Annotated in this window: 40 protein-coding genes (1 of these 40 running past the window's edge); 25 read left to right on the top strand and 15 right to left on the bottom strand. The window is 50.3% G+C overall.

The window, feature by feature from the left end; all coding sequences use genetic code 11:
- Positions 1-764: the 3' portion of an aspartate--tRNA ligase gene (gene aspS / locus ACO1NT_RS08515; protein WP_449048156.1), read on the top strand. 979 nt of this gene lie to the left of the window's left edge; only the last 764 of its 1,743 coding nucleotides appear in the window; its start codon lies beyond the left edge, outside the window; its stop codon occupies positions 762-764.
- A gap of 52 nt (positions 765-816) precedes the next feature.
- Positions 817-2,196, top strand: a complete 1,380-nt coding sequence (locus ACO1NT_RS08510) for a lactate utilization protein B (protein ID WP_449048154.1) — start codon at positions 817-819, stop codon at positions 2,194-2,196.
- Here the strand turns inward: ACO1NT_RS08510 and mgrA are convergent, their stop codons facing one another.
- On the bottom strand, positions 2,197-3,228 hold the full coding sequence (mgrA, locus tag ACO1NT_RS08505; RefSeq protein WP_449048153.1) for an L-glyceraldehyde 3-phosphate reductase: 1,032 nt from the start codon (positions 3,226-3,228) through the stop codon (positions 2,197-2,199).
- A gap of 44 nt (positions 3,229-3,272) precedes the next feature.
- Positions 3,273-4,274: a tRNA (adenosine(37)-N6)-threonylcarbamoyltransferase complex transferase subunit TsaD gene (gene tsaD / locus ACO1NT_RS08500; RefSeq protein WP_449048152.1), complete on the bottom strand. Its 1,002-nt coding sequence runs from the start codon at positions 4,272-4,274 to the stop codon at positions 3,273-3,275.
- A 78-nt stretch (positions 4,275-4,352) separates the two neighbouring features.
- Here tsaD and ACO1NT_RS08495 point away from each other — a divergent pair, with 78 nt between their 5' ends.
- From ACO1NT_RS08495 to ACO1NT_RS08480, 4 genes are all read left to right on the top strand, one after another.
- A complete protein-coding gene (locus ACO1NT_RS08495; RefSeq protein WP_449048151.1) occupies positions 4,353-8,717 on the top strand; it encodes a translocation/assembly module TamB domain-containing protein in 4,365 nt (1,454 codons plus the stop codon).
- A 271-nt stretch (positions 8,718-8,988) separates the two neighbouring features.
- Positions 8,989-9,465: a cation:proton antiporter regulatory subunit gene (locus tag ACO1NT_RS08490; protein ID WP_449048149.1), complete on the top strand. Its 477-nt coding sequence runs from the start codon at positions 8,989-8,991 to the stop codon at positions 9,463-9,465.
- Positions 9,466-9,478: 13 nt separating this feature from the next.
- Entirely contained in the window at positions 9,479-10,738 is a 1,260-nt protein-coding gene (locus ACO1NT_RS08485; RefSeq protein WP_449048147.1) for a cation:proton antiporter, read from the top strand.
- Positions 10,735-11,346 carry a hypothetical protein gene (locus ACO1NT_RS08480; protein WP_449048146.1) on the top strand — a complete coding sequence of 204 codons (612 nt, stop codon included), beginning with the start codon at positions 10,735-10,737 and terminating at the stop codon, positions 11,344-11,346. Before ACO1NT_RS08485 ends, ACO1NT_RS08480 begins: the two co-directional genes overlap by 4 nt.
- 27 nt (positions 11,347-11,373) lie before the next feature.
- Here ACO1NT_RS08480 and ACO1NT_RS08475 read toward each other — a convergent pair whose 3' ends face one another.
- Positions 11,374-11,694, bottom strand: coding sequence for an iron-sulfur cluster assembly protein (locus ACO1NT_RS08475; protein WP_449048145.1), 321 nt, complete (start codon positions 11,692-11,694; stop codon positions 11,374-11,376).
- Between the two features lie 155 nt (positions 11,695-11,849).
- Here ACO1NT_RS08475 and ACO1NT_RS08470 point away from each other — a divergent pair, with 155 nt between their 5' ends.
- From ACO1NT_RS08470 to ACO1NT_RS08425, 10 genes are all read left to right on the top strand, one after another.
- Positions 11,850-13,334 carry an NAD(P)H-hydrate dehydratase gene (locus ACO1NT_RS08470; protein WP_449048143.1) on the top strand — a complete coding sequence of 495 codons (1,485 nt, stop codon included), beginning with the start codon at positions 11,850-11,852 and terminating at the stop codon, positions 13,332-13,334.
- Between the two features lie 121 nt (positions 13,335-13,455).
- Positions 13,456-15,210 (top strand): glycoside hydrolase domain-containing protein, encoded by a 1,755-nt coding sequence (locus ACO1NT_RS08465; protein WP_449048142.1) that lies wholly within the window; start codon positions 13,456-13,458, stop codon positions 15,208-15,210.
- A gap of 40 nt (positions 15,211-15,250) precedes the next feature.
- On the top strand, positions 15,251-16,759 hold the full coding sequence (locus ACO1NT_RS08460) for an alpha-L-fucosidase (RefSeq protein ID WP_449048141.1): 1,509 nt from the start codon (positions 15,251-15,253) through the stop codon (positions 16,757-16,759).
- Positions 16,760-17,044: 285 nt separating this feature from the next.
- Entirely contained in the window at positions 17,045-17,641 is a 597-nt protein-coding gene (locus ACO1NT_RS08455; RefSeq protein ID WP_449048140.1) for an RNA polymerase sigma factor, read from the top strand.
- 124 nt (positions 17,642-17,765) lie between these two features.
- Positions 17,766-18,857: a FecR family protein gene (locus tag ACO1NT_RS08450; RefSeq protein ID WP_449048139.1), complete on the top strand. Its 1,092-nt coding sequence runs from the start codon at positions 17,766-17,768 to the stop codon at positions 18,855-18,857.
- A gap of 194 nt (positions 18,858-19,051) precedes the next feature.
- The gene (locus ACO1NT_RS08445) at positions 19,052-22,483 is read left to right on the top strand and encodes a SusC/RagA family TonB-linked outer membrane protein (RefSeq protein ID WP_449048138.1); all 3,432 of its coding nucleotides are present in this window, start codon (positions 19,052-19,054) and stop codon (positions 22,481-22,483) included.
- A gap of 100 nt (positions 22,484-22,583) precedes the next feature.
- Positions 22,584-24,257 carry a RagB/SusD family nutrient uptake outer membrane protein gene (locus ACO1NT_RS08440; protein WP_449048137.1) on the top strand — a complete coding sequence of 558 codons (1,674 nt, stop codon included), beginning with the start codon at positions 22,584-22,586 and terminating at the stop codon, positions 24,255-24,257.
- Between the two features lie 76 nt (positions 24,258-24,333).
- A complete protein-coding gene (locus ACO1NT_RS08435; RefSeq protein ID WP_449048136.1) occupies positions 24,334-26,778 on the top strand; it encodes a hypothetical protein in 2,445 nt (814 codons plus the stop codon).
- A gap of 5 nt (positions 26,779-26,783) precedes the next feature.
- Complete coding sequence (locus ACO1NT_RS08430) at positions 26,784-28,943, top strand: TIM-barrel domain-containing protein (RefSeq protein WP_449048134.1); 2,160 nt, start codon at positions 26,784-26,786, stop codon at positions 28,941-28,943.
- A gap of 21 nt (positions 28,944-28,964) precedes the next feature.
- Positions 28,965-31,793: a hypothetical protein gene (locus ACO1NT_RS08425; protein ID WP_449048132.1), complete on the top strand. Its 2,829-nt coding sequence runs from the start codon at positions 28,965-28,967 to the stop codon at positions 31,791-31,793.
- Positions 31,794-31,810: 17 nt separating this feature from the next.
- On the opposite strand, the gene uvrC is transcribed toward ACO1NT_RS08425, so the two are convergent.
- From uvrC to porW, 3 genes are all read right to left on the bottom strand, one after another.
- On the bottom strand, positions 31,811-33,619 hold the full coding sequence (gene uvrC / locus ACO1NT_RS08420) for an excinuclease ABC subunit UvrC (RefSeq protein WP_449048130.1): 1,809 nt from the start codon (positions 33,617-33,619) through the stop codon (positions 31,811-31,813).
- A 145-nt stretch (positions 33,620-33,764) separates the two neighbouring features.
- Positions 33,765-36,014: a penicillin-binding protein 1A gene (locus ACO1NT_RS08415; protein ID WP_449048129.1), complete on the bottom strand. Its 2,250-nt coding sequence runs from the start codon at positions 36,012-36,014 to the stop codon at positions 33,765-33,767.
- 33 nt (positions 36,015-36,047) lie between these two features.
- The gene (gene porW / locus ACO1NT_RS08410; protein WP_449048127.1) at positions 36,048-38,891 is read right to left on the bottom strand and encodes a type IX secretion system periplasmic lipoprotein PorW/SprE; all 2,844 of its coding nucleotides are present in this window, start codon (positions 38,889-38,891) and stop codon (positions 36,048-36,050) included.
- A gap of 240 nt (positions 38,892-39,131) precedes the next feature.
- Here porW and ACO1NT_RS08405 point away from each other — a divergent pair, with 240 nt between their 5' ends.
- From ACO1NT_RS08405 to ACO1NT_RS08395, 3 genes are read left to right on the top strand one after another with little or no spacing between them, the layout of a single operon-like run.
- Positions 39,132-40,016: a M23 family metallopeptidase gene (locus ACO1NT_RS08405; protein ID WP_449048126.1), complete on the top strand. Its 885-nt coding sequence runs from the start codon at positions 39,132-39,134 to the stop codon at positions 40,014-40,016.
- Positions 40,017-40,048: 32 nt separating this feature from the next.
- Positions 40,049-40,480 carry a bactofilin family protein gene (locus tag ACO1NT_RS08400; protein WP_449048125.1) on the top strand — a complete coding sequence of 144 codons (432 nt, stop codon included), beginning with the start codon at positions 40,049-40,051 and terminating at the stop codon, positions 40,478-40,480.
- Complete coding sequence (locus ACO1NT_RS08395) at positions 40,452-40,676, top strand: AtpZ/AtpI family protein (protein WP_449048124.1); 225 nt, start codon at positions 40,452-40,454, stop codon at positions 40,674-40,676. The genes ACO1NT_RS08400 and ACO1NT_RS08395 overlap by 29 nt, the downstream gene beginning before the upstream one ends.
- Positions 40,677-40,743: 67 nt before the next feature.
- Here the strand turns inward: ACO1NT_RS08395 and ACO1NT_RS08390 are convergent, their stop codons facing one another.
- Genes ACO1NT_RS08390 through ACO1NT_RS08375 form a run of 4 tightly spaced genes read right to left on the bottom strand, consistent with a single transcriptional unit; the run spans position 40,744 to position 43,499 of the window.
- Positions 40,744-41,691: a DUF5777 family beta-barrel protein gene (locus ACO1NT_RS08390; RefSeq protein WP_449048123.1), complete on the bottom strand. Its 948-nt coding sequence runs from the start codon at positions 41,689-41,691 to the stop codon at positions 40,744-40,746.
- An 11-nt stretch (positions 41,692-41,702) separates the two neighbouring features.
- Positions 41,703-42,242 carry a YceI family protein gene (locus ACO1NT_RS08385; RefSeq protein WP_449048122.1) on the bottom strand — a complete coding sequence of 180 codons (540 nt, stop codon included), beginning with the start codon at positions 42,240-42,242 and terminating at the stop codon, positions 41,703-41,705.
- Entirely contained in the window at positions 42,239-42,616 is a 378-nt protein-coding gene (locus tag ACO1NT_RS08380) for a hypothetical protein (protein ID WP_449048121.1), read from the bottom strand. The genes ACO1NT_RS08385 and ACO1NT_RS08380 overlap by 4 nt, the downstream gene beginning before the upstream one ends.
- A 40-nt stretch (positions 42,617-42,656) precedes the next feature.
- Complete coding sequence (locus tag ACO1NT_RS08375; protein ID WP_449048120.1) at positions 42,657-43,499, bottom strand: COG4315 family predicted lipoprotein; 843 nt, start codon at positions 43,497-43,499, stop codon at positions 42,657-42,659.
- A 158-nt stretch (positions 43,500-43,657) separates the two neighbouring features.
- Here ACO1NT_RS08375 and ACO1NT_RS08370 point away from each other — a divergent pair, with 158 nt between their 5' ends.
- From ACO1NT_RS08370 to ACO1NT_RS08360, 3 genes are all read left to right on the top strand, one after another.
- Positions 43,658-44,251 (top strand): RNA polymerase sigma factor, encoded by a 594-nt coding sequence (locus ACO1NT_RS08370; RefSeq protein ID WP_449048119.1) that lies wholly within the window; start codon positions 43,658-43,660, stop codon positions 44,249-44,251.
- 15 nt (positions 44,252-44,266) lie between these two features.
- A complete protein-coding gene (locus tag ACO1NT_RS08365) occupies positions 44,267-45,412 on the top strand; it encodes a hypothetical protein (RefSeq protein ID WP_449048118.1) in 1,146 nt (381 codons plus the stop codon).
- A gap of 90 nt (positions 45,413-45,502) precedes the next feature.
- Positions 45,503-46,513, top strand: coding sequence for an endonuclease/exonuclease/phosphatase family protein (locus ACO1NT_RS08360; RefSeq protein WP_449048116.1), 1,011 nt, complete (start codon positions 45,503-45,505; stop codon positions 46,511-46,513).
- Here the strand turns inward: ACO1NT_RS08360 and ACO1NT_RS08355 are convergent, their stop codons facing one another.
- On the bottom strand, positions 46,514-47,506 hold the full coding sequence (locus tag ACO1NT_RS08355) for a helix-turn-helix transcriptional regulator (RefSeq protein ID WP_449048115.1): 993 nt from the start codon (positions 47,504-47,506) through the stop codon (positions 46,514-46,516).
- 91 nt (positions 47,507-47,597) lie between these two features.
- On the opposite strand from ACO1NT_RS08355, the gene ACO1NT_RS08350 reads away from it, so the two are divergent.
- The 3 genes from ACO1NT_RS08350 (at position 47,598) to ACO1NT_RS08340 (ending at position 52,746) form a co-directional block, all read left to right on the top strand.
- Positions 47,598-50,045 carry a TonB-dependent receptor gene (locus ACO1NT_RS08350; RefSeq protein ID WP_449048114.1) on the top strand — a complete coding sequence of 816 codons (2,448 nt, stop codon included), beginning with the start codon at positions 47,598-47,600 and terminating at the stop codon, positions 50,043-50,045.
- Positions 50,046-50,055: 10 nt separating this feature from the next.
- Positions 50,056-51,426, top strand: coding sequence for a hypothetical protein (locus ACO1NT_RS08345; RefSeq protein ID WP_449048112.1), 1,371 nt, complete (start codon positions 50,056-50,058; stop codon positions 51,424-51,426).
- Between the two features lie 78 nt (positions 51,427-51,504).
- A complete protein-coding gene (locus ACO1NT_RS08340) occupies positions 51,505-52,746 on the top strand; it encodes a PepSY-associated TM helix domain-containing protein (RefSeq protein ID WP_449048110.1) in 1,242 nt (413 codons plus the stop codon).
- A 7-nt stretch (positions 52,747-52,753) separates the two neighbouring features.
- On the opposite strand, the gene ACO1NT_RS08335 is transcribed toward ACO1NT_RS08340, so the two are convergent.
- From ACO1NT_RS08335 to ACO1NT_RS08320, 4 genes are all read right to left on the bottom strand, one after another.
- Positions 52,754-53,776, bottom strand: coding sequence for a hypothetical protein (locus tag ACO1NT_RS08335; RefSeq protein ID WP_449048109.1), 1,023 nt, complete (start codon positions 53,774-53,776; stop codon positions 52,754-52,756).
- 21 nt (positions 53,777-53,797) lie between these two features.
- Positions 53,798-54,487, bottom strand: coding sequence for a DUF4998 domain-containing protein (locus tag ACO1NT_RS08330; RefSeq protein ID WP_449048108.1), 690 nt, complete (start codon positions 54,485-54,487; stop codon positions 53,798-53,800).
- A 28-nt stretch (positions 54,488-54,515) separates the two neighbouring features.
- The gene (locus ACO1NT_RS08325; RefSeq protein WP_449048107.1) at positions 54,516-55,874 is read right to left on the bottom strand and encodes a DUF5126 domain-containing protein; all 1,359 of its coding nucleotides are present in this window, start codon (positions 55,872-55,874) and stop codon (positions 54,516-54,518) included.
- Positions 55,875-55,909: 35 nt separating this feature from the next.
- Positions 55,910-57,671: RagB/SusD family nutrient uptake outer membrane protein (locus ACO1NT_RS08320; protein ID WP_449048106.1), on the bottom strand; the 1,762-nt coding region annotated here is incomplete at its 5' end.

The following is a 57,671-nucleotide window of genomic DNA, read 5'->3' as shown; positions in this document are numbered from 1 at the left end:
CCCGGAAGGAACTTGACGCATTGACAGACTTCGTGAAGCGTCCCCAAATTGGCGCTTCTGGACTGGTGTATTTGCGGTGCAATGCTGATGGCACATTCAAGTCGTCGGTCGATAAATTCTATAGCCCCGAGCAGCTGGCTGTGTGGGCGAACGCATTCGACGCACAGCCCGGGGATCTATTGCTCGTTATGGCTGGCAATACGGACCGCGTGCGGAAGCAACTATGCGAACTAAGATTGGAGATCGCCTCCCAACGGGGATTGCGCGACAAAAACACATATGCACCCTTATGGGTAACGGATTTCCCCTTGCTCGAATGGGATGACGAATCGGGACGCTACCATGCCATGCACCATCCCTTCACCTCGCCGAAAGTCGAGGACATCCCGCTTTTAGAGACAGAACCGGGCAACGTTCGCGCCAATGCTTATGATTTGGTCATCAATGGCACCGAAATTGGCGGGGGCTCTATACGGATACACGATCGAGACCTGCAATCGCTCATGTTCAAACACCTGGGCTTTACAGCCGAAGAGGCCCAAAAGCAATTCGGCTTTCTACTGGACGCATTCACTTATGGAGCGCCACCGCACGGAGGAATCGCCTTTGGATTTGACCGGCTGGTTGCTGTATTTGCGGGGCTAGACAGCATCCGTGATGTGATTGCATTTCCGAAGAACAATGCCGGGAGGGACGTGATGATCGACTCGCCCTCGGCCATAGCCGGCACACAGTTGGCCGAACTGGGCATCGCGCTAAGTTAGCCCCCACAACAGTTCGGCCTTTTTTGCGTTATTGATGTAATAACACTTACGTATGTCGTCTGCACGAGAGACCACCTTCCTTAAAGAAAGTGCTGTCAAGGCATTTGAACCTCGACACCGAAAAATCATCAATTATAATATTGATAAATACGATGATGCAGTGAACCGGGGGCTTCCTCAGTTCAACCATCTGGAAAATTCGAAACGGAAAGCGCATATCGCCAAGTGGCGGGTAATGGAAAACCTGGATAAACTATTACCTGAGTTCGAGGCCAATTTCCTACGGAGGGGCGGTAAAGTCATCTGGGCCAACGATGCGGTGGAGGCCCGTGAGGAAATAGGTAAAATCCTGACGGATGCCGGAGCCAAAACGGTGGTGAAATCCAAATCGATGACAACGGAAGAAATCGAGCTCAATGAATTCCTTGCCGAAAAAAACATAGAAGCGATAGAGACAGACCTGGGCGAATATATTGTGCAGTTGTTAGGGCAAAAACCTTACCACATCGTAACGCCCGCCATGCATCTAAGTTTACCTGATATCCAAGCACTTTTCCATCAACGTTATGGCACTCCGCCCGAGGCTACCGCCCAAGAGCTGACGTTAAAAGCGCGGGAGCTGTTGCGGGAGCAATATACAACGGCCGACGTAGGCATAACGGGGGGCAATTTCCTGATAGCAGATACCGGCAGTGTCGCCATCACAGAAAATGAAGGCAACGCACGGCTATCCACTACCTTTCCGAAAATCCATATCGCCATCGTGGGCATCGAGAAAATCATCCCATCGCTCAACGACCTCGACCTATTTTGGCCACTGCTTTCAACGCACGGCACGGGGCAGCGCCTTACGGTATACAACAGCATCTTCAATGGGCCGCGGCAGGAGAATGAAACCGACGGCCCGGAAGAAATGTACGTCGTATTGCTGGATAACGGCCGTACCGAGTTATTGGCCCAAAAAGACCAACGCCAAGGTTTATATTGCATCCGCTGTGGCGCTTGCCTGAACGCCTGTCCCATTTACAAAAACGTTGGCGGCCATACCTACGACACCACTTACAGTGGCCCCATCGGATCGCTGATTACTCCGCATCTCCGGGGCATGTCAGCATTCAAGCACTTGAGCTACGCTTCCAGCCTCTGTGGTAAGTGCTCTGAAGTATGTCCGGTAAAGATCGACATCCATAAAATGCTGCTCCTCAACAGGCGCGACGCGGTGGCAAACCACCTCTCCACCAAAACAGAACGACTCGCATGGAAGGGCTTTACATATGCCATTACCAAGCGCCGCGTAATCGATTTTTTCGGCGGGAAATTCAAAAACTTCTTTCTTCGTAATTTTTTCCGGAAAGCATGGGGCAAGCGCCGCGAGCTGCCACACATTGCGGAAAAATCATTCAGCCAGCAGTGGAAGGAGCGAAACAAATAATCATTCGAGTTCTGCTGATTTCGCCCAGATATTGATCGAGCTGTCTTTTGCGTGATTATCTATCTCCGTTAGTTCTATTTCAGAAAAATCAAGATTATCCAATGCACCTACACAATCTACCACTTGCTCGGGCTTACTGGCACCGATCAGTGCCGACGTCACATGATTGCCCCGGAGCACCCAGGCAATAGCCATTTGCGCCAGCGTTTGTCCGCGACGCTCTGCGATGGTATACAGTGCACGGATGCGCCCCATATTTTCGTCGCTCAAGAACCCGGAACGGAAAGAAGGTCTCTTTTTCGCCCGGCTATCGTCCGGAACACCATTCAGGTATTTGTCAGTAAGCATTCCCTGCGCTAGCGGCGAAAACACGATCGAACCCATACCCAAATCAGCCAGGGTGTCGAGTAAGCCGTCTGTCTCTACCCATCGATTAAGCATCGAATAACTCGGCTGGTGGATAAGGCAAGGCGTACCCAACTCGCGCAAAATGGCTTCAGCTTCTCGTGTACGTTTGGTATTATATGACGAGATCCCCACATATAAGGCTCTACCCGAGCGAACAATGTGATCAAGTGCCATCATGGTTTCCTCCAAGGGCGTATCGGGGTCGAACCGATGGGAATAGAAAATATCGACGTAATCGAGTCCCATCCGCTTCAGGCTCTGATCGCAGCTAGCCACTAAATACTTGCGACTTCCCCATTCGCCGTAGGGGCCGGGCCACATGTCATATCCGGCCTTTGAAGAGATGATCAGTTGATCGCGATAACCGGCGAAGTCTTCTTTCAATATACGGCCAAATGCCAGCTCGGCGCTACCTGGGGGCGGACCATAATTGTTAGCTAGATCGAAGTGGGTAATACCTAGGTCAAATGCCTGCCGGCAGATCGACTGTTTGGTACGGTGTGGCATATCGTCGCCAAAGTTGTTCCATAACCCTAAAGATATTGCTGGAAGTTTCAATCCGCTGCGGCCGCAACGATTATAGAGCATCCCTTTATATCGGTCTTGATTTGGTGTCCAATCCATTATTGTCATTTGATCTATTACCGTGTTCGGTTTATTTCCGCATTTCAAATCGCATACCTGGCCATCGGTGCTACTTCCTGTCCAACAAACTCTTGGGCTAGGTATTTATAGTGACCCGCAACCGCAATCATAGCCGCGTTGTCCGTACAATACTCGAAGCGGGGGATGAACACCTGCCACCCCTCTTTCTTACCCAACGACATCAGCCCGTCTCTAAGCCCCGAGTTGGCTGACACACCGCCCGCAATCGCTATATGAGACACACCGGTCTCGCGGGCTGCCCGCCGTAACTTGTTGAGCAAGATGGAGACAATACGCGATTGCACCGATGCACATACATCATTGAGGTTTGTCTCAAGGAAATCGGCCTGTGCAGCTAGTTGCTGCTGCACAAAATACAGGATAGCTGTTTTCAGTCCGCTGAAACTGAAATTAAGTCCGGGCACCTGTGGTTCGGGAAACGCAAACGCGTTAGGGTTGCCATGCTTAGCATGGCGATCAATCAATGGGCCGCCCGGATAAGGCAGTCCAAGTATTTTCGCTGTCTTATCGAATGCTTCCCCCGCGGCGTCGTCGAGGGTTTGGCCCAACACTTCCATTTCGAAATGGCTTCTTACCAAGACCAGTTGCGTATGCCCTCCCGAAACCGTAAGGCATAAAAAGGGAAATTCAGGAACGGGTTCTTCGATGAAATGCGCAAGGATATGGGCTTGCATGTGGTTTACCTCAATAAGTGGGATACGCCGGGCGAGGGCAAATGCTTTAGCGAACGATGTTCCAACCAATAATGACCCCAACAGTCCGGGCCCGCGTGTAAACGCTACCGCATCTATATCATTTTTATGTACTTTTGCATCGCGGATAGCCTGCTCGACGGCAGGGATAATGTGCTGTTGATGTGCGCGCGACGCCAGTTCGGGCACCACGCCACCGAATTTTTCATGGATGGTTTGGTTTGCGATGACGTTCGAACGTATCGTACCGTTAACGCTGATTGCGGCAGACGTTTCATCACATGAAGATTCTATGCCGAGAATAGTGGGCATGGCAGTCAATGTTTCGCGTTTAATGAAAGCAAAAATATCAAAAAAATCTTAAAAATATCGCTGTGGACGCTGGTCGCCTTGTTACTTGCATTAACGGGGCTCATCTATGCCCTCCAATACCGCCCTGTCCAGACTTATTTTGCTAAAAGGGCGGCCCATTACCTGTCGAGCGAACTACATACCACCGTATCGTTGGAGGGCCTCTATTTCAAACCATTTTCATCATTGGTCCTCACGGGCCTGTATGTGGCCGATTTAGGCGGCGACACCCTGCTTTATACCGATCAACTGACAGCATCGGTAAACTTATGGAAGATACGCGATGGCCAAATTACCATCAATGAATTAACCCTATCGGACGGATCGTTCTTTCTGCATCGGCAGGGGGGCACCAGCAATCTTTCGTTTCTTATTGACTATTTCCGTCCCGATACGGACGACCGGACTTTGAACGACCGCTGGCGCCTCACCCTCAGCGTCGGTGCTATTGATCTGTCAAACATCTCACTTCGCTATTTACACGACGAACCCACCCCATCCAAGGGTATCAATTACCGCGATATCCACCTCACTGATCTGAGCGGCCATTTCAGCGAAATCGAATTCGACACTCCTATTTTCAAATCGACTATCGAAGGTCTTACATTTCGCGAGAAAAGTGGATTCTATCTCCGCGAAATGCAGGCAATCGCCGAAATAGATAGCAATTATTTGGAGCTGCGGGACTTGTATATGGAAACCAACCGAAGTAGGTTGGGTGATTATCTACGGTTCGAATATGCGCAGTTTTCGGCATTTGAACATTTCATGGATGCCGTGACGATTGAGTTAAAGCTTAATCGAGCACGTATTAACTCCAAAGACATTGAATTTTTCGCTCCCGAGGTTGCCGTCACACGTTTCGATATCACCCTATCGGGTGCGCTCACAGGAAGTGTGTCGGACATTTCGGCACGCGATGTCGTGTTGCGAGCCGGCAATCGTACGCAATTATGGGGTGATTTGGATATCCGTGGCTTGCCCGATATCGAGCATACGCTCTTCGATATGAGACTCCATCGGCTAGCGACGAATAGTACAGACATCGAATTGTTGGTGGGCCAACTGGGTCGTAGTGGGTCATTTGAATTGCCCGCTGTATTCGAGCGGATGGGCGACGTTGCTTATCGCGGTACATTGGCCGGTAATTATTACGACTTCCAAGCCACGGGAACCCTGGCAACTTCACTAGGAGTTGCCCATACCGCGCTCAACCTAAACATCCGTGATGGAGGCCACTACGCCGGTAAAATCGCGACACCTGAATTCGATCTGGGCACCCTGCTCAAATACCCGCAAGTTGGGTTTAGCGGTTTCGACATCAACGTTGCCGGCGATGGCTTTACACTCCAAGATATCAACAGCCAAGTGGATGGTAGCGTGTCATACCTGGATTTAAAAGGGTATCGCTACACGGCCATCGATTTGGCCGGGGAATTTTCCAAGATGAAGTTCTCCGGGAATATTGCTGTAGATGACCCCAACTTGCAATTGCTTTTCGATGGTGGCATCAACTTTAATCCCGAACGGCCCGAATATGCGTTCGACGCGACAGTGGCCCACGCTGATCTGTCCAACCTCCACCTTTACCGTAAATTACCGGTAGTGATAGAAAATGCTACCATTGCGAGCAACTTCAATGGGAATGCCTTGAATAACATGCAAGGAGACCTATCCTTTTATGATGTCCGTTTTCAAACGGATTCATCACGATACACCGTTGATTCGCTCGTACTTAAAGCCAGCGGTAATGAGGCCCACCGCGTCGTCTATTTGCGCTCAGACCTTGCAGATGCCACCGTAAACGGTGAAATGGACCTGACCACGCTTGACAGCTATTTCAAATCGGTAGCCATGCAGTATGCACCATCGCTCGCGCTAGCAATTGGCCCGATAGGCAAGCAGGCCTTCGACCTTAGCCTACGACTCAAGGACACGGCGCCAATTACAGCCGTGTTTGCCCCTAAACTTACAGGCGGTGAAGGCGCACAATTGAACGCCCGATTCTCTTCCACGGACCGCACGGCGACCATTAACTTCCTCGTTCCGGAACTGTCGTATGGCGTGATCGACATCCATCGCTTAATCGTGGATGAGTCGGCTAATGAGGGAGCTTTGCGACTGTTGGTGACAGCCGATCGGATCAGCGCCACGGATAGCTTGTACATCAACAACGTCAATCTCTCGAATGTCATGGCCGGAGACAGCCTCCATTTTAATTTAAAACTGTCTGACATCACGGCCAGCAACCAGTTGGATATGAATGGAATGGTAAATTTCCAGCGAGGCTCCCCCACACGCATACGCATGTTACCTTCCGCGTTGGTACTCAACAATGAGCCTTGGCAATTCGATGACGATGCGGTAGCTTACGTAAACAAAGGCGAAATCGAAGTACGCCGCCTCGAAATATCCAATCAGGGGCAAACAGCCCGTTTGGAAGGCACCTTCTCCGATAAAAGCGACCATAACGTTTCATTTACATTCAAAAATTTCAACCTACGCACATTCAATCCCCTGATGGCAGCATCATCGATTAAGCTCAATGGTATCCTCAACGGACACATGGACGTATCCTCCGTACTGCACAACCCTTTCGCTGTTGCAGATATGGCAGCAACCGATGTACGCCTCAACCAAACGGCGATAGGCGACGCCGTACTACGTGCAGACTTCGATCGCGTCAGTGAATTAGTCAATGTCAACCTGGCGGCGACACACGATGGGATAGAAACCATCAGCGCAGCGGGCACTTACGATGCTACGGCCGATAGCGAGAAACTCAATGTGAAGGCACATTTCAATCATAGCGAACTGATCCTCTTCCAACCCCTGCTCGGAAAGCTTGTATCCAACCTCAGTGGAACGGTCTCGGCCGACCTACAGGTTTCGGGCTCAGCGTTGGCTCCCCAAATTAGTGGCCGTTGCCGGTTACATGATGCCGGGTTCACCGTCAATTACTTGAAGACGCCCTATCGGATAGACGATGAATTCGTGCTCACCAATAGCGCCATTCACTTGGATGACTTGGTGATTACCGATCCGGGCAACAACCGGGCTATCGCCAATGGGCATGTGGACATGCGAAATCCGTTGGTTCCCGACATTCGCGTAACGGTGGATGCCACCAATTTCCTCGTGTTGAACACCACATTCCGTGATAATCCGTCTTATTACGGAACCGCATACGGGACGGGTACGTTTTCTTTCAACGGGCCGACAAATGCGATGCAGATCAATATCCAGGCAAGCACCGATGCATCCACGCGGTTCCATATACCGCTCAACGCGGTCGGAACGGTCAGTGACAACGATTTCATCCGATTTGTCAGTCACGACACAACGAACACCGCACAAGTACGCCCTCGCCTGTTCCAAGGTCTCAGCATGAACATGGACCTACAGATTACGCCCCATGCAGAAACCAGTCTTTATACCGATCTTGGCGAACTTACTGGCCGTGGTGAAGGCACGATTTCACTACGGATGTCGAGCTTTGGTGATTTCGAAATGTTTGGCGATTACACCATCAATACCGGTAAATTTACGTTCACCGCACAGGACTTCATCAACAAGATATTCGAAATCAACGAGGGCGGAACAATCCGTTGGACAGGACAACCTACCGATGCTACGATTAATCTCGCCGCAGTGTACGGCCAGCGGACGAGCCTAGCTCCGTTATACAATGCAGCGGGGCGGGAAACCATTGAGCAGCGGGTGCTTGCACATGCGGTAATGAACCTCAATGGCAGCCTGATGCGTCCCGATATCACGTTTGGCCTCAATTTCCCGAATGATCCGTACGTGAACGATGAATTGCAGAGCTACTTAAGTGATGCGAACAACGTGAACCAACAGGCGCTGAGCCTGATTGTGCGCCGTAGTTTTTCACCTGGTTCGGCAACCGATTTTAGCCGCGAATTGAACAACACCCTCCTCAGTGCGGGTACCGAACTAGCGTTTAACCAATTGAACAATCTCATTTCACAATCATTGAATATTAAGTTCGTCGATTTAAACATCCGGTCGCTCAACGATGCAAGCGCATCGTTACGCTTTTTCAATGACCGGTTGATTTTCACAGGTGGCGTTGCCGATATGCGGAATGTCAATGATCTCAATGTTTTCAGCGACCGCATCGTCACCGATGCCGAATTACGCTATCTGATCCGCAAAGACGGCCGACTGGTATTGCGGGGCTCCAACAGGTTGAATAGCCGGAATTTCCTTCCGCTGACTATCAATGAAAATTACGTTAGCGCGCTCGGGCTGGTCTATCGCCAGGAATTCTATACGTTCCAAGAGTTTTTTAGACGCCTCGTAACGATCCGTAGAGAAACAGAGGAAACAGAACCCGCCGTCAATCCCGACGAACAACCGAACTACACACCCAAGGATTAACCTACTCCTGGCATCGAAGTGCCCTCGGACATATCTTCAAATAAAGGTTTATGTGAAAAGTAATAACTATTTGATTAATAAAAAACTAAGCAATTTACTTAAAGTTAGTCGATCGTACTTCACCAAGCATCCATAGCCAACTAAAAATCAACACGATACCTATACAATCACTGCCATAACGTCATTGGTCGTATACCGTGCGGTGGCAGATCCGTGCGTATCCGATAAAATCGTATCTTTGTGTGATTTTTTAACTTAGGGAGAGGCAACTATGTCAATTGTAAGAGAATCAGATCTGATTGGTATCGGCAAGAAATACCAGATTGAAACCGAGGCGGGGGATCACATGGTGGTGGTTATCCACGACGATGGGCGACGTGAACTCTACCGATATGACCAAGAGGAGAGTGAGTCCAAATGTGTGATGACACTTTCTGATGAAGAGTCGCGCCAAGTGGCCGGGATCATCGGTGGACTATCCTACAAACCGAAAGCGCTTGAGACGATTGAGGTCGCACTTGATGACCTCAGCATCGAATGGATAAAGGTGGGCGAGGATTCCCCTAGCCTCGGCAAGTCGATTGGCGAATTAGAAGTGCGCAAGCGCACCGGAGCATCGATCATCGCGGCGATAAAGGAGGGTGATAGCATCATCAATCCCGGACCGGACTATGTAATGCATGCCGACACGACGATGGTTGTGGCTGGTAAGCGTAACCATATCAAGCTGATCAAGGAAATACTATAGAAGGAGAAAGCGTATGGCGTCACACACCCTGATATTTGAAATCGGTATTGCCGTAGGTTTGGTAGCTCTCGTTGGATTAATATCCAATAGGCTTAGGTTCTCGGTTATCCCCTTTTTCATATTGATAGGGATGGTGCTCGGACAGCACGCGCCTACGTTCGGTAACATAGACCTTACCTTCACGGAAAGCAAGCCGTTTATCGACTTCATGGGCCGATTGGGAGTACTTTTTCTCCTGTTCTACCTCGGTCTGGAGTTTTCCGTGGGCAGGCTCATTAAGTCGGGGAAATCCATTGTTACCGGTGGCACATTTTACGTCATCCTCAACTTTTGCTCCGGCCTATTCATCGGGTGGCTGATGGGGCTTCCGTTTAAGGAAGTCATGGTTCTATGCGGCATCATGACGAGCTCATCTACCGCAATCGTAGCCAAGGTGCTAACCGACCTGAAAAGGACGGCTAACCCAGAAACCGAAGTAATTATGGGCATGATTATGTTTGACGATCTCTTCATCGCCATGCATATCTCGTTCCTTTCGGGGCTGATACTGACCGGCAGCAGTTCTTTTTGGACCGTGGCAGGCACTTCATTGCTTGCTTTGGGATTCATTCTGGCCTTCCTCATCCTTGGCCGCAAATTGGTACCGGCCATTGACAAGTTGTTGCAAGATAAAACGTCGGAACTGTTCGTTTTGGTCATCTTCGCCCTGCTTTTTATCGTAGCCGGTTTTTCGGAAACCATCCATGTGGCGGAGGCTATCGGGGCGTTGATGGCGGGCTTGGTACTCGCCGATTCGCAATACATCAAGCGCATTGAACAGTTGGTACTGCCTTTCAAAGACTTCTTCGGCGCCATGTTTTTCTTCAGTTTCGGGCTTTCCATCGACCCCACAACGCTGAGTGGTGCCGTATGGTGGGCTTCCATCGCCGCATTGGTAACCGTTGTTTGCAATGTGGCTTCCGGCTATTTTGCTTCCCGTTTCTCCGGCTTGAAGAGGCGTAATTCCGTCGACATCGGATTCACACTAGCGGCACGCGGTGAATTCTCCATCATCATGGCCAATATCGGCAAGGCAGGCAAACTCCTCCCGGTCATCCAATCATTTGTGGTCGTGTACGTGTTGATATTGTCTATTGTTGCCCCATTACTCACCAAAGAATCGCGCACCATCTGGAATGCCATATTTGGCAAAGGAAAGATTGAGAAAAAGCCGGTTAAGACACTAAGTGACCTGGAAAAGCAGGCAACTGATAACAAAAACATATCCCCATGAAACAATTCCCCATCCTTATATCGTTGGTGGCCGTACTTGCCTCCTGCGGTAATGCATCCAAGTCGGACAATGGTAAAGCGAGTGCCATTCCGCTGTTTGAAATCGTCAACAACCCCGAGCGCCCTACGCATATCGCCCTCCGGTTAGTAAACCGCACAGACGGCGACACGTCTATCAATTATATTGCCGAGGGGCTGTATGGAGGGGATACGGTGGGTTTCCGTATCGAATTGGATAAACAAATCGATGCCGGCATCAACACGGATGGATCGGTAAACGAAATAAGCGGATTTACAACCGGCTCCATCACGTTTACGCGATCGGGTCCCGAAAGCGATCGGTTTGCGGCGGTATTGGCAGAGTTATGGCATGTAGGCGACGTAACCCGCATGAAAGATACCCCAATAGAGCCTATGGTATTTTCATCCAACCGCATTGCGGTAGACCACAATAAATCGTTCACCTATAGTTTCAAGCTGTTTTTTGCCCCCGATGCCCCTGTACCAGGCGAAATATTCTTTACATTCGACACGTTCAAGAAGACCATTGAATTCCAGGAGAAAGATATACAATACCGGTCGGAGATTGTCCACTCCCTGGGCGAATAGCCCCTAAGATATGGGCCGAAAACGGGGCTACATAAAACCGAGTTCAAGTCGGGCCACTTCGCTCATCATACTTTTATCCCAAGGCGGATCAAACGTCAGCTCAACCAAAGCTTGACTTACGCCATCCACCTCTCCCACCTTACGCTGCACTTCGTCGATGATGTCGCCAGCCACGGGGCAACCCGGCGCGGTGAGTGTCATCACCACCTTGGCAACGCCACCTTCTTTCGTGATCAGCTCATATACCAAACCCAATTCAACAATATTAACGGGTATCTCCGGGTCGAAAACAGTTTCCAGCATTTCGGTAATGGCCGGAGCTAACTGCAAAGGGTCATTGACAATCATGGCTTTCCTATGTTGTGAACCAGCAAATTTAATGTATTTGCACGACTTCCCCGCATTGGCCGGCTTTCTTGACATTGCTCCCATAAAACTGTACCTTTAACTAAAACGTAGCGTGTGGAATCGAGCTCTCATCAGCAATTGAAAAAAATAAAAAGATGAAAACAATCATTACGGCTGCGCAAACGCGCGATGCCGACAGCCATACCCTCGGGCAAATGTCAATCACGTCGCTTGATTTGATGGAAGTTGCATCCATGGCTTTCGTAACAGCATTTATGCAGCTTTTTCCAGATAAGCATACCAGCATACTGGTATGTTCCGGCACCGGAAATAACGGTGGCGACGGCTTGGCTATCGCCAGGCTACTGCAAACCCAAGGCTATGATGCGATTGCCGTATGGATTGCGCGGTATGCCGATCGCGAAAGCGACGGCTTCGCTGCAAACCTTTCCCACCTGCGGCACACGCCGATACCCGTTACCGAATTTTTTCCGGCAGATGAATTCGCGGACATTCATCAGCACGTTATCATTGATGCGTTACTGGGCTCCGGGATAAACAAGCCATTGGACGGCGATTGGCTTAGACTGGCACAACACGTTAACCAAGCCCGACGCCAGACGGTTGCGGTAGACATTCCCTCCGGCCTGCGGGCAGATGGCGTGGTGCCCGAAAAAGAATATACGGTCTATGCCGATGAGGTGATTACCTTCCACAGGCCTAAACTCAGCTTTTTTTTCCCCGAGTCGGCTCGGGCGATGGCCCGCTTCCATGTGGTCGACATCGGCTTGGAAGACGATTTCATTGAGCAACTACCCTCCCACTATCGATTGGTGGAAACCATTGATATCCAACACATATATCGCCATCGCCAACGATTTTCCCACAAAGGCATGTTTGGCCACGCGATGATCATTGCCGGAGCCCCACAGACCATGGGTGCGGCAATTTTGGCCTGTGGCGCAAGCGTATATGCCGGATCAGGACTGACCACGGCTTCTATCCCTGACGAAGGCTTGACTGCCTTGAACGCATGCTATCCTGAAGTTATGTATTGTGCCCGGCATGAGTTGCACAAAACCTGCCAAAAAACCGATGCTGTGGGCATTGGGCCTGGCCTCGGCGCATCGAAAGATCTCCTGGAACTGTTGTTACACCATACGTCAAAATCGCTCGTCATCGATGCCGATGCCCTCTCATTCCTAGGAGAAACCCCATCACTACTCCATAAACTGCCCAAACAAAGTATGCTTACCCCCCACATGAAGGAGTTCGACCGGTTGTTTGGCCCCCATGACAATTGGTGGGAACGCGTACAGACCGCCCGGAAACAAGCCACTTCCCTCGAATTGATTGTCATCCTGAAAAACCGATACACCTTTATTGCGTTACCCGATGGCAATGTCGTCATCAATCCCACAGGCAATCCGGCTATGGCTAGCGGTGGCATGGGCGATGTGTTGACCGGCATACTGGTATCTTTTCTGGCCCAAGGCTATTCTCCGCAGGAAGCCGCCATATTGGGATGCTACCTGCATGGGCTGGCCGGCGACCGGCTACATGCCGCTGGAATGGCAATAGTGCCGGCAACGCGCCTCATCGCAGAACTTCCTTACGCCCTTGCTTCCTTGCACGATTAACCAAATCCGGTAAAATCACACAATCGATTGCATGCTCGAAGACGTTGCGAAACCCGTAGGCATTGTGTACTATTGGAAAAGATTATAGGCACATCGCCACCCATTAAACAAAATAGACCGGATGAACAAGAATTGTATCCTACTGCTATCCAGCTTGGCATTGCTGACAGCATGTGACCAATCCCGCCCCGTAAAAAACTGTGAAACCTATGCTGAAGCGCCCGACCCCGACACAACTTTTGTCGATTGGTCGGCCGTAAACGGCTTAAACTATGCATTCGCTACTGTCGATAAACGATACCCTAAATCGGCCATACCCAACGTACCACCATCTACCAAGTGGCAAGGTAACGGTTGGCGCGGAGAGCGTATATCCGCACAACTGCTTTTGTGGTCAGACCGCCCGGTCGACCAGATCGAATTCGACTTTTCCCCTTTCACTGCCGGAGATGGTTCGACCATGGAAGGATCGATCGGTACTGCGCGCTTCGTACGGTATGTGCTTACTGATATTTTTGCTTCGGGATGCGGTCATCGTAAACCCGAAGATTTCCCGGTGTCCTTATCGGCCGATGCGCTTGACAATGTCGATTGTTTCGATATGCCAGGGGGCACTACCCTACCCGTCTGGCTCAGTTTCGACATCCCAGCGGATGCTGCACCGGGCATATATACCGGCACATTGAACCTGCATGCCGCGGGCGAAGAAACAAAAAAACTTGACTTATCCATTGAGGTCCTTCCGCAAACATTACCTCCGTCAGGTGAATGGACCTTCCATCTCGACATGTGGCAACACCCCTCCGCCGTTGCACGTGTGCATGGTGTGGAGGTATGGTCGGAGGAACATTGGGAGTTGATGAAGGTTCCCATGAAAATGTTAGCCGATGCCGGACAGAAGGTCATTACTGCCAATCTGAATAAAGACCCATGGAACAACCAATGCTTTGACCCTTACGAAGACATGATCCGCTGGACCAAGAAAACAGACGGCCAATGGGCGTACGACTACGCGGTTTTTGATCGCTGGATTAACTTCATGATGGATCTTGGTGTAAACAAGTTGATCAATTGCTATTCGTTGCTACCGTGGAACCATGAAATCCATTACATCGACGAGGCAACTGGCGACACGGTCAACATCAGCGCAAAACCGGGGAGTCCGGAATTCTCGGAGCTCTGGACGCCTTTCCTTACCGACTTCCGCGACCACTTAGAGGCCAAGGGTTGGCTGTCGTTCACCAACATCGCCATGGATGAGCGCTCGCCCGAAGAAATGAAAATTGCATTGGCGTTGCTGGAAAAGGTCGTTCCTGAGCTGGGTGTCGCACTAGCCGATAACCACAAAAGCTACCGGCAATACCCCATGTTGAAAGACATCTGTGTGGCATTCGGGGCAGACTTTGACGAAAAGGACTTGGCTTTCAGAAAAGAAAATGGGCTGATAAGTACTTATTATGTGTGTTGTGCCGACGAATTCCCGAATGTGTTCACGTTCTCCGATCCAGCCGAGGCCGTTTTCATGGGCTGGTATACGCGCGCTACCGGCCTGGATGGTTACTTGCACTGGTCTTATAACTCGTGGACCGAAAATCCATTGACCGATTCACGGTTCCGCACCTGGCCGGCTGGAGACACGTATGTCATCTATCCCGATGGGAGGAGTTCCATCCGCTTTGAGCGCATCCGCGAAGGCATCCAGGATGCCGAGAAGATAAAAATATTACGTGAAAAATTCATGGCAACCGCCGATACCGCTAAATTGGCAATACTCGAAGAAGAGTTGGCGAAATTCAATATTAAATCAGCGCCCGATTCTACCACCGCCGCATTGGTTAACCATGGCAAGAAGGTCCTCGAAGACTTAAGTCGATAGGATAGGCGGCACGGGGCACTGGAAAGGAGGGGGAAAAAATATGGAAAAAATATCAAAAAAAACGACATATTACCCGTTGTTCATCCTATTCATCGGGTTGGCTTGGTTCGTGCTGCCCAGCAAGATGGTATTAGCACAAAGCACTGCACGGGATTCGGTTATATTAAAACATGGTGCGCACCGTTTGGGTAAACGTACAGATGAAGCCATGCAGCGTTGGCGCGCATATGGTTTGGGTCAATTCATCCACTGGGGCGTATATGCCATACCCGGCGGCGAATGGAATGGTGCAAAATATCGTGGTGCCGCCGAGTGGATCCGTTCGTGGTCTACACATTCAGGCGCCCCAGAAAACTGGCATCAAACCTATGACAACCTCTACAAGTCATTTAACCCCACTGACTTCGACGCAAAGGCCTGGGCTAAACAAGCAAAGGAAATGGGTGCCCGGTATATGATTTTCACCACGAAACACCACGATGGGTTTTGTCTGTGGCCAAGCAAATATACCGATTATACGATCATGGAATCGCCTTACAAACAAGATATCGTCAAAGCGGTCGTGGATGCTTACCATGCCGAGGGTATCGATGTTTATCTGTATTTTTCCATCATCGACTGGAACCATCCGGGCTATCGGAGTTCGGCACCAACAACCGATGCCGAACGGAAACGCTACGAGGAGTTCAAGACATTTACCAAAAACCAGTTGATGGAGCTGCTCACGAACTACCCGACAATCAAAGGTCTGTGGTTCGATGGCACGTGGGATGCCGCGTGGGTAGCCGAGGCTGCTTGGGCAGACCAATTGGAAACCGAATTACGGGCAAGTCACCCCGGACTTATTATCGGCAGCCGATTCCGTGCGGATGAAAACGGCAAACGTCATTTCGATACCAATGGAAACCTTATCGGTGATTATGAACAGGGATGGGAGCGCAAATTACCGCAAACGTATGACCAAGTGAAGGGCAATGATTGGGATTGTGTGATGACCATCCCACCTAACCAATGGGGTTACCATAAAGACTGGAACGACGCATACATAAAAACGCCTTATGATCTTATCCAAATGACACTTCATGCCGTATCGATGGACGGGAATATGGTTATTAATTTCGGTCCGGACGGCAAGGGCAATATCCGGCCGGAAGAAACGGAAATCGCAGCGGAAATCGGTAAGTGGATGGACATCAATGGCGAGGCGGTGTATGGGACCGCGCATGCCGAGCTACCATCTTCTCCATACGGTTATCTTACCAAGCGCGAAGACACCATCTATTTGACCGTTTTCAACAAGCCGATAAACAATGTGCTGCGCATCGTAGTACCTAAAAATGCGAAACAGGTGCCCCTACAAGCGTCGTTATTGGATGGCGGGGAAGTGCTCAAATTAATCCATCAACAGATTGGCCTTGACAGGGATCCGAATACCTATTTCGATGTCGTGTTGCCAACGGGTCTCCACGCAAGCGGTCCATTTGTCGTAAAAATACAACTCAGCAAATCTGAAGGAGAGGAAAAGGGGTTCGGCGATGCAAAAACCTGATATGCAAACAGTTCAGCATTTAAAATGAATCATACCGCCATAACTTATTGATTTTCCGTAAATTACTATCTTTATAACAACTTCTCCGCAGTCGTACGGCCGACTCCTGGGAGATTTTAGACCTTGCAAAGAAAAAGGGCAAACAACCGATTGCGTTTCTTCGTTAAGATGAGTTAGTGTTATGGTAAAAAAAATGAATAGCTTACACTTTTTTAGCGCTATTTTCGCATTGTAATCAATTATTCGCCTACAGCGGATTTATGCCACAGGGCAAACGGATATTTTATGGGAAAGCAGTGGACCGATGCAATTATTTGGAAGAGATTTCAACTCGGAGACAAAGATGCTTTCACCAAACTTGTCAACCAAAACAGTGATTTGCTATATGGATATGGCAGACGCTTTTCGTCAGACGAAGAGCTTGTAAGGGACTGTATCCAAGATGTATTCCTTACCTTATGGCGTCGTAGAGCTCATCTCAGTGAAACGACCTGTATCAGATTTTATCTAATGAAGGCGCTTCGACAACGGATTGTAAGGGAATCCACTAAATGGAAATCCACACTGCCTCTGGACACTATTCCACAAGATAAAGACAATTTCTCCATCGATTTGGAAAATGACGTGAACCTTCCAGTATCTGCTAAATCGTTGTTGAAGGCTTATGTAGATAAACTTACGCCTCGCCAACGTGAAATTATTTATTTGCGTTTTTATGAGAATCTTAAACAGGAAAAGATTGCCGAACTGATGGGGCTGAACCGCCAATCCGTTTACAATCTTCAACGCAGTGCACTCGTGGCGCTTAAGAAACTGATAAACCACAAACCCATTCGAGACTGCCTCATAGCGCTATGCTTGTCTATATTTACGCCCCTGTAAAAAAGGAAAAGTTACGACCAAGAAATAATTTTAAAAAAAATCAACATTTCTTCTGCCAAACTGAGTAGATTTTTAAACGACGTGCCTTATTAGTATAAATTACATTACTAAGTAAGACGCAAAAGTGAAAAAATACAGCACCTACAGTACCGAGGACTTTCTTTCGGATGAACGTTTTTTAGAATGGGTATTATCGCCTTCTGGGTCTTCAATCGAATATTGGAAAACTGTTTTCATCCTCCACCCCGCATGTGAATCGAAAGCAGATGAAGCCAAAAAAATCGTATCGGCCTTACAGATAAAGCACGGCGAGACGATGCCTCGGGATATGCGTAGGGAAATCTTGATGTATTTGCAAACACAGGTGGATAAAACGCCCACGGAAAACGAATCGAAAAGGGCTATCAGGCCATGGAAATATTTCGCAGCCGCCTGTATATTGGCTTGTTGCTTCACAGCACTTTTCCTTTACCGGGGTTTGTCGCCGTCCCCTTCAACTTCGGTTGATTTGGTCATCGAACAGACCGAAACAGCCAACAGCGATGAAAAAAAAATAACAAACACGGCAAGTCAGCCACTTCTACTTATACTCCCCGATACATCAACAGTAATTTTAGAAGCCAATGCGTACGTTATCTACGATGAGAAGGAATTTACCGAAAACAGAGTGATTTATCTTTGGGGAGAAGCATTCTTTGAAGTGACCAGTAGCAAAGACCACCCGTTCTTCGTCAAAACCGACCACCTCACTACCCAGGTTCTTGGTACGAGCTTTCGAGTAAAAGCTGCAAAGACCTTGGCAGAAAGCAAAGTATCAGTACAAAGCGGCGTAGTGGAAGTACGCAAAAAAACCCAAACTGGCTTAGCGACAAAGATAGAGGCACCTGTATACCTAATCGCAAATCAGGAAATCAAATATACCGAGACAACATCGGAACAGCCATCTAGCACCTCAACCCCAACTACTATTTCGATACCTTCCTTTGACGAAGATTTTAAGTCTGAACCCTTAAAATCTGTCCTGAAAACATTAAGTGATCAATACAAAGTCGACATTTCTATTGCAGATTCCGTATTAGAGACGAGAACCATTACGGCCTCGTTACAAAACATACATCTATTCGAGAAATTAACCTTGATTAGTAAAGCCGCCGAAGCGACTTACCATATTGTCGACGGTCGAATCATTTTCAAACCACATCTTCACGAGCATTAAACTAAAATCGCCTATGGTTATATAAAAAAACACAAATACAATCCGCCGCCAAAGCAATGCGTTGACGACGGACGAAAAATATCCTAATTGCCAAGATGAATTGGTCGTTCGCTACAGCGATTAGGATTTGTTAACTCTTTTTAAAGAACCTAACATTCAAAATTATGAAAAAAAACCGATTATTATTTACCATCATGAGAGTAGGCTCCTTGCAATTGTTCTTTTCCTTGATGTTAGTTGCTTCGTGCTTTGGTAACGATAGCTTCGCACAGGCTATATTGAAAAAGACGGCCCTGATTGAGGAAAAGAGCCAAACCGTAGAAACATTGCTGGAATTCATCGGTCGGGCCTATGGGGTCAATTTTATTTACAGCCCGGAACTGATCCATGCAGGGCAGGCGGGACGTATATCCGCTAATGAACGTACGTTGTCTGCGGTACTGGATGAACTCTTAACTCCTTTGCACATTTCCTACGAAGTATATGGAAAAAAGAATATTGTGCTGAACAGAGCGGATCGGCAAAACGACGCACCATCCCGGCAAACGGTGATACGCGGCCGGGTACTGGGCGCCGAGGGTTCCCCACTTGTAGGGGTCTCCATACTTGAAAAGGGCACCGAAAACGGTGCCACCACCAGTGATGATGGCTCCTTTTCAATCACCGTGGCCGATGGAAACGCCGTACTGATGTTTTCGTATATCGGATATTTTACCAAAGAGGTTCCTGCCAGTGCGGATAACCTGACGGTAGTCCTTGAAGAAGACCTGACCAATTTGGAAGAGGTTGTAGTAGTTGGCTACGGTACCCAAAAAAGGGTGAACTTAACCGGTGCCATCACCTCTGTTAAAACAGATGATATTGGAAATATACCTGCGGCTAATCTTTCCAATACCCTGGCCGGCCGTATTCCGGGAGCTACCGTTGTAGGTACCTCTGGATTGGCGGGTGCCTCGTCAAGTATCCGCATCCGGGGTAGTTTTCAAGAGCCCCTGTATGTCATCAACGGCGTGATTAAGGGAAAAGCTGATTTTGACGCGTTGGACGTAAATGAAGTGGCAAGCATCAATTTCCTTAAAGATGCAGCGAGTGCGGCTGTATACGGATCAAAAGCAGGAAATGGAGTCATTCTGGTAACCACCAAACAAGGAATCGTACAAAAACCATCTTTTGACTACAAGGGGTCGTATTCATTTTCCAATCCCACACGGCCTATCCAAGATTTCTCTGCTACGGAGGAAATCGAATATGTCAATCAAATGGCAGTTTCCATGGGGCAGCCCAAACCCTATGGACAGGAAATATACGATTACTTCAAAGACAAAAGCTACCGTATTAACGATTATATCTGGCAAACACCAACGGTTCAACAACACAACTTAGGTGTACGGGGTGGATCGGAAATATTACTGTATAATCTGTCTTTGGGCACGCACAATGAAAAGGGCTCTTATAAAAACCTCGATTTCGACCGGTATAATTTCCGTTCGGATGTGACAGCTAACATTTCCAAAAATTTCAAGATTAATCTTAATCTCAGCGGCAACCAGCGCAATTACCACCGATGGTATTGGCCATATGACGGTGCAGAAGACTTCAATGTAGGCGACTTCTTTCGGGCAACCTTCAATTGGACACGGCTCTATCCGTTTTATGTAGATGCCGAGGGGAATCCAAGTACGTCGACCGATGATTTCCCTGTAGTTCCGGGGGCGTGGCATCCGGTCGAATTGATGGTAAACAGCGGTGGGTACCGGGATCTCAAATACCGGAACCTGGATGGTATCCTTCGTTTTGACCTTGACCTAAGCAATTATGTGGACGGCTTAAGCACCAGCCTGCAAGGGCACTATAATGCAAGTGACCGTAACATGAAATCATTCGTTATCCACAACCGGTCATACATCTTCCAACCAGCCAGTGCCACAAACCGCTTTGTACCCGGACCGATAGATCCCACTAAGGTGAATATCCATAACCTAAGTGCTACGTATCCAAATATTGCGGAAGACGTTGGCTTTTACAATTCATATCAGTTCAATTGGTACCTGCGCTATGACAAAAACTTCGGTCTCCACAACATTTCGGCGCTTGCCGTATATGAACAAGCTAAAGACAACGGCAAAAACCTAACCGGTCGGGCTGATGACTTACTCACCACTGCCATTGACCAGATTTACAATGCGTCTTCAGACAATACGAAAAGGTGGTTTAGCGGCAGCGAGACGCAAGCGGCAAGGGAATCTTATATCGGTCGGCTGAACTATACCTTCAGCGACAAATATATTGCCGAATTTTCTTTCCGTTATGATGGGAATTACAAATTCGCCCCCGGCCATCAATGGGGATTTTTTCCGTCCGGTTCGGCAGCATGGCGCTTATCCCAAGAAGATTTCCTTCGCCACGTCCAATGGCTGACCGAACTTAAATTAAGAGGCTCATATGGAACGACCGGAAATGACACCTATCCGAATGGGAATCCCATACCGGCGTTTCAGTGGAGCCAGACCTACGGCAAAAATACAGGATTCATCTTTGGCAATTCATTGTCAGACGGTCTGGCACCGGGTCCCATGCCCAATCCATTAATTACCTGGTCTACATCCGCCATGTGGAACGTTGGCATGGATTTCGGCGTATTGAATAATCGCCTTACCGGAGCGGTGGACTATTTCGAACGCGAGGAGCGGGATATCCTTGGTGCTCGTTTGGCCTCTACACCGTCTACGCTAGGTGCAACACTACCCGATGTGAACTATGCCGAACGATCATGGAAAGGGATAGAGTTCAATGCAGACTGGAATGACCGTGTTGGCGACCTCGACTATACCATTTACGGAAATTTAGGTTACGCGGTAGACCAATGGGATGTTTTTGACGAGGCACAAGCCCTCACAGACGGCACGTATAAAGACAACTGGCGGAGCCGGATAGGTAAGCCTGCAAACCGCGTTTATGGCTTGATTTCAGAGGGGATTATCCGCACACAGGACCAACTCGACGCAATACCCGACGGCTTCACACAGTTCGGGCGGAGTCCTAAGCTCGGTTATCTATTATTTAAAGACATACGAGGCGCCAACTTCGCGGAGGGACCCGATGGAAAAATCGACGACAATGACTTTACGTATCTTTCGGATAACGGCGCGCCCAGAATCAACTATGGCATCGGGTTCAGACTACAATGGAAAGGATTAGCTATCAACGCACATTTCCAAGGAGTGGGCGCCTACGAGCGCATGGTAAGCACAAGGAACGGCGGCGGGGTATTCCAAGTCGATCGTCCTTATTTCAGTATTTGGGCAAGCGACTACTGGACACCCGAAAACCCCGAAGCAACCTACCCTAGAGTAACCGGCGAATGGAATACGGCTGATGTCGGCGGAGCCGCGTCAACCTTCTGGCTCAGGAATGGCGCCTATTTCCGATTGAAAAACATCGATCTTGGCTATGCCCTCCCCCAGCAATGGTTTTCCCGTTTGGGTGTACAACGTGTGCAGTTTTTTGTCAACGCAACAAACCTATTCAGCATTTCCGGCCTCGATGAACACGACCCCGAACAGAACACGCTGGATTCTTATCCCCTGATGCGGACATTTACCGGTGGCTTGAACATTAACTTTTAACAAAGCGGATATGAAGACTTTAACATACTGGAACGCAAACGGATCTAAACTGGGCATTTTTTGCTTATGCCTTGTTCTATTCACAGGTTGCGGAGAAATCTTGAATGAAGTAGAAAACCTGGGAAGCTACCCGGCAACCGGCACATTTGATGATGAAGCGACATCGAACGCCTATTTGAGCAATTTGTACGCCAGCACTTTTGAAGGCTGGCCTGTCAACTCGGGGAACAACGCGGACGAAAGCGGCGGCATTATTGGTGATGGCTGGATTACAACCGACAATGGCACCATGAAATTCTGGCCTTATGATGATATCCGAAAAATCAATATTCTACTGGAAGAACTACCGGGCAGCCCAATTCCAGCAGATAAAAAGGACCCCATGATCGGGCAGGCCAAGTTTCTAAGAGCCTTCCTCTACTTTAAAATGGTGTACTACCACGGTGGTGTTCCCATCATTGAAGTTCCCCAAGAGCTTACGGATGATCTCATGGTCACGCGGAACTCCACGGCTGAGTGCTTCGATTTCATCCTAAAAGAACTGGATGAAGCTGCCGCACTGCTGCCACCGAAATATGATGGGGCCGACCGGGGCCGGATAGACCAAGCATGTACCTACGCGTTCAAAGGTCGCGTATTGCTATACAAAGCATCGCCCCAATTCAATTCGGCCAATCCGTATGACAACGCGTATTGGGAGGATGCTTATGCAGCCAACAAAACAGCTAAAGACTTCCTCGACCAAAACGGGTACGGCCTATTGGACGATTACACCCAGGTGTTTGAAACCGAAGGCCACCGGGAGAATATACTTTCTGTCATCTTCGAGGAGCCTGCCAAGACCAACGGTCGACAAGAACATGCCGTGCGCCCGCTGTCGGAATCGAAGAATGCAACCGGAGGAGACCAACCCATTTGGGCATTTGCCGAAGCATTCCCCATGAAGGACGGAAAGAAACCTGGAGATCCGACTTCCGAATATACCTACGACATCCAGCGATTTTGGGAAAACCGTGACCCACGGTTCAATGCCATCATGGTATGGAACGGTGCCACCTATGAATTAAGCGGGATAGCCGGTCGCCGGCAATATACCATGAATGTAATCGCCAAATCCATGGATGTCTTCGGTTTTTCCATACAAGGAGAATCCCATTACCGTACGGGGTTATTTACCCGGAAAGGCATACAGGAAGAGCTGCCTTCAGCCCAGGCAGAGCTGAATGATGTCGACTGGCCAGAAATCCGATATGCAGAAGTACTTTTCAACTATGCCGAAGCAGCCAATGAAACCGGCCGGTCCGATGAAGCCTTTGAGGTGCTGAAAGCCATACGTCGCCGCGCGGGCATCACCGAAGGAGCGGATGGATTATTTGGACTAAAAGCCAACATGTCACGTGCGGAGATGCGCCAAGCAATTTTAGACGAAAAGCGCATCGAGTTTGCATTTGAAGGCCAACGTTTCTGGGATTTAAGAAGGCACCGGATGTTACACCTGTTGGATGGCATGCATAAATATGGAATCATGGCAACAGCCGTCAACGGCCGCACACCGCAAAACCTGACAGCGGATGACATTGCAAAAGGCAACGCGTTCGAGCTTTTGCCGGAAGATTTCACCTATGAAGTTGTGGAGTTGATTACAAACGGCCCCAAAGAAATGGTCATGCCCGAGAGCTATTATTTTTTCCCGATCCAACTTTCGCATATTAATCAAAATCCGAATTTAGAGCAAAACGTAGGCTGGGGCGGCAATTTTAACCCGGAACTTTAAATTAACTCAATTAGCATCAAAGGGCGCAAGTTAGCTTGCGCCCTTTACCAACTAACAATCCTAAATTGATAGGCACATGATAAAAAAATATGCATTACTTTTTGTAATAATCCTCGCAAACCTCGCGGTCGAAGCCCAAGAGATTCATTTTAATACAACCGATTTTCGATTGACCATCGATGCCAGCGGATTCGTAGTCAGTTTGTATGACAAATCCAATCAAAAGGAATACATCCCTCGTGACCTCACGGCTCCTTTATTGGCGATACGCGCAAACGGACAATACATCAATCCCACCGAAGTCGCCCAAAACGGGAATAGGTTAAAATTTTCCTTCGGGAAAAATGGAGTGGCCGATATACAAGCTGAAGCAAACGCTGATTATATTCGGTTTGAACTTAAAGCAATGGAATATCCGGAAGACATTGAACTCGTCGTTTGGGGGCCGTTTCCAACCACGATCCACGAATCCATCGGAGAAAGTGTAGGCGTAGTGAAAAATCCACATTTTGCAGTAGGCATCCAGGCGCTCAACGTTAAAACATTGGGAGGATATCCCAGCGAGGAGAGCGACATCGAACCCGCATTCGATATTTTTCAAACAGGCAGTCTAGAGGATATCAGCGAAGAAGCGAGAACAAAGAAACAATATCGTGGGCAGACAGCGAAAGTAACGGATTTCGGTAGTATTTTACAAGCTTACACACGCAACAGAGCCAAAACACGGAAAATCAGCAATTGGGATCACACGCATTATATAGCTCCTGGTTATGAAGACGGCGGCATCGTAGGTTCGGCTATTGCACTATTCGGCTGCCCATCGGACGATGCACTTGAAACCATCGGAAAAATCGAACTCGCTGAAGGATTGCCCCACCCGTTGATTGATGGTGTATGGGCAAAAATCAGTCCACGAGCCACGGCTTCCTACCTCATTCTGAATTTTGATGGAAACAACCTTGACGATGCAATCAAGCTGACGAAAAAAGCAGGCTTACGATACCTATACCATGGTGATCCTTTCGAGACCTGGGGGCATTTCCGGTTAAAAGAAAAGGCGTTTCCGCAACAACAGAAAAGTCTTAAACACTACGTCGGCCGAGCCGAAGCACAAGGTGTTGAGTTAGGGGTCCACACCCTGTCCGGGTTTATTACGACAAACGACCCGTATGTTACCCCCGTACCGGATCCCCGGCTAGCCAAGGTAGGGCAAAGTGCATTGACTTCGGAAATCACCGCTGATGCAGAAGAAATACCGATCGAATCCCCGTTATTTTTCAACCAGATGAAAAACAACACATTGAAAGCAGCCGTAATCGGCAATGAGATCATCAGGTACCAAGCAGTGTCATCCGAAGCACCCTGGAAATTGACCGGTTGTGTGCGGGGAGCATACGGCACACAAGCTGCTCCGCATAAAAAAAGTGCAGCCATCGGCAAATTAATGGATCATCCGTATAAGGTGTTCTTACCCAATGCGGCACTTGCCGAAGAGATTGCTATAAACCTTGCCGATCTCTTCAATGAGACGGGATTAAAGCAAATTTCATTCGACGGGCTTGAAGGGGTTTGGTCTACCGGGATGGGGCAATATGCACGGGCTCTTTTCACGGAAACATGGTACGACCGCCTCAATTCAGACCTAAAGGGAAATGTGATCAACGACGCAAGCAACCCAAGCCATTTTAACTGGCACATCAATACCCGATACAACTGGGGCGAACCCTGGTATGCCGGCTTCCGCGAAAGCCAAACACAGTACCGATTGATGAATCAGGATTTCTATCGTCGCAATCTGTTGCCCGCGATGCTGGGATGGTTCAGTATGTCGGCCCAAACCAGTATCGAAGATACGGAATGGCTGTTGGCAAGGGCAGCAGGATTTGATGCGGGTTTTGCATTTAGTGTCAACTTCGACGCAGTGACGAAAAACGGACTAACCGACACTATTTTCCACACCATCAAACATTGGGAATCGGCACGCATGGCCGGGGCCTTCAATGCTGCGCAGAAATTGCGCATGAAAGACATCAACAATGAATTTCACCTGCAGCCGGTAAGTCCGGGAAAATGGCTGCTCTACCCCTATTCGGTACAACGGCACGAATACCAACGTAAAATCCGTCAGCCGGGAGAACCCGTAAACAGTGAATTCGAATTCAAAAATCCGTTCGAAGCGCAAGTTCCGATGATTATTGTTAACTTCATTCCCGATCCGAACGGCGGAGATACATCCATCGAAGAGCTGTCCATCGCGGTAGGCAACCACGATGCGGTCAAAATACCCGTAAAGATGACGTCCTTCCAGCGACTGAAATTGGTTAATGAAAAACAAGTCCAGGTATTTGACCGCAACTGGAAGCTCTTGGAAACGGTTAACTTACCCAGTCCTTTTCCAAAGGTGGCCAACGGGGCGAATAACCTGTCAATTGATGCAGCGTTCGCCGGAGAGGGCTTACCGAAACTTCAATTGGAGATTAAAACTGTCGGAAAAGGAGAAGATGTAACAGCACCACAATAACCACTATGATAAAGCGAACCCTCATAAGCTTTCTGATCGTCTTTTATACTTATCAGGGGTATAGCAGGCAGGAACCAGGTATCGCCGCAGACATCCCCTGGCAGGAGGTGGCTCCCGGCATTTGGAAAGGCATCGTTGGCACACCCGATCAGATCACGCCGCTGTCCGTGGCCGAAATCAAACCACGCATAGCCGCCTTGACCTCCCTGGGAGCCGTGCCGTCCCCGGCTCAGCTTAATGAAGGAGCGGCCGAGGTACACGATCATCTCACCAGCCTCCGTTTTCCGCTTCGCCGTGGCGAAGAGATCTATGGGCTGGGGCTGCAATTCAAATCGGTCAAACAACGCGGCACCATCAAGCAACTGCGGGTCGACCATTATGGAGGCACAGACAATGGCCGCACCCACGCACCCGTCCCCTTTTATGTGACCGACAACGGCTATGGGGTGCTCATAAATACAGCAAGATACCTCACTGTTTACGCCGGTACCGCCGTGCGGAAAGACAGCAACGACCCGCCGCCCGAAATGGACCGCAATTCCCAGCGCGATTGGACCTCGCAACCTTATTCGGACGCGGTGGAAATTGCGATCCAGGCACCTGGCACCGAAATTTACGTATTTGCAGGGGAGAATGCGATGGAAGTCGTTCAGCGCTACAACCTGTACTGCGGAGGCGGCGTACTCCCCCCCAAATGGGGGTTGGGATTTACCCACCGGACGCCCACGCTGTACAGCGATCAGGACGTAATGAACGAAGTAGAGCAGTTCAATACCAAAGGATACCCGCTGAGCTTCGTGGGGCTGGAACCCGGCTGGCAATCCCGATCGTACCCCAACACCTTTGTCTGGGATAGCACACGATTCCCGCAGCCTGAGCATTTTGTCAACGAATTGCTGAAACGGCACATCCGTGTAAACTTGTGGATCAATCCATACCTATCCAAACATGCTCCCATCTATCAAGAGATCACCCCCTACACCGGCTCACATACGGTTTGGGTGGGAGAAGTGCCTGATTTTTTCATACCCCGGGCCCGACAGCTTTACAAACAGCTCTTCACCGCACAACACCTTAACATCGGCGTCTCGGGTTTCAAAGTAGACGAAGTGGATGGCTACGACAAGTGGCTATGGCCCGATGTAGCCAAATTCCCTTCGGGCACCTCTGCCGAACAGATGCGGCAGGTTTACGGACTTCAATTCCAGAAAATGACAGCCGACTGGTTCCGGGAGAAAAACCAGCGTACCTATGGCCTCGTACGTGCTTCCAATGCGGGATCCGCTTCCCTGCCTTATGTGCTTTATAACGACTATTACAACCACCGCGATTTCATCACCGCACTTTGCAACAGCAGCTTCAACGGTATCCTCTGGACGCCGGAAGCCCGCTCCTCAAAAACTGCAGAAGAATGGCTACGAAGGATGCAGGCTGTTTGCTTTTCGCCCATGGCCATGCTCAATGCCTGGGCCGACGGAACCAAACCGTGGTCGTTCCCCGAAGTCGAAAAACAGGTAAAAGAGGTCATGCTATTACGCATGCAGCTGCTCCCCTATTTGTATACCTCCTTCGCTCAGTATCATTTGGAAGGTAAACCACCCGTGCGTGCAATGCCCCTGGTCGAAGGCTTTAGCTACTCGGCCAACCCCGAAAAAACACAATTGTCTTCCGCAGACAACCCGTACGCCACAACCGTCGTACCCGAAGTAAAAGATCAGTTTATGCTGGGCGACTACCTGCTGGTGGCACCCTTGTTCGCCGGAGACACCACCCGAAAGGTCGTGTTGCCCAAAGGGAAATGGTACGACTTCTATACCGGCGACTATGTAGGCGATGGCGAAATCATTGAAATACCGGCCACGTTGGACCACATTCCTCTTTTTGTACGGGACGGCGGAATTATCCCGATGATGCCTCCTATGCTCCATGTGCCTGAAAATGGCGAAAAGGTCGGGCTCACCGTAAGGCACTACGGCAAAGCCGAAAACTCGACGTACCTGTATGACGACGACGGAACCACGTTTAACTATGAAAACGGCGCCTACAGCCTGTTTAAATTGAACGTCACCCATCAGGACGGCAAATTGAAAGGAAGCCACTCAACCGTCAAAGCCGATTATCCGTCCGGCTACCGGGATTTTTCATGGAAATTTATGACTAAATAGAAACCGATAACGATTCTCAATATGCATCATCCCATCCGAATAGCTGCGGTCGTCGCGGCCGTTTTGGGACTACCCAATACACCGTCATTGGCTCAAACCGGCGATATCACACATCTTCCCGAATACGCCAACCAACCACCTGTATACGAAGACTGGCTAATCAGCCCCGTTTCACAGAAAGCGACAGTTTTCCAGACCGCAGACAACCACCTAGCCCTCAGCAATGGCCTGATTACACGTACGTTTTCGGTAACCCCCGGCGGGGCTACCATCGGTTTGGACAACCTGATTACCGGAGAAGCATTGCTCCGGTCCATCACACCCGAAGCGATCTTGTGGGTCAATGGCCACGAAATCAAGGTGGGAGGACTGATAGGGCAACCCGTTCAAAATTACCTCGATCCTGCATGGATACCGCAAATGGAGGCCGATCCCATGAGCCTGAAACTGGTATCATGGGATAGCCAACCCCTCAAAAGCCGCTTTGCGTGGGCACCCCGCACCGAATGGCTTTCGAAACCGGCCGAAGCGGCGGAAGGCATAAGGCTACAGTTTTCATACAAAGCAGACGAAGCCACCGTCCAACAGCATATCCTGCGCCTCACAAGCGACAACCAACGGCAGAAACTAATGGACGATCCATTCAGGACGCTATCCCCCGCCTGGAAGTTGGTTTCGGCAAACGATAATCCAAGCGCATCCTTTATCAATGAAGGGAAACCCGGCGAAATGATGGGCCCGGAAAATCACCCCGTTTTTGCCGAGCAGCCGCTACCGGCCAACACCCGAGTAGTCATCGCGCAAATCAATGCCGGCACTGACCGATCGACCGAATATGGCCCGGGCGTAACGTTGACTTACCCCGGCAACGACAACCTGAAGCTGTTTCTATCGCCCGGAAACCGGAGTTACGGATTGCTTCATAACGGTACCATCCACTATTTTAGGGGCATGGATCCTTCTGCATCTCATTTTTTACGGCTGCAATTGGAAGAAGGAAAAGTCCACTGTGCCGTTTCGGCAAATGGAAAGGAATACCACACGCTGGCAACCGTCGAAACCACAGCTACAGCTGAAAAAATCAGAATCGGAAAAACAGACCCTGCTGGCGGAGCCAGCCCCGGTCGGAAAACCGGAAATACCGGAAGAAGCCATGTGGAAAACCTTGTACTGCTTGGCGAGCCGGCGGCACCTTCCCGCGACATGGATTTTCTCCGTGATCTTACCGTCCACGTACATTATGAAATGTACGATGCTATCCCCCTGTTGAGTAAGTGGGTCACAGTTGAGTATGATGGCAACAATGAAATTATTGTCAATAACATCCGGACGGAGCATCTTGCGGTTACTGAGGCCGAAAGCGCTGTCGAACATAAACAGCGTTGGGAGCTCCCACCGATTTTCGCCCAAAGTGACTTTGCGTTTGGTTCGATGTCGCCAAATGCATCGGAAAATGCCGGTGTAGAATGGCGTGCGGATTCCACTTACACGACCCAGGTAAACTACTTACTCAATACACCCACGCTATTGGTTTGTGAGCCAAAACACGGTGTAGGACAGGAAATATCCCGGGGAAAACCGTTTGAAAGTATGCGTTTATGGGAATTGATCTACGATAGTTCCGACCGTGAACGAAGGGGGCTGGCACAACGGCGGATGTACCGCACCATTGCCCCTTGGACACAAGAGAACCCCATTATCATGCACGTGCGGAGTGCCGACGATACGTCGGTCAAAAAAGCGATCGACCAAAGCGCCGAGGTAGGTTTTGAAATGGTTATCATGACCTTCGGAAGCGGCTTCAACCTGGAAGACACATCGCAGGCCAACATCCATCGAATGAAAACATTGCGTGATTACGCACACCAAAAAGGGATTGCTTTAGGCGGTTATTCACTATTGGCCAGCCGATCGATCGATGCTGAGAACGATGTGGTAATGCCTCCAGGTATGAAACCCACATTTGGCCGTTCACCCTGCTTGTTGAGTGAATGGGGCGACCGCTATTTCCAAACACTTTATGATTTTTATGAGAAAACCGGCATGGATATCCTCGAACATGATGGATCTTATCCTGGCGACGTATGCGCATCGCATAGCCACCCAGGCCATCGTGGTTTTGAAGATTCCCAATGGAAACAATTTATCCGGATACGCGATTTCTACCGCTGGTGCCGATCAAAGGGGATTTATCTCAACGTGCCCGACTGGTATTTCTTACAGGGAAGCACGAAGATTGCGATGGGATACCGGGAAACCAACTGGTCACTGCCCCGCGAATATCAGGAAATCATCGAACGGCAAAACATTTACGACGGTACTTGGGAGAAAACGCCTTCCATGGGCTGGATGTTTGTGCCGTTGGTCGAGTACCACGGTGGCGGCCCCGCTGCAACCATCGAACCGCTTCGTGACCACCTCCCCCATTATGAACAACGGCTCGCCAATCTTTTTGGTGCAGGCGTGCAGGCGTGCTATCGGGGACCGCAGCTTTATGATACACCGGAGACCAAGGCCCTGGTAAAAAAATGGGTAGATTTCTATAAAAGCCACCGCCGGATACTCGACGGCGATATTATCCATCTGCGACGTCCCGATGGAAGGGATTATGATGCAATCTTACATGTCGATCCCAGCGGGGAAGAGAAAGGGTTGTTGATGGTTTATAACCCGTTGAATGTACCTATTGAACGAACACTTACGGTAGACCTTTACTATACCGGGCTACGAGACCGTGCGACCGTAAGCGTAAATGACGGCGAAGCTGAAGGAATGCCGCTAGATGGCACCGTATTGCACCTGCCCGTTACCATTCCAGCCAATGGCCAAGCTTGGTACGTGCTGAAATAAGTAAATGGTATGGTCATCTATTTATCGAAGGTAGACGCGAAATAATCTTTAACCGCAGTTACCTGTCGCCCATTCAAAATTTCCCCAAGTTGTTCTGGCGTGGCATCCTGTATCTTTTTTACGGATTTGAAGGCCTTCAGCAACTTCTCGGCAGTTGTACGGCCGATTCCGGGGATACTTTCGAGTTCCGTACGGAACGTATGGCGGCTACGTTGTTTGCGGTGGAAGGTGATGCCAAACCGGTGGGCTTCGTCACGGAGGTACTGGATAACTTTCAACGTCTCCGACTTCTTATCGAGGTAAAGCGGATACGGGTCGCCGGGATAGTACAGCTCCTCCAACCGCTTCGCGATACCAATAACCGTCACCTGCTTGTCGATACCCAACAACTTCAGGCTTTTCAACGCCGATGACAGTTGACCCTTGCCCCCATCGATGATAATGAGCTGGGGAAGCGTCTGACCCTCATCGAGCAACCGCCGGTACCGTCGATGCACCGCTTCTTCCATCGTAGCAAAATCATTGGGTCCTTCTACCGTCTTGACGTTGAAATGGCGGTAGTCTTTCTTTGACGGCCTCGCGTCCTTGAAAACCACGACGGCCGACACAGGGTATTTGCCCTGGAAGTTGGAGTTATCAAAACATTCGATATGCCGTGGGAGTACATTCATCCGCAAGTCGCGTTGCATCTGCGTAAGTATGCGTTCGGTCTTCAGTTCGGGGTTGAGTTTCTCATATTGATTGAGCCGCTCTTTTTTGAAATACAATGCATTCTTGAGCGATAGTTCCAACAGTTTTTTCTTTTCGCCTTGCTTTGGTACCGTAAACCGGAGATCGTCCGCATCGACATCAAGTGCAAACGGCACGATGATTTCCTTGGATGTACTGTTAAATCGACTGCGTATTTCCGAGATCGCCAAGCTCAGCAATTCGGCCTCGCCTTCATCCAAGCGCTTCTTCAATTCTACGGTCTGCGTTTGGATAATGACGCCATTCATCACTTTCAGGTAATTCACAAACGCATGGTTCCGATCAGAAGCAATGCTGAATACATCCACGTTCGTGATGGACGAGTTGACCACGGTTGACTTGCTTTGGTAGCGATCTAACAAATCGAGCTTGGTTTTGAGGTGATGGGCGTATTCGAAATTCAATTCGGAAACGGCGGTATCCAGTTGTTCCTTCAACCGGCGGATAACCACACCGATCTTGCCGTTGAGGATATCGCGGATATCCTTCAAGCTGTGCTCGTAATCTTCTTCCGTCTGGTATGCTTCACAGGGTCCTTTGCAATTGCCGATTTGGTATTCCAGGCATACCCTGAACTTTCCACTGGCGATATTCTCCGGTGTGAGCGATAAATTACAGGTACGGAGGGGGTAAAGTTCACGGATGGTATCCATGATGGCGTGCATCATACCCACCGAGGCGTAGGGCCCAAAATACTTGGAGCCATCCTTTACGTATTTCCGGGTTGGGAAAACACGGGGAAACCGCTCATTTTTGATCACAATCCAAGGGTAGGTCTTATCATCTTTGAGCATCACATTATACCGTGGTTGATGCTTTTTGATGAGGCTGTTTTCCAACAACCAGGCGTCTATCTCGGTATCGACGATCGTGAAGGTAATCCGGTTGATTTTGCGTACCAGCACGCGGGTCTTGCCATTGAGCGGGGTGGTTTTGACGAAATAGGAACTGACGCGGTTTTTGAGGTCTTTCGCTTTACCGATGTAGATGAGCTCGCCGTCGGCATCCCAATACTGGTATACCCCCGGCCGGTGCGGTATCTGCTCAAGTGCCTTACGGTAGTCAAATTTGGTCACGGATATCCTATTTCTCCTTTCACGCAACGTACGCAAATGTTCACGCAAAAGTGCGCAGAGGTTATCGCAATGGGCGCGAATCTAACTTTGCGGCCTTTGCGTGACAAATCTTAGCGGCCTTTGCGTGGACTTCTTTAATCCTTACTCAAAACCCTAACCGGTCATCGAGCTGTGGCTCTTCGCTGGGCCTGAATTCTTCGTATTTACTGCAATCCAACTCCTTGGTAAGGCCTCCTTCCGGCAGGGGGAAATCGCCTTGCGTATAATTCAACGTCGTGTCGGCATATACCTTCTGCATGTAGAGGGCAAACACGGGCAATGCCGCTTGCGCACCTTGCCCCTCGGCCATACGATCAAAACTGATGCCCCGATCTTCCGCGCCCGTCCAAACACCGCTTACCAACTCGGGGGTGATACCGATAAACCAAGCGTCCGCATTGTCGTTGGTCGTACCGGTTTTACCTCCGATAGGGTTGTTAAGTCCGTAACGCCAGCGTATACGGCCACCCGATCCGCTGGCCACCACGCTTTTAAGCATATCCACCATGATATAGGCGGTCTGGCTGTTGAGTACCTTGGAGACCCGCGGCGCCTTCTCGTAAATGGGCATACCGTTCTTATCTTCAATGCGGAGGATATAGGTAGGTTCTACCCACACGCCGTGGTTTACAAATGCCGAATAAGCACCGACCATGTCGTATACCGAGGCTTCATAAGCCCCTAGCGCTATCGACGGAAATTCGGGCACATCGGAGGTAACGCCCATCCGCTTGGTCAGCGCTGCCACGGGCGTCGCCCCTACCTCGTCTATCATGTAGGCCGTTGCATAATTCTGTGAGTGGGCCAAGGCGGTGCGTAGCGTAATAGGGCTACCGGCCGAGTTGTCGCCACGCGGCGACCAAGCGTTCGGGCCGGTACCGACCGTGATCGGTTCATTAGGCACCTTGAAACAGGGTGAATAGCCATTGTCTATCGCCACCGCGTAGGTAAACGGCTTGGCGGTAGACCCTACCTGCCGCGTACCGGTCTTCACCTGGTCGTACTTATAGTGTTCGAAATTGATTCCGCCCACCCAAGCGCGTACATAGCCTGTATGCGGTTCCATAGACATGAACGAATTCCGAAGGATAAGCTTGTTATACCGGATGGAATCCATCGGGGTCATCACGGTGTCTTTATCGCCGTCCCAAGTAAAGATCGTCATGGGCACGGGCGTATCGAAATCTTTCTTGATTTCCGCGTCGGTTTTACCGGCCTGCTTCAACATCCGGTAACGGTCTGAGCGCTTCATGCCCGTTTCCAGCAGTTTAGCCTTTTCGCCCCGGAATGGATCGCGATTTTTCCACTGCTTATCGAACGATGCCTGAACCGTTGTCATCCATTCTTTCTGGGCCGCTTCGGCATATGCCTGCATCTTGGAGTTGATGGTTGTATAAATCTTAAGGCCGTCCCGGTCCAAATCCCACGGGCTGCCATCGGCCTTGGTGATCGAGAGCTCTTTGAATTCCCGTTGGATTTCGCGTTTCAGCACCGCGCGGAAATACGGAGCCAAGCCATCGCCATATTCGGATATGTTCATATCCAACACCAGCGGCTTTTTCTGTAGTTCCAACGATTCTTCCCGGGTGATATAGCCGGCCTTACGCATACTCTCTATGACTAAGTTCCTCCGGCGAATTGACCGTTGCGGATACCTTACAGGCGAATACATACTCGGCCCTTTCAGCATCCCCACCAATATTGCTGCCTGCGGTATATCCAGCTTATCGGGTGTTGTATTGAAGTATGTACGGGCTGCCGATTTGATGCCGAATGTGTTATAAGCGCCAAAATCGACGGTGTTGAAATACATCGTGATCATTTCCTCTTTGGTATAATTGCGTTCAAGGCGCACCGCGGTAATCCATTCCTGAAATTTCTGGATGATACGCTTGCCGGTATTCCGCGCACGGCCTTCGGAAAACAGGTTGAGCGCCAATTGTTGGGTGATGGTACTCGCCCCTTGGCGATTGCCGATGAGGTTATAAAAAATAATCGTGAACGTACGCCGGTAATCGATACCCGAATGGCGGTAAAAGCGCTTGTCTTCCGTGGCAATGAGCGCCTGCACCAAATGGGGCGACAGCTGTTCATAGCTCACCTTGGATCGGTTTTGCACATAATAAGTGCCCAGCACCTTACCATCATCAGAGATGACCTCCGACGCCAAGTTGCTCTTTGGGTTTTCCAGATCGCGGAACGTCGGCAACTTACCGAACAGCCCCACCCCCACACAAAAGATAAATAAAAAGCCCAGTAAAATGATACCGATAAGCACTTTCCAGAAGGTGCGGGTATACCGGCTGATTTCGTCCTTTGTTAGCTTGTCGTTATTGTCCTTTTTTTTGCTGTTCATTCTTCTACTTAAAACGCACGCGTAAATGCGTACTTACCTATCCAATTGATCTTGATATACGGCATGGTAATCGTCTACCTTATCGAAATCAGATAACGTGCCAAAATTTGCTTCGGTAATCACAAAGGTGTTATAGAGGTCGCCCGGGATTTTCATGATATCCGGTATAAGTGGTAATATTCGCGTTTCGTACCGTTTGGCATCATCGTAATTATAAAATGGTCCGATATAAATCAACTGGTTTTCATCGCTTACCGTCTTCAACTGGTGGGAGATGTCCTGGCCGGCATAACGTGTACGGTTGAACTGACCGATACCGAAACGGGACGGTGCCAGGTTGACGCGTCCATTCATCACGTTCACCACGAAGTAATAGGTTGCCGAATCGGGCAGCAATGCCAAATCGCGGTATACATTAGGCCCCAACTCACCTACCTCCGCCACTTTGGCCAGTTGTTGTTGTGTTATGCCCTTCCCGTTTCCAATCCCCTGCATGCCCGCTATGCCCGTACTTCCGGCCGCCGCAACAGCCAGCTCCCGGCGCGGCCTTGGTGGTTCGGGACCGCGCCTGATGACCAGTTGCGGCCACAAGGTCATGGTCGGTTCATCTACAAACCGCACCCTGCCTTCATCGACCGGCTGCAATGCATATTGGCGGGCAGAAAGGGTGTCCCGGTGGGTAGCTATAAACTCCAGGTGTTGATTAACCAATGGAGTGATGAGGCTGTCATCCGGGAAATCCGTCACCAATTCCCTCAAGGCATTTTCGAATGTATCTAACGTAGATGTCCTCCCCCAAGCCAATGCCCGCAGGTAAGCCAGTTGGCTCAACGTCTGCCGGCGGCCGGCTCCCTTATCGAGTATGGGGCCAACCTCGTCGATCACCTCGCGGTATTGTTGTGCCGTGTAATGCGTATAGGCCGACTCATATGCTTGTTCGAGCACCCGTTGCTGCTGCTCCAATTTGGCAAGGTACATCGGATCACGGACGATGTGGCTGTAACGTGAATCGGGAAAATCGGCAAGTAGCCTTTCACGGTAATGCGCCATTTTCGCAGCATCGATATCGGCATACAAGCGATAGAGGTTGTAATACAATAGTGGCGCGTCTGCGGTAGCTGGAAAGCGATCCAACAGCTCCTCGTAGGTACGGATAGCTGCTTTTTCATCAAGCAATTCATCACGGTAGCTATTACCCATCCGCATCAGGGCCTCATGTATGAGCGAGTCGGACGCCGCTATTTTTTCATCCGTATCAGGAAGTTGATCCAAGTAGGTTTGCCGTAGCTTCGCCGCCCATGCGGCACTATCCACTTCAACGGTATCTTCCAGCGGAGCATCATCGAGTTCGGGGGTAGTGCCGACCGTGGCCACTGCACCATTCCCAGCCATATCACTGAAACGCCAATTATCCTTCAGTTGGCGGTTGCCCCACCGACGTCGGAATTCCGCCTGCCCCATCCCCATGGCATCGGGGTTATTGAAGTAAAAGCGGTTGTCGGTATAGGTTGGCGTGGCCGCCAACATATCATCAAACGGTGAGAAGCGCGTAGATGTTGTGGACCTTTCCTTCGCCGGCACCTCCTTATCGGCTCGGTATTGGGCCCACCGGTGAGCGATCAGGCTGTCCAGCTCAACTTGGCGTTGGGCCTCACCCAGCCCAGCGAAATATTGCAAACTATCTTGATGGGCCACGATACGCAATTGGGCAATCAAGCCGTCCAAATTGGCGATTTTCCGTTGCACCTCCCCCGCTTGCGGAAAGTCTATCGGCAGTACCATCCCTACGCTGTCGTAGTAGCGCTTGGCCATTGGGTAATCGGCAGCCTGAAAATAATGGTCGGCCAGTTCCAAATAGGTGAGCGTGGTCTGGTAACGGTTATTGCTTTCCTGCCTCAGGGCTAATTCGTAATTAGCTAGCGCTTCCGTTATGCGGCCATCGGCATGGAAAATTTTGGCAATCTGGAAATAAATCTGGTCCTTGAACTCCTTGTTCTTGCCATCGCGCAGCATGCGCCGCAGCAATTTCACCCGTTGTTCGCCTGAGCCGTTTTCGGCCGTTGCCAAAAACACACGGTTCAACCCCGCATGAAACGACATTTCATAAGGGGCATTGCTGCGTACCACCTTGCTGTAGTGATTGTAGGCGTCTTCCGCACGACCCTGTTTCTGCAATAGTTGCCCTAACAGGAAATGCCATCTCAATTTGGTGGGCTTGTGCCGGGTATGTTCAATGGCCTGCTCAAGCATCGTAATCGCAGCGGCCTCGTCATGGATAAGAAGATAGTACTTTGCCTGGGTAGCGAACGCCAGCCCCACCGATTTCTTCTCGGACTCGAGGCCTGCAAACACCGTATCCAACACCAAACCGGCGTCGGTAAGATTGCCCAATTGCATCTGCGAACGCGCCTTCCAAACCAGGGCAGCCTGTCGATACTCGGGCATATCGGCGAAGGTATTGGCCACATAGGTAAAAAACTCCACGGCGTTGTAGTAGTTCCCTTTCAAATGGTTCGCCTTACCGGTAAGCAGGTAAGCTTCATTGATGTACTTGCTTTTCGTTTTGTTGTTGATGATATCCCGCGCCTTCCCAATGACGGAGTCCATCAATGGGGTATTGGATGATGCGGTAGCCTCCGTGGGTTCGATGAGTACCGGCAGCAACTTTTGATAATTATCGCGATGCGACTCAAAATTCTGGCTCGCCACATCCGCAATAATTTTGCGGCCATGATAGACGATATTGAACCTGGCTGTCAGGTTTTCCATCATATCATACTTGACCTCATTTTCCTTTCCCCGCTTCGCTGCGCACCCCGCCAAAACAAAACACATCAGCGCCCCTGCAACGATATGAAGGGCCGAAAAGGCTGACAAGTGCCGAAAAAATGAATATATTTGCTGGGAATGCACATGCAAAAATATCATTTATTTTCGTCTACCTATAATTATTCATTAACTTGGTTGTTTTTAACGGAATTCATGATTGCTCCGCAGTTTGTTTTTAAAGGTGACGAAGCTATCGGATTTATCCATCCACTCCGTGTCAGAAAAATCGCAATGGTTTTATACTTTCTCCCATTTTATCGCACCCCCGTTTAGATTAAAGGAATTACTGTGGCCAAACAAAAAAATAAGCTATCGAAAATACTTAATGCCCGGTACAAGGTGGTGGTACTCCACGAAGACACATTTGAGGAAAAGGCGGCTTTCAGGGGTAAATTATGGTATTGGATAAGCGGAACCCTGTCGGCCATCATTGTACTCGTTGTGTTAACCATTGTCCTCATCCGGTCCACGTCGCTGCGCGAATATGTCATTGGCAACTCATTAAGTGGGTACGAGCGTACGGCGTTGCTTGAAACATATGCCCGTATCGACTCCATGGAACAAGTACCCCGCGCCCAAGAACAGTACCTCAATAATATCAAACAGGTCATCAGCGGCGACGTTGGTGAGACGGCAGCAGAAGCGCAGGAAGAACGCCCCCTAAACGACGCAGCTACGCCAACGGCTTCAGGCACTGCAGATTTAGGCCTCTCCGAAGATGAGCTTGCCCTGCGCGAACTGGTGGAATCGGGCGCACCATACGACCTGGCGGAAAACCCCGGGCCCACCCGTACAGGTATAGCATCCTATACTTTCTACAGCCCTATCAAGGGAATCATCAGTTCGAGTTTCAGTGCCCAAGAGCAGCATTACGCAGTGGATATTGCGGTAAAACAAAACGAACCCGTGCGCAGCACCCTAAGTGGCCACGTGGTTTTTGCATCTTACACGCCCGAAACCGGCAACGTGGTCATTGTGCAGCATGGCAATAATCTGCTATCGTTGTATAAACATTGTGCATCAATTATCAAAAAAGTTGGTAGCTTTGTGCGTGGTGGGGAAGTGGTAGCGTTTGCCGGGAATACAGGATCGTTGACAACCGGTCCACACCTCCATTTCGAGTTGTGGTATAACGGTAACCCGGTAGACCCCACGGACTACATCGCTTTTTGAAAAGAAACATCTATTTACCTAGACATTATCACATGTTTACCAACAAAAAAACCGAAAAACTACAAGAAACGCGGGGCAGTAGTTTCAACCTCATTGCCAACGGAACCGAGATCACGGGCGATATCACTACTACGGGCGACCTGCGTATCGACGGACGCATCCATGGCAACGTCTCTTGCACGGCCAAGCTGGTGGTCGGCGACGGCGGTGACATCACCGGAAACATCAACTGTTGTTCGGGCGAGATTTCCGGCTCCGTGCAGGGCCAGGTGATCGCCAAGGAAATCCTCCAACTCAACCAATCGGCGTTGATCCATGGGGACATCGAAGCGATGCGCTTCATCGTTGAAGATGGAGCTTCCATCAATGGCCGATGTACCACCAGCCGCAGTTTGGCGTTGCCCGAATACCCGCCTGAGGTGAAACTAATTTCGAATGAAAAACCGGAAGCGATTACCGACTAAAGCGCTGGGCAAATACGCGTATTTCAGCGGGGTCGGCTTCCAGATGCTGGCCATCATCGGTGTATTCACCTACATTGGGTATCGGATCGACCAATCGCGCGAGGCCGATACGCCCATCTGGACCGCGCTTTTCGCACTGGTCGGGGTGTGCATCAGCATATATACCGTGATTCGGGCGGTAACGAAGCGGCGATAGGTCCAACGGGTCATCATATTAAAAGATAAAAATGCATACTGATAAAGCCCATTGGGCACGAATCTATCTACAACGAAAAGCGCCTGGAGATGGTAAACCCCCAACGGAACTGTCCTTTGGTCCATGACGAGGTGGTCTCCGGAATGTATTGCATCTCCTGGATAGCTGTGGCATTGGTAAAATTAAGATTGAACACATGGCCACCGGTCTCGACTTCCAAACCGATGCCCAAGGGGTTGTAAAGCGCGGTGATGGCTTCCGCATACCGTTCCTTGCTTGCCGGTGATCGGAACGGCAGGAAATAGTCCATCACCAGCGCCATACGCCTGCTCACCTTCAACCGTCCACCAATCCCTACCGCGAACAGGTTATCTTGACCGTCGTAATCCGCCGTGGTATTCCTACGGATATACGTGGGATGCACGGCCAGCGACAGTGCCGGGCCGAATTTACGGGCAATGATCAATTGCCCTACGATATTGAGCCGGTCGGCAAATTGCCTGTACGATGTAGCTTCACCGTCGTTCTGCCGATCGGCCTTTACGCCGGGGATGGTCATACTAGCGTAACCCGTTATGGATAGCGGCACCTTGCCATCCACCGTTTGCCGTAGCATCCTGTATTTTACATTCATTTCGTACAACTGGGCTACTTGGGTAGCACCCTTGGCGCGCGCGATACCGACATTCAGATCGTCCGTTATCCCATACTCAAATCCGATTTTGATATCCGTGGAATTATCCAAGCCGAAGAAATTCTTGGCACCGCCATTCGCGCCTGCGATGTCTCCAAAACGATGGTCTACCTTGAAATCGAGCTCGCGCTTATGGATGGTTTCGGGCGACTGGCTGTTGATGATGCGTGTCGTCTTGAACGTAGCTTCGACGGCTTCCTGTGCATGGCCGCTACTGTCCGCGAGGGCTGCCTCCAGATCGATCTGCGCTGTTATGGGGAGGGAGATGGCTGCTAGCATTCCTAACAGAACAATGTCTTTGATGAATCGGGGTGTCTTCATAATTGATAAGCTTACTTGCCGTAGGTCGCTGAGACGGCTATTTCCACCACTTCGGCGATGTTCTTGATAACGATACGGGGAATCTTCACATCATGGTCGGCCACCCGCACATTGAACGTGGCCGCAGCCGTTACCGATTCCCCCCTTACCGTGATGGTCGCGGGAATCATATACCGCTTTCCGACGCCGTGTATATCCAGCATGCCTGTCACGGTAACAGGGTACGTACCATCTTGGTGCCAATCGATGGGCCCCTTGATTTTACCGTTGAAGGTGGCATGGGGGAACCGGTCGCTTTCCATGTAATTCTCATTGAAATGTTCCTGCATGAGCCGCTTTCTGAACGCAAAAGTCTTTATCGCCACCTTGAACGCGATTTCACGGCGGCCGGTATCGAGTGCCGACGCCGCCTTTTCGGTTACCGCAGAGATATTCTCAAGGGGCGCTTCCGAAAAAAAAGATATTCGGCTTGCCTTGTCGATCAATAAGCCCTGCGCCTCCGCACGGAAGCACAGGACCATTGCGAAAAACCAAACGTATACTTTTATCATTGCGGTGCCCCCTTATCGATCCATGCCTTGAGTAATTCGCGTTCGCGGGTAGACAAACTCCCATTCTTGGGCATGACCCTGCGCACGATAACCGCATCATTGATCCGGTCGATATTCTCTTTCACCGAATTGAAGCCCGAGAACACCCAATACGGTGTTCCCTCCCCGGCGCCCGTATGGCAACTGCTACACTTCGACTGCAGCAAGCTGCCCACGAAGTTGGTGTAGGTCACATTCGCGGCCGTCACGTCATCGCCTCCGTTTCCGGGCGGGTCGGGGTCGGGCATGGGGGCCCCATCTTTCCCGCATGCCATAAAACCGAGCATCAGTACCAGCATAGGTGTTTTCCATAAGATTTTTTTCCAGCGTGCCATCGTTATCATGTCTGTTAATGAAGAAATAAATCGTTATCTATCAGGGCGCGGTGGCTTCCGGCGAATCGGCGTTCAGTACCGGCCAAATGCCGACGGCCGGAACGTTGACGCCTTTGGTTTCGCCACGGGCGGCGTCTTGGCCGAAATAATAAAGCGGCCACCCTTTATAGGTCAATTGCGTGCGCCCATGCACGGTTATTTCCTCGAAATCCGCGGGGTCAAGTACCGATGGAACCGATGCCGGCCCGGCTTCATAGATCGGCCATACACCGTTATTTGAGAAATCGGCATTGGTGAAATTATTGACATTATGCCGGTCCTGAACAAACCCGTATAGCGTACGCCCGTAACCATCAACCAGGTGCCGTGTTTGGCCTTCGCCCGGCGTAAGGTCTTCGGTATACAGCGTACCATCTACCCCTACCAATTGGTGTTGCACTACCATGACCGAATAGTCGGGTTTGGCGACAAACCAGTTGCTGCCCACCCCATCTCCACCGATCTCTCCCGGTGCAGCATCACTGGCATAATAATATAACGGCCACCCCTTGTACGTCGATTGCAATGAACCATTGGCTAGCGTAATGGTACCGACATCGTCGCGCTCGATGGCCCCGCTAGCAGCAGCGTTCGCGCTATAATAGGCGGGCCATATCGATGCACAATTGCCTGCACATGCCGAGCTTCCATCGGCATCACGCGCAAAGAAATAGAGCGTCATACCTGCGCTGTCGGTCAGTACTTGCCCGAAGGTGGCATCGGTCTTGACAAAAATCCCCATTTTCTCTTCCGGTTCCGCCGGATTGTCTTTTTTACACGCGGCGATAGGCAAGCAAACCAGCATAGCCGCCCACCATACCCATTGGTTGCGATGTGTTTTCATAACATTGTGGATTATGTATTTTCTTTTGAATAGTTCCATACTTGCAATACGGAACAAACCGCAAATAGGTTGCTTCAATAATGCAGAAAAAAAAATCAGGCCGCGGGCAACCTTTTGCGCCGAAAGCCCGTATTATTGTATAAACGAAATAGAGTAGCTTGCCGACAGTAGTGAATGAAGAGGCCGTACGACAGCATATTGCCGGTTGCTTGAAATACGATAAGCAAAGCCAATATGCATTGTTCAAGTATTTCTATAGCTTCGCTATGGGGATATGCCGGCGATATGCGCGCCATTCGGATGAGGCATCGGATATCCTGAACGAAAGCTTCTTGAAAATATTCAACCGTATTGAACATTACGATGCATCCAAACCGTTCAAGACTTGGATAAGCAAGATCATCACCAATACGGCGATTGACTATTACCGGTCCTCGCTCAAATTTGCACAACACGACGAAATCGAAGCATACGAACACATCAGCGATAGCGAACGTATATATGACAACCTGGCGTACAACGATTTGCTGGCAATGGTCATGTCGCTAAGTCCAGCGTACCGAACGGTTTTCAACCTCTATGCCATAGATGGGTATAGCCACCAGGAAATTGCGGAATTATTGGGTATCACCGTAAATACATCAAAATCAAATTTGCATAAAGCGCGCAAAAGACTACAGGAACTGTTGGCGGACGCCTCGGCACCAGGCCACCTAAACGAGCCACACAGGCAAACGGCAGGTAAGCGGTAGCAAAAGGAATGTGAAATGGAAGAGAAACACCCCATAGATAAACTTTTCAGGGACGGGTTAAACAAGGCCGACATCCCTTTCGATGAGGGCGCCTGGACTACTTTGTCGCGGAAAATGCATCCGCGCAGGCGATGGCCCCTCCTGATCGGCATCGGCAGTGGGATAGCTGCCGCTGCGGCCATCGCAGCCATTTTGCTATTCAACGGGCATGAACTGGAGGTAGCACGTCCTGAACACCAAGCCGTATCGCAGCAGCCGACCACACCGCCGCAACCCGTCATGCCCACGCCCAGTGGACCCGCTTCCGCCAATCCAACCCAATCGACAGTACCCGACCGTCAGCATCCATCCATACCCATCGCGCACCCACAACCAGCCGGTGAAGAGTCGCTCCTTGCCCCTACACCGGTTCGATTACATGAGTTGACCTCGGCCGCCTTTCACCATGATCTTTACCGCCGCGAACCGCAACACATAGCCACGGCATTGCCGATGCGCTCGCTTCGAAAAGCGTATACACGCGCCGATAACCAACCGATACCTACCGTCGGCATTCGGAATCGAGGATGGACACTGGGCATCATCGCAGCCCCCGACTTATCGGGCTCGCAGCCTTTCCGTGGTAAGCTTAGCGGCAATTTGGGACTTATGGCTACCTATCACCTCAATGGCCGGCTCAGTATCAGCGCCGGTATACTTTATGCTAAAAAAATATACCAAGCCGATTTTGCGGACTATCGCCCCGCGGGCAACCCGCTTTACGCTAAATACACACCGATTACGGTGGATGCCGATTGCAACGTACTGGATATTCCGGTGAATATCAATGTCGACATCGCACGGCAGCAGCGTGCTACCTGGTTTGCTTCTACCGGAATATCCAGCTACCTGATGCTCAAGGAAACCTATGATTATACTTACCCACCGCACCAATATGGCGACTTGAAACAACTTACGCTGCGTAACCAAAACAGGCACATACTTGGCATAGCCAACTTATCGCTGGGCTATCGCCGTCAACTTGGTGGTGCCGTGAACCTTACCGTACAGCCATTCGTCAAAATACCGCTGACAGGGATCGGCAATGGCAAAATCAAACTTTATTCCTCCGGCGTGGCCATATCCGCCGATGTGGACCTCACACGTTTCAGAAAACAGTAACCGACCTTGCGTCTTTCCGTCACATTCCGTACTTTTGGCAGAGCTAATAGCCAGTGCCAATTACTGATTTCTCACAGCGAGTTTCAGCATATGTATAAAAACAGCAAAACAGTACCCGGATCCATGACGACCAGAAAGACATTTCTAAAACAATCGGCGCTATCGCTTCTTGGTTTAAGTTTACTTTCTTCAACGAAAGCTGCTTTCGCTGAACAAGCGCGCCATGGTGCTTTAGCTAAGAACCCCTTCGGCACCGATACAAAAATAATCCGGTCGATTTCGTATAATGTCTTCAATGGTTGCATTGGGTATAAAGGCATTAATGGTCGCGGCTTACCCCCCGGCGATCAGAGCACGCTAATTAAAGCAGCAAGAGATTTGGACCAAGTCCCTATGCGGATTATGCATGAGTTAGCATTGTACCGGCCCGATATCATCAATTTTTCCGAGGGACCCGATGAAGAAACCGTTGCGGAAATGGCAAAGATACTTGGCATGGCGTATGCATTCTTTCCTGGCGGCAAAAATGGTTCGGGGAACTACCCAGGAGCTATTCTCACCAATTTTGAGATCCTAAGCTCCGAAACGAGACCATTTGCAGACAAGCGCCATGACCTAGAGGAACTATTCACCCGGCACTGGGGGAAAGCGAAACTTCGATTGCCAAACGGTAAATCCATCGTTGTCCATTCCGCCCACTTATGGCCTTTTGCGAAAGAAGAGAACGATACCCGCATCCGATTGGACGAAATCGCGGCGATGCTGGCAGCCGTCGCGCATGATGCCGGCGATGTGGACTCCATCCTCCTCCAGGGCGACCTGAACCATAGGCCGGACACCGAGGAATACAGGCGCTTAAACAGCGGTTCATTGGTCGACGCATTTACAGCGGCTGGCCAAGGCGATGGCTTTACGGCCAATGCCATTAAACCCGCCAAGCGGATCGACTACATTTATTGTGCCGGTAGGCTAGCCCATCAAATCATTGCATGCCGTCCTTTATATGAAGGAAGCTTCCGGATGAACAACGACGACCCGAATGGATTTGCCTTGAGTGACCATCTTCCGGTATTGGCCGATTTCGGATTAGGCACCGCGTAATTAAAGCACACTGCCGGCCTCAAGCTGGCCCAACACGGAAAATACGGGCATGCATACCCGTAGCAACTGGTTTGGAAGTATACCGAAATGCTTCCGGAAAGCGGTAGTGAAATGCGAAGCATATTTATAACCGACCTCTTGGGCCACCGCTGCCACCTTTAGTTCCTTGGCAAGCAACAACGATTTCGCCAACTCCATGCGCCGGGCAGTGAGGTAACCGAATACCGTAGTACCGTAAACCGCTTTGAACTGTTTCTTCAGTGTGGCCTCATTGGTACCCACCGTATGAGCCAAGCCAACCAACGAATAAGATTGGGCAGGTTGGTCGTGCAACAAATCCCTTACCTTTTGCATCCGCTCCAACTCGTCGGGACGCAGTTGCACGGAACGTCCCCTATTATCCAGGGTATCCGTCCGTTCCAGGAAGAGCACCCATAGTTCGGCCAGTTTCAACTGGGTATAGGCAGGCTGTAAATATGCCGGCTTCTTTTCGTGAAGCAGTTGTTGGATAACCGCAACCTTTCGCATCCCCAGCACCATGCCATTCCCGTCCAATAACCAGGTACATGTATCGGTACGCAAGAACTTGCGGAGATACGACGGGCCACTGGACACAGGCAGCGGGAAATCCGGAACCTCGACAATCAGCACGAACAGTTCACAGGTATCCCCCCCGTCAAAGGCGATGTCTTGCGTACACCCACCTTTTACCAGAGAACAGTTGCTTTCACCGTTCGAAAACAGTTTCATCGGACCATGGCAACCGACCCGGACGCCCTTGCCCTTGGCCACATAAATCAAGCGGGCCTCCGATCGCGGCTGCGCCAGCACCTGAAAACGGTGGACAGCATCCGCCATATGGAACCGGTAATAACGGAACGTTCCCGAACGACTTATCGTCACCTGGCTACCCGCCGGTCCTTCCATTCGACGATCTCCATCAGCCAATCCCTGATGCGTTAATCCGACAACCTCGTCTATAAATTCCGCCATTTATAAGTGAAATTCCGTTTTCTATAATTTTCAGGCCACACGTAACCCTATATTTGCGCCAAATATACGTTATTTAGACTATATACAAATAATGATTCCTGCGAAATCTATTTATCGCTGTTTTTCCTTTGCATTGTTCGTTCTCACCACCCCGCTGGCCTACGCACAAACCGGTGTGCTCTCGGGTTCGGTATCTACCACTTCGGGGCAACCCGTGGCGGGCGCCTCGATTACACTCAGCCCGAGCAACCGGGGAACCATGACCGACGAGCGAGGCCTCTATACCCTATCGGGGGTACCCTATGGTGCGTATACATTGGCGGTCACTTCGCTGGAAATCCAGCCGGTGGAAACGCGGGTAGCCATCAACCGGCCCCGCCAGCGTAAAGATGTCGTTGCGACCGAGAACGAGGCTACCCAACTGGACGAGGCTACGGTATCGCGTAACACAGAAAAACGGGAAATCGAGACGCAAGGCTTTGCCGTAGCCGTTGTAGAAACCAAAGAAGCTTCCGTACGGAATCTGACTACCAACGAATTACTGGACCGCACCGTGGGCGTACGTGTACGCCAAAGCGGCGGACTAGGATTAGAGATTGAATATAACCTCAACGGGATGACAGGGAGGTCCGTCGGCATTTTCATTGATGGCATCGAGATATCCACGTATGGGTCGTCGTTCAACCTGAACAACATCCCGCCGGCGATGATTGAGCGGATAGAGGTGTACAAAGGTGTACTGCCAGCGCACTTATCGGGCGATCTCCTTGGCGGTGCTATCAATATCGTACTGAAAAAGGGAAACTCCGCCAACAGTTTGACCGCCGCGGTATCTTACGGGTCATTCAATACCCTACAGGCCGATTTGAGCGGCCAGTATCGCAATCCGAAGAACGGGTTCACAACAAAGGTTTCGGGGTTTTACACCGCTACCGACAACGATTACGAACAATGGGGTAAATTTTCGAAATACATCGAACCGAACGGTGTAGTGGTCCGGAACTTTCGGACGAAACGCTTTTTCGACGGGTACCGGACATTAGGCGGACGAGCGGAGTTCGGATACACGGATGTTAATTGGGCGGACGTTTTCCTGATCGGATACAACATCTCCGACTCCTATAATGAAATCCAGCATGGGCAAACCATGGGCACCCCTTACATGGGCCGGACGGCCGAAGCCCAAGCCCACGTACTGAGCTTAAATTATAGCAAACGTGACCTGTTTACCAAGGGGCTGAGCCTGAACGTTAACGGTGTCTACAGCCAGCGGAATACATATATCCAAGATACCATCCCGTGGGCGTACAACTGGGACGGCACCATCCGGATGGACCTGAACGGCAACCCCGTGCGCCGACCGGATGGGGCGCAGCAAGGCGAACCCACCATCGCCGACATCGATCGCCATATCACCAACATCCGAACGAATCTGGGTTATGAGGTCGTTGCGGGTCATCGCCTATCATTGAACCATGTATTCTACACGGTAGATCGGGAGGACAGCGACCTTCTGAATCCAACGGAACGCGACGCACTAAAAAGCACCAATGGCCTTTCCAAAAATGTCCTGTCGTTCAATTATGAAGCACAAACGTTCAAGGGCCGGTTGCGCACCAATGTGTTTGCCAAGATCTACCAGCAGTCGCTGGAAAGCTTAACCTACAAGGGGTCGGTGGTCAACGGGCAGGCGGTGATTACCGAAAACCGAATTAAGGATAGCCGTTCCAATACCGGATATGGGCTAGCCGTATCCTACTCCATTACCCCAAAAACCGTACTTATTACCTCGGCCGAACGGGCCGTGCGTATGCCGCACGATAACGAAATTTTCGGCAACCCAGATCAGAACGTGCTCCCCAGTCCGGCTATACAGCCCGAAGTAAGTGACAATTACAACGCTGGCTTGCGATTGGGTACATTCCGGTTTGACCAACACGGAGTGGATATTTCGGGCAACGTATTCTGGCGCAATGTGAAAGACCGGATCATGCCACAAACAAACGAACTCATTAGCCAGCAAGAGATCGAACAGACGCAGTACATAAATCTCGGATTATCCCAATCATTAGGTTTTGAAGGCGAGATTTCCTATCGTTATCGAGATGACCTCACCGCCATGGTCAATTTCTCCAAGTTCAATTCGTTATTCAAACAGGAATTTGATCCCGAAACCGGCCAACGGATGACTTATTACAACACACAAATTCCAAACGAGCCCTTCTTTACGGTAAACGCCAATATACACTATCGGTTCCATCATGTCATCCAGAAAGCGTCAGAGTTGAACCTGTTTTACACCCTTGGATACGTACATCCGTTCCGAACGGTATGGCCGGAATCCGATTGGTTCATTACGCCCGCCCAGTATCTGCACAATGTAGGCGCAAGCTACCGGTTCCCGAGCCGTAAACTCATCGTGAGTGTGGACCTGAAGAACATCTTGAATAATGAAATATACGACAATTTCGGCGTACAGAAACCCGGCAGGGCCGCCTATTTGAAACTTACATACACAATCAATAATTTTAATAAGTAACACCAGTAAGATGAATAAAAAACAGATGAAACATGCACTTTTCGGTGCTGCCATCGTAGCCCTTGCCATTGGCGGCTGCGCGAAAGATAGCGGACCGGGTATAGACAGGCCGGGCGAATCGGATCGGTGGATCACCATTTCCGGTGCAATGATGGACGATGAGGCCGGTGACGGCAACGGAGGCACGATGGTATACAGCGTAACGCCCGAACAAGCGAAAGACCCGAATGTATCCATTAATGTTTTCGATGATGGAATGCATGTAAAATCCCAGCGGACAGCCCGGCTACAGGCCTCTGCCGACGGGAAGTTCCTGTACAACATCCAATATGTGGGCGATGATGGTGGGATATTCAATAAATATGCTGTACACGGTGGAAAAGATTTTCGGCCTGATGGTCCGGAAGTCGCTACTGCGGATTATGTAAGCACCTCGCCCCGCTGGTTAAAGGCCATCGAAGGTGTAGGCGTGGCTGTGCGCGGAACCGCCAACGACGCCGTTTATATCGGAGAGCTCCCAAACATTGTATACCAGTATACCTCCACGAAGATCGATGCGATTACGCTGGATCTCAACGATCCCAAAATCACCGCAAACACCTCGTTCGAATTGAGGCTTTCGGAGGCGGAAGAAGCTGCTGGATACCATATCTGGCGCATCGATATGCCCGTGGTAAACCAAGCCAAGGATAAGGTATATATTGGCGCAGGTGTACGTAAACTGAACCCCATATCGTATACCCTTGGCGACGATGGTGTGCCCGAGTTTGACCGCGACAATGATGCCCCGGCCGCTTGGGCCAAAACCATCGTATTGGACTACCCCTCATTAAAAAACCCCAAGGTGATTACATCCAGCCAGACGCGCGGTAGCACCAATGGCTACCGGAGTACCATGCAATACGTGGGCACCGATGGCCATGTATACCAAGCCACCACGGGCGAAGGCATAAGCGGGGGCGGTTCCAAAATATTACGGATCAGTAAAAATACGGACGATTACGATCCAGACTACGTATTTAGCCTCGACCAGGCCCTGGGCGTAACGGGCTCCCATATCGAAGCGTGGAAATATGCCGGTAATGGTATCGGGTTTGTCGTTTATAGCCTGGTGGATGAGGAAGGTGACCGTACCAGTGGGCATATCGCACGGATTGATTTGAACAACGGAACCGGCACAAAATATTCGATTCCGAACGAAACAGCATTGAATTTCCGTCAAATCCAAAGCATAGGTATTGACGGTAACGATGTATATATCGCCGTGGCCCCAATTGGACAAGACGGCAACATTTACATTTTCAACACCGATACCGGCGAGATGAATGTGGGTGCCAAATTGATTAACAAAACGGGCAACCAATACATCGGGGTTTACTAAGCAAATAAAAAGGGCCGTGTCCCGGGTCGAACGTAAACGATCCGGGACATCGCTTTTCGGGCTCCAAACTAAACGACCATGGCAAAGAAAGTACGCAAAAAAACAACCTGGCAAAAGACCCGGAAGCTGTTCAACGACATCCATCTATGGGTAGGTCTCATCAGCGGCATCGTCGTTGTCGTCATCTGCTTCAGCGGCACCATCTACACTTATAATACCGAACTGCGTGAATGGGCAGCACCCCATCTCCATCAGGTAGCGGTACCCGCTGATACCGACCGGATCCCCGCCGAGTCGCTGCTCCCGAAAATTACCGAGCTGTCCGGCGGTACGGTCACGGCAGTAGGCATACCGGCAGACCCGGCGCGTACCTATACATTCACCGCACGCGTGGAGGGTGATAACAGCCGCCGCGGCACCATCTATTACGTCAATCCATATACCGGGGCGGTGACGGGCAGTTCGAAGGAAGTGACCAAAACCGACGAATTTATGCAAATGTTATTCAGTTTGCACCGATGGCTGCTGCTCGACCGGATAGAAGAACCCCTCATCGGTGATTTACCCAACCGGAAGCTGGGCAGTTACCTATCGGGTGCCGCTACGATATTATTTACACTGGGCGTCTTAACGGGTATGGTTATTTGGTTTCCGCAAAAGCTGAGAAACTGGCGCCAAGGGCTTGCCATCAAGTGGAGCGCCAACTGGAAGCGCATTAACCACGACCTCCATAATTCCTTGGCCTTCTATTCGCTTATCTTCTTATTCGTCATGGGCATCACCGGGCCACAATGGTCCTTCCCTTGGTACCGAACGGGCCTCCAAAAGGCATTGGGCACGTACCAAGAACAACCGGCACAACGTGGCGGAGATGGGCAACGCGGACGTTCCGCAAGCACCGCCGTCAAAACGGATGCCGGGGCACGGGCTGACCAGGCCGCTTCCACTCCGCTTCTCCCCTTCTCGGCTTACCTCGCAGCTACGGATGTGGCGCTACCCTACATGGGCGATTACCAGTTGTCCCTGCCACAGGACGGAGCTGCGGCCTTATCCATCCGGAAAAACCGAACAGGCTTTTTTGCACCGGCGGCCAGTGACCAGGTGACCTTGGATGCTACAACAGCCAAAGTGACGGAAGTAGCCATATTCCGGGATAAACCATTCAATGAGCGCGTGGCAAGTTCCATCAAAGCACTGCATGTGGGCAATGTATATGGCCCGTTCACCAAGCTGCTCTATTTTCTCGCGTGTTTGGTAGCCACCACCCTGCCCATTACCGGAACGATGATCTGGCTTAATAAAATGAAGAAACGGCGTTGATGGTTAATCACCGCCCTGATCTCAGTTTACCCTTTTTCCACACGACTTGCTCTCCCCAGAAGGGCATGATGGTCTGCTCACACTTCACGGTAGGCAGGTGCTCCAGCGTTTTCGTAATCGAAGCCTGCCCATGGGGATAAGGCTGATGCCTCAGCTCAATTAGGTGGGATAAGACCGCATAATCGGCCTTTACCTGCCCGGTACCGGTGCCCAGAATATTGCTCTCCCGCGGTGCTCCCCACCGCAGTACGGCCAGATTAACGGGGCCTTGCACATTCGTGAAATTCTCCGGGTTGAAACCCGCATCTCCGCAGTGTAGTATCGAAAAATCCCCTGTATCCTCGCCACAATCAATCCGGTAAATGGTCACAAATTTGGGCAGCTTCTCATTAGCCAAATGATTATCCAACGCCGTATGGATACTGAAGTTCCCGATTTCATAATGCGTTGGTTCAGTCGAAAGGTATTCGCCGCTTTCTTGATCGAAATTGGTCAATACCGGCTTACCCAGCGTCTTCATTGCGGCAATCAGCTTGGCGTTGGCATGGTCGCCATGCCGATGCGTAATGCAGAGAAAATCCAAGTAAGGTGCCAACTGTTCCGCTAGCCGATGGTCTATATCAATCCCAAAGCACCCGGAGGGCGTTTTGACAATAAGTCCCATATTATAAAGCAACCAAATCCGTGCGGTTCCCTTCTTTACTTTCACATGCTGTACTTCATGGAGGGTTTTATCAAAACCTGCCCGATAAGCGTAGAGTATTGGCACCGCGCGTTCCATCGCTTCAGCCTCCGCTTCGGGCATAGTCAGGTACGCCTTAAATGCTGTATGGGGAAAGCTATCTGAATACTGCTCCATCGTGTGGAGCAGCGAAAGCCTCTCGCTATCCAGCACCAGCGGGCTGGTTTTACCGAACTCACGCCAAGTTTCCACGGCTTCATTCGTTCCGTCTGTTCGCCGAACCTCGGTTTGCGCCAATACGGCCAGCGCCATGATGGGCATCAATACCGTCAAAAATAGCTTCTTCATATACTTTTAAAGGTTATAAGATCAAGGGATTATCGTCTCTAAGTATTCCGGTGCCACCAACGTATCGATATCGGTTTCCGTAATCAGGTACCGCGTCTTGCTCCGGACGATTCCGCCGCTTTTTGCATCGATAAGCGGAAAACGTCCGTCCCGTACCAGTACCTCTTCGGTAAACTGTCCGTTGGTCTGTTCGTAACTCACCAGGTTGCCCACCGCACCTATTTTCTGCTCGAACGTAATCTCGTCCGTAGCAGACAAAAAGTTCACAGATGCGTTCACTAAGGTGGACACATAGCTGTCTCCATAAATAAAAGCCCCTTTGTTTGTGACCAACGACCGGTTGCCAAACGTATCCACGTTCTCCGCGTCGATCTGCAGATTGCCCTCAATGTTTGAAAGCGATATAGTGGTGTAGTAGCAGTCGCGTTCCTCGTCGTAGTTTGCCTCCACATAGTCAACCGTTACCGAATCTCGCTCCCCACCGGCTACCTGCCAACTCAGCACGCAATGCGACCGGTTTACATCTTCCGCCGGATAGATATTCACACGCAGCCGGTAATACCCCGACTGCATGTCCAACGTGTCGATTTTGCCGGCATAAACAATAGGTCCGTCCTTAAGGTGCTGATCCAGTAGCTCGTTGGCATTTTCGCAGCCGGCGTAAACGAAGGCCATCAACAGGGCGGTTATATAAACATATTTGCTTTTCATTCCTCTTCAATTTAAAGACCGTATATGGTTAGTAGGTGTTCAGCACTTCGCCGAACATCTGAAACTCGTTAATCGTATAAAACGCTTCATTCGCGTTGTAGCTTTCCATCAGCTGAATCCGCATATAGCGGAAACTTGCGGTGGGCTGCCCCTCCGGATTAACGTTGCCTTCGGCAATGGCGTATTCCTGTTTCGTGTTGAAATATTCGATTTCCTCGTCGGTCAAACTGGCCAGGTTGGCAGGTTCCCGGCCTACATATTCACCGATGAGCGTCCAGGTTTCTGGAAATTTCTCCCATCGCTGCGTATTGGCATCGTTCGTGCCCCATATGCGGAAACGCTTTACACTGGACCGAGAATAAGTATAGGCAAGGCCTGTCCGTGGATATATTTTCACCCGACTGAGCCGCACATCCATATTCAGGTCGAACGTCACATAGAAATCATGTACGGTCTCGCGGTTTGCGGGGTCCGAATCGGTGAGGTTTTTCACGAACTTATAACCATAGAACTGATTTCCCGATCGGTTGCCATTGAACATCGTTTGCGGTGCGAAATTGGCTCCATGACAATTCCCATCATTCTGAATCCCAGTCGAGCCGTTCACCCCATAGGTACCATAATCACGACTGCCGGCGTACAGCGTAGGGTTGAAAAAAGAAACGGCTTCGACCTTTTCATAATCGATTTCCACCTCTTCATACGGCACCAACGAATGGATCAACGTATCCGTGCGGTTCCCCCATTTATCCGATATCACAAAACCGAATTCCTGCTCGACGGATGGGTACTGGCGCAGGTAAGCCGTGGTATTCACCGAGTCGCTGTTATAAATGGTCTTGCTGGGATCTTCCTGTAATGAGGCCACCCCTTTTTGCAGTGTGTCTTCTGTCAGCACATGGATGGCAAACGGCTGTGCGCTCTTGTTTTCCCAGTCGACCTTGACCCCACCGAATGCCGGCTCGACCGTCATCGTCGTCAATGCCTGTTCCACTGGCGAAAGCAGCGGTGCCGCATTTACCAACGTCGTTTCCGACCGGTTCCCACTGGCGTCGATGCACACCAATGCGACCGTCACTTCATCCGTTCCGGTAAATCCTTCTACCAGGATAGAAGAACTATACCGCGACACGTCGAATTCCACAAGCTCTCCGCGCTTATTGGTATACGAAGCCACCACCTGCGCAATATCAGGTTCCCCTTTCGGCAGTTTAAATTGAATCTCCAAGGCTCCCGGTTTGGGGGTTACCTCGCCGACAACCAAGCTCCCGGGAGCTTGACCATCTGTTTTGAGCTGTTCCACACCCAAGTAGGTATCGTTGCAGCCCGACAACAAAATCGAACCGGCCATAACCATTGCCAGCATACACTTTATAGCACTATTCATGTTCATATCTTTTTATCAACTATTAGGATCGACAATTACCAACCCGGATTCTGCACCAAATTCCTGTTTTGCAACAGGGTATTCGTCCGAATGGGCATCAGGTAATCCTTCATCGAAAACCGGGGTTGCAACAGTACGCGGATATTGTAAAAATCAGCCTTATTCTCGCCTTCCTTATTCCAGCCCAAAATCGGTTGGTTGAACAATTCCTCGGCCGTCATCCAGCGCCGTACATCGTAGTAGTAATGCCCCTCGAAGGCCAACTCATTCAATCGTTCCTGGCGGATGATATCGCGCAAGCCATTGGCATCATTGGGTTTGTTCCGGTAGGCGGGCAACGCATATTTGCTCCAGCTGTCAACCACGCCCTCCATACCGCTCCGCGCCCGGATCACGTCCAGGTAATGGTACGCGTTATGGCCTTGCGAGTCGGTTGCGTCGGGGCCGCCGACTTCATTCAGGCATTCGGCGAGCAAGAGATACATCCCTGCCAGCCGAATAATCGGAAACGAATATGGCTGATCGATCAGCGTAATCCGGGTAGCGGTATAGGTCGTTGCCAAATGGCTCAACTTTTTCGCCAGATAACCGGCGTACGGATAAAACCCATATGTTTCCCCATGCTTAAACCCACTGCCGAAATAACGCATCATGTTGGCGAAGGAGGCTTCCGATAGCGGCTTTTCCCGGCCTTCCCAGATACCGCCATCGAAACCCACGGAGGCATAAAAACGTAGCGACCTGTGGAAGTGCAGGATGGCCGTTTCCTGGCCTTCCTTGATAAAATACTTTTGGTGTTCTTCATCCGGAAGTTGGGTGGCATACCGGTTTTCATACCAACCGTTATTTTGCCAATCGGCGTCCTCATCGATAGGTATGCCGTTGGCAGAATAAAACTGTTCGACAACGTTCACCGTGGGCGACTGCCGCTGCCCGATATCTGAGCCACCCGATCCGGCCAGGTTAAACCATTCGTCGTTGCTGAGCATGGTACTGAATTGCTGCAGCCGCCGGGTGCTTTCGTTGGTGCCCCAGATGATTTCAGCGTTCCACGGTTCGGTAATCGCCTGCCGCAAGCTCACCATGGCCTTGGTGGTATCGTTGATATTGGTGCTGTTGATGTCCCGGATGGCGCCAGCTCCACCATCCGTAGTAATCAATATGCTTGCGCCATCGGCTTCCGCCGAACGTACGGCCTCGTCGCAGGCTTGCAGTGCGCGCGCCCACCGCTCCGCGCTATTGCCATTGGGAAACAGCTCTACACCCCGGTTGTCCTTAAACCCACTATAATAGTTGTTGTTGTTAAACAATGGACTGGCGGCCAGCACCAACGTCTTGGCTTTGATACAGCGTGCAATCGTTTTGGTAAACCGGCCATACTCGCTCACCACGTCCAGTTGGTTGAGCTCGGGTAGCGTTTCAATCGCGTCATCCAGCGTGCCCACGATGTAATCCACCACTTGGTCTACCGGCTCGCGGTAGATGGCCAGCTCATCGCCCTTTGCCGAGATCGGGATAACTTCATCCACAATCGGGATGGGTCCATACAGGCGTAGCAGGTAATAGTGCAGGTAGGCCTTGATGGTTTTCACTTCGGCAATCCACTGTTCGCGAACCATCTCGTCCAGGTCGCGCGGGCCACCGTTTGTTACTTGGATATATTCCAGGAAAACGTTGCAGTGGCGGATGCCCTGCCAGATATTCTCGCTCGCCCCGTTTTGACCATCCCAGAAATTCATATACGGATTGATGGTGTTATTTCCATTAAAGAACATCAATACGGTACCGGGTACATGT

This window comes from Parapedobacter sp. (assembly GCF_053550995.1).
Note: the sequence above shows the minus strand (reverse complement) of the source record. Positions and strands in the feature narration are given on the sequence as shown.

What these genes read in the sequence shown, in the direction of transcription:
- ACO1NT_RS08445 (WP_449048138.1), top strand. Translation starts at nt 19,052, where the DNA reads ATGAGAGTAGGCTCCTTGCAATTGTTCTTTTCCTTGATGTTAGTTGCT.
- ACO1NT_RS08490 (WP_449048149.1), top strand. Translation starts at nt 8,989, where the DNA reads ATGTCAATTGTAAGAGAATCAGATCTGATTGGTATCGGCAAGAAATAC.
- ACO1NT_RS08355 (WP_449048115.1), bottom strand. Translation starts at nt 47,506, where the DNA reads ATGGCGGAATTTATAGACGAGGTTGTCGGATTAACGCATCAGGGATTG.
- ACO1NT_RS08465 (WP_449048142.1), top strand. Translation starts at nt 13,456, where the DNA reads ATGAACAAGAATTGTATCCTACTGCTATCCAGCTTGGCATTGCTGACA.
- ACO1NT_RS08400 (WP_449048125.1), top strand. Translation starts at nt 40,049, where the DNA reads ATGTTTACCAACAAAAAAACCGAAAAACTACAAGAAACGCGGGGCAGT.
- ACO1NT_RS08325 (WP_449048107.1), bottom strand. Translation starts at nt 55,874, where the DNA reads ATGAATAGTGCTATAAAGTGTATGCTGGCAATGGTTATGGCCGGTTCG.
- ACO1NT_RS08480 (WP_449048146.1), top strand. Translation starts at nt 10,735, where the DNA reads ATGAAACAATTCCCCATCCTTATATCGTTGGTGGCCGTACTTGCCTCC.
- ACO1NT_RS08390 (WP_449048123.1), bottom strand. Translation starts at nt 41,691, where the DNA reads ATGAAGACACCCCGATTCATCAAAGACATTGTTCTGTTAGGAATGCTA.
- ACO1NT_RS08335 (WP_449048109.1), bottom strand. Translation starts at nt 53,776, where the DNA reads ATGAAGAAGCTATTTTTGACGGTATTGATGCCCATCATGGCGCTGGCC.
- ACO1NT_RS08425 (WP_449048132.1), top strand. Translation starts at nt 28,965, where the DNA reads ATGCATCATCCCATCCGAATAGCTGCGGTCGTCGCGGCCGTTTTGGGA.
- ACO1NT_RS08475 (WP_449048145.1), bottom strand. Translation starts at nt 11,694, where the DNA reads ATGATTGTCAATGACCCTTTGCAGTTAGCTCCGGCCATTACCGAAATG.
- ACO1NT_RS08330 (WP_449048108.1), bottom strand. Translation starts at nt 54,487, where the DNA reads ATGAAAAGCAAATATGTTTATATAACCGCCCTGTTGATGGCCTTCGTT.
- ACO1NT_RS08385 (WP_449048122.1), bottom strand. Translation starts at nt 42,242, where the DNA reads ATGATAAAAGTATACGTTTGGTTTTTCGCAATGGTCCTGTGCTTCCGT.
- ACO1NT_RS08470 (WP_449048143.1), top strand. Translation starts at nt 11,850, where the DNA reads ATGAAAACAATCATTACGGCTGCGCAAACGCGCGATGCCGACAGCCAT.
- tsaD (WP_449048152.1), bottom strand. Translation starts at nt 4,274, where the DNA reads ATGCCCACTATTCTCGGCATAGAATCTTCATGTGATGAAACGTCTGCC.
- ACO1NT_RS08485 (WP_449048147.1), top strand. Translation starts at nt 9,479, where the DNA reads ATGGCGTCACACACCCTGATATTTGAAATCGGTATTGCCGTAGGTTTG.
- ACO1NT_RS08460 (WP_449048141.1), top strand. Translation starts at nt 15,251, where the DNA reads ATGGAAAAAATATCAAAAAAAACGACATATTACCCGTTGTTCATCCTA.
- mgrA (WP_449048153.1), bottom strand. Translation starts at nt 3,228, where the DNA reads ATGGATTGGACACCAAATCAAGACCGATATAAAGGGATGCTCTATAAT.
- ACO1NT_RS08510 (WP_449048154.1), top strand. Translation starts at nt 817, where the DNA reads ATGTCGTCTGCACGAGAGACCACCTTCCTTAAAGAAAGTGCTGTCAAG.
- ACO1NT_RS08360 (WP_449048116.1), top strand. Translation starts at nt 45,503, where the DNA reads ATGTATAAAAACAGCAAAACAGTACCCGGATCCATGACGACCAGAAAG.
- ACO1NT_RS08375 (WP_449048120.1), bottom strand. Translation starts at nt 43,499, where the DNA reads ATGAAAACACATCGCAACCAATGGGTATGGTGGGCGGCTATGCTGGTT.
- ACO1NT_RS08430 (WP_449048134.1), top strand. Translation starts at nt 26,784, where the DNA reads ATGATAAAGCGAACCCTCATAAGCTTTCTGATCGTCTTTTATACTTAT.
- ACO1NT_RS08415 (WP_449048129.1), bottom strand. Translation starts at nt 36,014, where the DNA reads ATGAACAGCAAAAAAAAGGACAATAACGACAAGCTAACAAAGGACGAA.
- ACO1NT_RS08435 (WP_449048136.1), top strand. Translation starts at nt 24,334, where the DNA reads ATGATAAAAAAATATGCATTACTTTTTGTAATAATCCTCGCAAACCTC.
- ACO1NT_RS08345 (WP_449048112.1), top strand. Translation starts at nt 50,056, where the DNA reads ATGAATAAAAAACAGATGAAACATGCACTTTTCGGTGCTGCCATCGTA.
- ACO1NT_RS08395 (WP_449048124.1), top strand. Translation starts at nt 40,452, where the DNA reads ATGAAAAACCGGAAGCGATTACCGACTAAAGCGCTGGGCAAATACGCG.
- ACO1NT_RS08455 (WP_449048140.1), top strand. Translation starts at nt 17,045, where the DNA reads ATGGGAAAGCAGTGGACCGATGCAATTATTTGGAAGAGATTTCAACTC.
- ACO1NT_RS08340 (WP_449048110.1), top strand. Translation starts at nt 51,505, where the DNA reads ATGGCAAAGAAAGTACGCAAAAAAACAACCTGGCAAAAGACCCGGAAG.
- ACO1NT_RS08380 (WP_449048121.1), bottom strand. Translation starts at nt 42,616, where the DNA reads ATGGCACGCTGGAAAAAAATCTTATGGAAAACACCTATGCTGGTACTG.
- ACO1NT_RS08365 (WP_449048118.1), top strand. Translation starts at nt 44,267, where the DNA reads ATGGAAGAGAAACACCCCATAGATAAACTTTTCAGGGACGGGTTAAAC.
- ACO1NT_RS08350 (WP_449048114.1), top strand. Translation starts at nt 47,598, where the DNA reads ATGATTCCTGCGAAATCTATTTATCGCTGTTTTTCCTTTGCATTGTTC.